This window comes from Promicromonospora sp. NPDC050249, assembly GCF_040656015.1.
Classification (GTDB): domain Bacteria; phylum Actinomycetota; class Actinomycetes; order Actinomycetales; family Cellulomonadaceae; genus Promicromonospora.
The window spans coordinates 1-41,343 of record NZ_JBFAKY010000042.1 but is presented as its reverse complement, the minus strand read 5'-3'; the positions used below and the strand labels follow the sequence as shown (position 1 = coordinate 41,343).

39 protein-coding genes are annotated in these 41,343 nt (G+C 71.4%); 27 read left to right on the top strand and 12 right to left on the bottom strand.

The features are described from left to right. Positions 1-99: 99 nt before the first annotated feature. Complete coding sequence (locus tag AB0I32_RS24240; RefSeq protein ID WP_357510721.1) at positions 100-525, bottom strand: DUF5709 domain-containing protein; 426 nt, start codon at positions 523-525, stop codon at positions 100-102. Between the two features lie 282 nt (positions 526-807). Here AB0I32_RS24240 and rplM point away from each other — a divergent pair, with 282 nt between their 5' ends. The 4 genes from rplM (at position 808) to AB0I32_RS24220 (ending at position 4,318) form a co-directional block, all read left to right on the top strand. After that, positions 808-1,257 carry a 50S ribosomal protein L13 gene (gene rplM, locus AB0I32_RS24235; RefSeq protein ID WP_116673612.1) on the top strand — a complete coding sequence of 150 codons (450 nt, stop codon included), beginning with the start codon at positions 808-810 and terminating at the stop codon, positions 1,255-1,257. A 43-nt stretch (positions 1,258-1,300) separates the two neighbouring features. Beyond that, entirely contained in the window at positions 1,301-1,786 is a 486-nt protein-coding gene (gene rpsI, locus AB0I32_RS24230; RefSeq protein ID WP_357510719.1) for a 30S ribosomal protein S9, read from the top strand. Positions 1,787-1,998: 212 nt separating this feature from the next. Then, positions 1,999-3,363, top strand: coding sequence for a phosphoglucosamine mutase (gene glmM / locus AB0I32_RS24225; RefSeq protein WP_357510717.1), 1,365 nt, complete (start codon positions 1,999-2,001; stop codon positions 3,361-3,363). Between the two features lie 190 nt (positions 3,364-3,553). Further along, positions 3,554-4,318 carry a DedA family protein gene (locus AB0I32_RS24220; RefSeq protein ID WP_357510715.1) on the top strand — a complete coding sequence of 255 codons (765 nt, stop codon included), beginning with the start codon at positions 3,554-3,556 and terminating at the stop codon, positions 4,316-4,318. Positions 4,319-4,322: 4 nt separating this feature from the next. Here the strand turns inward: AB0I32_RS24220 and coaA are convergent, their stop codons facing one another. Continuing rightward, entirely contained in the window at positions 4,323-5,318 is a 996-nt protein-coding gene (coaA, locus tag AB0I32_RS24215) for a type I pantothenate kinase (protein WP_357510713.1), read from the bottom strand. A gap of 121 nt (positions 5,319-5,439) precedes the next feature. Between coaA and glmS the strand changes: the two genes are divergently transcribed. From glmS to AB0I32_RS24195, 4 genes are all read left to right on the top strand, one after another. Next, positions 5,440-7,341 (top strand): glutamine--fructose-6-phosphate transaminase (isomerizing), encoded by a 1,902-nt coding sequence (gene glmS, locus AB0I32_RS24210; protein WP_357510711.1) that lies wholly within the window; start codon positions 5,440-5,442, stop codon positions 7,339-7,341. Between the two features lie 73 nt (positions 7,342-7,414). Continuing rightward, the gene (locus AB0I32_RS24205; protein ID WP_357510709.1) at positions 7,415-7,771 is read left to right on the top strand and encodes a pyrophosphatase; all 357 of its coding nucleotides are present in this window, start codon (positions 7,415-7,417) and stop codon (positions 7,769-7,771) included. A 25-nt stretch (positions 7,772-7,796) separates the two neighbouring features. Then, on the top strand, positions 7,797-8,624 hold the full coding sequence (locus AB0I32_RS24200; RefSeq protein ID WP_357510707.1) for an alpha/beta hydrolase: 828 nt from the start codon (positions 7,797-7,799) through the stop codon (positions 8,622-8,624). A gap of 307 nt (positions 8,625-8,931) precedes the next feature. After that, positions 8,932-9,282 carry a holo-ACP synthase gene (locus AB0I32_RS24195; RefSeq protein ID WP_357510705.1) on the top strand — a complete coding sequence of 117 codons (351 nt, stop codon included), beginning with the start codon at positions 8,932-8,934 and terminating at the stop codon, positions 9,280-9,282. A 98-nt stretch (positions 9,283-9,380) separates the two neighbouring features. Here the strand turns inward: AB0I32_RS24195 and AB0I32_RS24190 are convergent, their stop codons facing one another. Continuing rightward, positions 9,381-10,430: an LLM class F420-dependent oxidoreductase gene (locus AB0I32_RS24190; protein ID WP_357510703.1), complete on the bottom strand. Its 1,050-nt coding sequence runs from the start codon at positions 10,428-10,430 to the stop codon at positions 9,381-9,383. A 98-nt stretch (positions 10,431-10,528) separates the two neighbouring features. On the opposite strand from AB0I32_RS24190, the gene AB0I32_RS24185 reads away from it, so the two are divergent. From AB0I32_RS24185 to AB0I32_RS24165, 5 genes are all read left to right on the top strand, one after another. After that, the gene (locus tag AB0I32_RS24185) at positions 10,529-12,280 is read left to right on the top strand and encodes an NAD(P)H-hydrate dehydratase (protein ID WP_357510701.1); all 1,752 of its coding nucleotides are present in this window, start codon (positions 10,529-10,531) and stop codon (positions 12,278-12,280) included. A 32-nt stretch (positions 12,281-12,312) separates the two neighbouring features. Then, a complete protein-coding gene (locus AB0I32_RS24180) occupies positions 12,313-12,777 on the top strand; it encodes a hemerythrin domain-containing protein (RefSeq protein WP_357510699.1) in 465 nt (154 codons plus the stop codon). Between the two features lie 278 nt (positions 12,778-13,055). Further along, positions 13,056-15,389, top strand: a complete 2,334-nt coding sequence (locus AB0I32_RS24175) for a helix-turn-helix transcriptional regulator (protein WP_357510697.1) — start codon at positions 13,056-13,058, stop codon at positions 15,387-15,389. 408 nt (positions 15,390-15,797) lie between these two features. After that, positions 15,798-18,443 (top strand): choice-of-anchor G family protein, encoded by a 2,646-nt coding sequence (locus AB0I32_RS24170; protein WP_357510695.1) that lies wholly within the window; start codon positions 15,798-15,800, stop codon positions 18,441-18,443. Between the two features lie 135 nt (positions 18,444-18,578). Beyond that, the gene (locus AB0I32_RS24165) at positions 18,579-19,943 is read left to right on the top strand and encodes a copper amine oxidase (protein ID WP_357510693.1); all 1,365 of its coding nucleotides are present in this window, start codon (positions 18,579-18,581) and stop codon (positions 19,941-19,943) included. A 44-nt stretch (positions 19,944-19,987) separates the two neighbouring features. On the opposite strand, the gene AB0I32_RS24160 is transcribed toward AB0I32_RS24165, so the two are convergent. Further along, the gene (locus AB0I32_RS24160) at positions 19,988-20,764 is read right to left on the bottom strand and encodes a class I SAM-dependent methyltransferase (protein WP_357510691.1); all 777 of its coding nucleotides are present in this window, start codon (positions 20,762-20,764) and stop codon (positions 19,988-19,990) included. Between the two features lie 124 nt (positions 20,765-20,888). On the opposite strand from AB0I32_RS24160, the gene AB0I32_RS24155 reads away from it, so the two are divergent. From AB0I32_RS24155 to AB0I32_RS24145, 3 genes are read left to right on the top strand one after another with little or no spacing between them, the layout of a single operon-like run. Then, positions 20,889-22,004 carry a hypothetical protein gene (locus tag AB0I32_RS24155; RefSeq protein WP_357510689.1) on the top strand — a complete coding sequence of 372 codons (1,116 nt, stop codon included), beginning with the start codon at positions 20,889-20,891 and terminating at the stop codon, positions 22,002-22,004. Positions 22,005-22,054: 50 nt separating this feature from the next. Next, on the top strand, positions 22,055-23,326 hold the full coding sequence (locus tag AB0I32_RS24150) for a histidine kinase (protein ID WP_357510687.1): 1,272 nt from the start codon (positions 22,055-22,057) through the stop codon (positions 23,324-23,326). Beyond that, positions 23,319-23,960 carry a response regulator transcription factor gene (locus AB0I32_RS24145; protein ID WP_357510685.1) on the top strand — a complete coding sequence of 214 codons (642 nt, stop codon included), beginning with the start codon at positions 23,319-23,321 and terminating at the stop codon, positions 23,958-23,960. The genes AB0I32_RS24150 and AB0I32_RS24145 overlap by 8 nt, the downstream gene beginning before the upstream one ends. A 36-nt stretch (positions 23,961-23,996) precedes the next feature. Here AB0I32_RS24145 and AB0I32_RS24140 read toward each other — a convergent pair whose 3' ends face one another. Continuing rightward, positions 23,997-24,470 carry a GNAT family N-acetyltransferase gene (locus tag AB0I32_RS24140; protein ID WP_357510683.1) on the bottom strand — a complete coding sequence of 158 codons (474 nt, stop codon included), beginning with the start codon at positions 24,468-24,470 and terminating at the stop codon, positions 23,997-23,999. A 166-nt stretch (positions 24,471-24,636) separates the two neighbouring features. On the opposite strand from AB0I32_RS24140, the gene AB0I32_RS24135 reads away from it, so the two are divergent. Further along, complete coding sequence (locus tag AB0I32_RS24135) at positions 24,637-24,912, top strand: hypothetical protein (RefSeq protein ID WP_357510681.1); 276 nt, start codon at positions 24,637-24,639, stop codon at positions 24,910-24,912. A gap of 57 nt (positions 24,913-24,969) precedes the next feature. Here the strand turns inward: AB0I32_RS24135 and AB0I32_RS24130 are convergent, their stop codons facing one another. Beyond that, entirely contained in the window at positions 24,970-25,452 is a 483-nt protein-coding gene (locus tag AB0I32_RS24130; protein WP_357510679.1) for a glutathione peroxidase, read from the bottom strand. Positions 25,453-25,491: 39 nt separating this feature from the next. Beyond that, positions 25,492-26,826, bottom strand: a complete 1,335-nt coding sequence (locus AB0I32_RS24125) for a dicarboxylate/amino acid:cation symporter (protein ID WP_357510677.1) — start codon at positions 26,824-26,826, stop codon at positions 25,492-25,494. A gap of 170 nt (positions 26,827-26,996) precedes the next feature. On the opposite strand from AB0I32_RS24125, the gene AB0I32_RS24120 reads away from it, so the two are divergent. The 6 genes from AB0I32_RS24120 to AB0I32_RS24095 all read left to right on the top strand — a co-directional run bounded on the left by AB0I32_RS24120 (position 26,997) and on the right by AB0I32_RS24095 (position 32,134). After that, positions 26,997-28,031 carry a pseudouridine synthase gene (locus tag AB0I32_RS24120; protein WP_357510675.1) on the top strand — a complete coding sequence of 345 codons (1,035 nt, stop codon included), beginning with the start codon at positions 26,997-26,999 and terminating at the stop codon, positions 28,029-28,031. Beyond that, complete coding sequence (gene alr, locus AB0I32_RS24115; RefSeq protein WP_357510673.1) at positions 28,028-29,263, top strand: alanine racemase; 1,236 nt, start codon at positions 28,028-28,030, stop codon at positions 29,261-29,263. The genes AB0I32_RS24120 and alr overlap by 4 nt, the downstream gene beginning before the upstream one ends. Continuing rightward, entirely contained in the window at positions 29,260-29,832 is a 573-nt protein-coding gene (gene tsaE / locus AB0I32_RS24110; RefSeq protein ID WP_357510671.1) for a tRNA (adenosine(37)-N6)-threonylcarbamoyltransferase complex ATPase subunit type 1 TsaE, read from the top strand. The genes alr and tsaE overlap by 4 nt, the downstream gene beginning before the upstream one ends. Positions 29,833-29,858: 26 nt before the next feature. Beyond that, a complete protein-coding gene (gene tsaB, locus AB0I32_RS24105) occupies positions 29,859-30,626 on the top strand; it encodes a tRNA (adenosine(37)-N6)-threonylcarbamoyltransferase complex dimerization subunit type 1 TsaB (RefSeq protein WP_357510669.1) in 768 nt (255 codons plus the stop codon). Then, entirely contained in the window at positions 30,623-31,162 is a 540-nt protein-coding gene (gene rimI / locus AB0I32_RS24100) for a ribosomal protein S18-alanine N-acetyltransferase (protein WP_357510668.1), read from the top strand. Before tsaB ends, rimI begins: the two co-directional genes overlap by 4 nt. Before the next feature lie 102 nt (positions 31,163-31,264). Continuing rightward, the gene (locus AB0I32_RS24095; protein WP_357510666.1) at positions 31,265-32,134 is read left to right on the top strand and encodes a sulfurtransferase; all 870 of its coding nucleotides are present in this window, start codon (positions 31,265-31,267) and stop codon (positions 32,132-32,134) included. Positions 32,135-32,157: 23 nt separating this feature from the next. Here AB0I32_RS24095 and AB0I32_RS24090 read toward each other — a convergent pair whose 3' ends face one another. Together AB0I32_RS24090 and tsaD are read right to left on the bottom strand one after the other, a co-directional pair. Further along, on the bottom strand, positions 32,158-32,880 hold the full coding sequence (locus AB0I32_RS24090) for a hypothetical protein (RefSeq protein ID WP_357510664.1): 723 nt from the start codon (positions 32,878-32,880) through the stop codon (positions 32,158-32,160). 35 nt (positions 32,881-32,915) lie between these two features. Then, positions 32,916-33,959 carry a tRNA (adenosine(37)-N6)-threonylcarbamoyltransferase complex transferase subunit TsaD gene (gene tsaD, locus AB0I32_RS24085; protein WP_357510662.1) on the bottom strand — a complete coding sequence of 348 codons (1,044 nt, stop codon included), beginning with the start codon at positions 33,957-33,959 and terminating at the stop codon, positions 32,916-32,918. 112 nt (positions 33,960-34,071) lie between these two features. On the opposite strand from tsaD, the gene AB0I32_RS24080 reads away from it, so the two are divergent. Further along, positions 34,072-34,686 (top strand): malonic semialdehyde reductase, encoded by a 615-nt coding sequence (locus AB0I32_RS24080; protein ID WP_357510660.1) that lies wholly within the window; start codon positions 34,072-34,074, stop codon positions 34,684-34,686. 84 nt (positions 34,687-34,770) lie between these two features. Here the strand turns inward: AB0I32_RS24080 and AB0I32_RS24075 are convergent, their stop codons facing one another. Then, positions 34,771-35,946 (bottom strand): glutamate--cysteine ligase, encoded by a 1,176-nt coding sequence (locus tag AB0I32_RS24075; protein WP_357510658.1) that lies wholly within the window; start codon positions 35,944-35,946, stop codon positions 34,771-34,773. After that, complete coding sequence (locus AB0I32_RS24070) at positions 35,943-37,211, bottom strand: SAM-dependent methyltransferase (RefSeq protein ID WP_357510656.1); 1,269 nt, start codon at positions 37,209-37,211, stop codon at positions 35,943-35,945. Before AB0I32_RS24070 ends, AB0I32_RS24075 begins: the two co-directional genes overlap by 4 nt. A 334-nt stretch (positions 37,212-37,545) precedes the next feature. Between AB0I32_RS24070 and groES the strand changes: the two genes are divergently transcribed. Further along, positions 37,546-37,842 carry a co-chaperone GroES gene (groES, locus tag AB0I32_RS24065; protein ID WP_116673642.1) on the top strand — a complete coding sequence of 99 codons (297 nt, stop codon included), beginning with the start codon at positions 37,546-37,548 and terminating at the stop codon, positions 37,840-37,842. 101 nt (positions 37,843-37,943) lie between these two features. Here groES and AB0I32_RS24060 read toward each other — a convergent pair whose 3' ends face one another. Next, complete coding sequence (locus AB0I32_RS24060; protein ID WP_116673643.1) at positions 37,944-38,231, bottom strand: WhiB family transcriptional regulator; 288 nt, start codon at positions 38,229-38,231, stop codon at positions 37,944-37,946. A 190-nt stretch (positions 38,232-38,421) separates the two neighbouring features. Between AB0I32_RS24060 and AB0I32_RS24055 the strand changes: the two genes are divergently transcribed. Further along, complete coding sequence (locus AB0I32_RS24055; RefSeq protein ID WP_357510654.1) at positions 38,422-39,639, top strand: MerR family transcriptional regulator; 1,218 nt, start codon at positions 38,422-38,424, stop codon at positions 39,637-39,639. A gap of 67 nt (positions 39,640-39,706) precedes the next feature. Continuing rightward, complete coding sequence (gene guaB / locus AB0I32_RS24050; RefSeq protein ID WP_357510652.1) at positions 39,707-41,221, top strand: IMP dehydrogenase; 1,515 nt, start codon at positions 39,707-39,709, stop codon at positions 41,219-41,221. The last annotated feature ends 122 nt before the right edge of the window (positions 41,222-41,343 follow it).

Here is a 41,343-nt window from a genome sequence, read left to right as displayed (position 1 = left end):
GTTTTGTCACCCCCCCGCGCTTGCTATTTTGCCCCCGTGTCCTTTTCCCCCCGATGTCGCCGGGGAGCCTCGGACAGGCGCTCTACTTCGCGGCCGGTGTCACGGCTCCTCGACCCAGTGGACCGCTGCCTCCTCGGCGCTGGCGCCGGCGCCGTCGATGCCCGCGTCGGTGCCGTACAGGTCGTTCTGGCGGTTGCCGTCCTCGGCCGCGTAGCTGCCGGGGTCGGCGTCGGGGTCGGAGACGAGCCGCCCCGCACGTGAGGTGTCCGGGCGGTCGAGCGGGTCGGCCTGCCACACGTCGGGCTCTTCCTCGCTGAGGCGCTGGTCCATCGGCTCGCCGTGGCGCTCCTCCCAGCTCGTCTCGCCCCAGTGGTTGCTGCGCGGGCGGTCGGGTGGTGAGTAGCCCTCGTCGAGGTTGTCCGCGAGGCCGCGGCTGAGCAGGGTGTCGTCTGAGGTGAGCTGGTCGGTGTCGCCCTCAGCGAGCCCGTCCGGTCCTGGCATGGTGGCTGGGGTTTCCTCGGTCATCCTCCTACCGTTGCACCAGTTCCGCGCAGACGCCACAGGCAGGACGTGTCGAACCTCATGCACCTGATCTTGTCGCGTGACCCGCTTCGCTTTGACCCTTGGGGAAGCGGCCAGGTACTCTAATGAGTCGTTGTGCTTTGTCACGACGTCCTGCGTAGGCACCGAGCCCACTCGTGTGCCGACGAACGGCCCGGACGTCACTCTGACCCCCGCGCACAACGACCTGACTCTTCGGGCGCTGCTTCTCGCCCGACGACACCGAAAACGAAAAGGTTACGAACCGTGCGTACGTACACCCCCAAGCCCGGCGACGTCCAGCGCGACTGGCACGTCATCGACGCGACCGACGTCGTCCTGGGCCGCCTGGCAAGCCAGGTCGCCATTCTGCTGCGCGGGAAGCACAAGCCGACTTTCGCTCCGCACGTCGACGGTGGTGACTTCGTCATCATCATCAACGCGGACAAGGTCGCGCTGAGCGGCAACAAGCGCGAGACCAAGCTGGCCTACCGCCACTCGGGCTACCCGGGCGGCCTCACTGCCACCCCGTACGGCGAGTTCCTGGACACCAAGCCGGAGCGCGCCGTCGAGAAGGCCGTGCGCGGCATGATCCCCAAGACCTCGCTCGGTCGGACGCAGATGACCCACCTGAAGGTCTACGCCGGCTCTGAGCACCCGCACACGGCGCAGCAGGCCAAGCCGTTCGAGATCACCCAGGTTTCGCAGCAGGCTTGAGCCGCTGCCGGATCGCAACGCTGAAGGACGCGAGGACACCACAGTGGCCGAGACCACCGTCGACATCGAGCAGGACGCCGAGGCGCCCAGCTCTTACACCACCGAGACGACTGCGCCCGCAACGCGGGGCTCGTCCATCACCGCCCCGGCTCAGGCCCTCGGGCGCCGTAAGGAGGCCGTGGCGCGCGTGCGCCTCGTCCCCGGCACCGGCACCTGGAAGGTCAACGGTCGCACCCTCGAGGAGTACTTCCCGAACAAGGTGCACCAGCAGCTGGTGAACTCCCCGCTGCAGCTGGTCGAGGTCGAGGGCCGGTTCGACGTCATCGCCCGTATCACGGGTGGCGGCACGTCGGGCCAGGCCGGTGCTCTGCGCCTGGGCATCGCCCGTGCGCTGAACGAGATCGACCGCGACGCCAACCGCGCTGAGCTCAAGAAGGCCGGCTTCCTCCGGCGCGACGACCGTACGGTCGAGCGCAAGAAGGCCGGTCTCAAGAAGGCCCGCAAGGCTCCGCAGTACAGCAAGCGCTAGAGCGCTGACGACAGCCGGAGCGCAGGCCCGGGCCGAGGTACGAGGCCCTGGCTTGTGGTTCGGCCGAGGAAGCGCTGCAGACAGCACAGTCAGCGCATGGCTGGATGGCCCTGCCGAACAGTGTCGACACTGTTCAGCGGGGCCATCTGCATTTGCCGGCAGGTGCCGGTGGCCCGCTACGGTGGGATTCGAACGATCTGAGGAGAACCGGCATGGGCAGGCTGTTCGGCACCGACGGAGTTCGGGGCCTCGCCAACAAGGACATCACCGCGGAGCTGGCGCTGGAGCTGGGCGCAGCCGCGGCGCGGGTACTGACCGCGCAGGGTGAGCTGCTGGGGCCGCGTCCGCGCGCGGTCGTCGGGCGCGACACGCGCGCCTCCGGCGAGTTCCTCGCGGGCGCCGTCGCCGCCGGTCTTGCGTCCGCCGGCGTCGACGTGGTGATGCTGAACGTGCTGCCCACGCCCGCGCTGGCGTACCTCGTGACCGAGCTGGAGGCCGACCTCGGCGTCATGGTCTCCGCCTCGCACAACCCGATGCCGGACAACGGCATCAAGTTCTTCGCCCGCGGCGGTCTCAAGCTCGACGACGCCGTGGAGGACGCCATCCAGGCCACTCTCGGCGACGACTGGGACCGCCCCACGGGCGCGGACGTCGGACGCATCCGCACGGACGGCCAGGCCGCCGCCGAGCGCTACGTGCGCCACCTGACCGACAGCGTCGGCACCACCCCGGACCATCGGCCGCTCGAGGGCCTGCGGATCGCGCTCGACTGCGCCAACGGCGCCGCCAGCGAGGTGGGCCCGCAGGCGCTGCGCGCCGCGGGCGCCGACGTCGTCGTGATGAACGCGAGCCCGGACGGCCGCAACATCAACGAGAAGTGCGGCTCCACGCATCCAGAGCAGCTGCAGGCCGTCGTCGTGGCGTCCGAGGCGGACTTCGGTGTCGCGTTCGACGGCGACGCCGACCGCTGCCTCGCCGTCGACCACACCGGCGCCATCGTGGACGGCGACCAGATCCTCGGCATCCTCGCCACCGCGCTCAAGGAGGAGGGTCGCCTGCCGGGCGACACCCTCGTCGTGACGGTGATGAGCAACCTCGGCCTGCTGCTCGCGATGCGGGAGCGCGGCATCACCACCGTGCAGACCGCGGTCGGCGACCGGTACGTGCTGGAGGAGATGCGCGCAGGAGGCTTCAGCCTGGGCGGAGAGCAGTCCGGCCACATCATCCTGGCGGACCATGCCACGACCGGCGACGGCGTCCTCGCGGCGCTGCACCTCGCGGCGCGGGTCAAGGCGTCGGGCAAGCGACTGGGTGATCTAGCGGGTGAGATCGAGCGCCTGCCGCAGACCCTCGTCAACGTGCGCGGGGTGGACAAGTCCCGTGCGGGCACGGACGAGGGCGTCCAGGCGGCCGTGCTGGACGCGACGACGCGGCTGGGGGACACCGGACGGGTGCTGCTGCGCCAGTCCGGCACGGAGCCGCTGGTGCGCGTGATGGTCGAGGCCCCGGCGCAGGACGAGGCGGACAAGGTCGCGGACGATCTGGCCGCCGTCGTGCGGGAGCGGCTCGCGCTGTAGGGGTAGGCGGGACCGGCGTGAACACCCCGTGAATGCTTGGGAAGCGGGGTTCTACCAGGGGCACCCCTGATGCTTTTCAGGGGCGCCCCTTGCGTAGGCTGGCACCAGGCACTAAGAAGTGCTCTCCCCGCCCCCGGGCGCCGCCCTGACCGTTCGCAGGGGTAGCTCCCGACGAGACTCTCGAGGTCCCGTGCTCGATCTCATCTCCACCGTCCTGAGCGCCACCGAGGCGTGGATCCTCGCGATGGCCGCCTCGCCGTGGATCTACCCGGCGATGTTCGCCTTCGCGACCATCGACGGGTTCTTCCCGCCGCTGCCCAGCGAGTCCGTGGTCATCACCCTCGCGGTCTCCGCGCACACCACGGGCACGCCTTGGATGTGGCTCGTGCTGATCGCGGCGGCGGCAGGGGCGTGGGTGGGCGACCAGATCGCGTACCAGATCGGGAAGATGATCGGCACCGACCGCGTGCCGTTCCTGCGCAACCGGCGTGGGCGCAAGGCGGTCGCCTGGGCCGAGCGCGCGCTGTCCCGGCGCGGCGCCTCGTTCATCCTGGCGGCGCGGTACATCCCGATCGGCCGCGTGGCCGTGAACATGACGGCGGGCGCCGTCGGCTATCCGCGGCGCCGGTTCATGGTGATCGCCGCTATCGCCGCGGTCATGTGGGCGCTCTACTCGGCGGGGATCGGCCTGGTCGCCGCCCAGTGGTTCGGCCACAACCCGCTGCTGGCCATCGGTATCGGCGTGGTCCTTGGCGTCGCGATGGGCTTCGTCGTTGACGTCATCGTGGGCTGGTTCTCCCACCGGCACCTCGATCCCGACAAGACGGCGCGCGCGACGGACGGCTCGACGGGCACCGAAGAGCAGGCCGACGGCGTCAGCGCCGAGGCCGTCCGCGCCGACGAGAAGGTCACCGTCCCGGCGGACGGCGACGACAAGCCCCGCGACGGTCGCTGACCGGCTAGAGCTTACGGAGGCGGACCCGCTGCACCGCGTGGTCCGATCCCTTGGTCAGCACCAGGGTCGCGCGGCCCCTGGTCGGGATGATGTTCCGCTCCAGGTTCGGCGCGTTGATGGACTCCCAGATCTTCATGGCCCGCTCCGTCGCCTCCTGGTCGGAGAGCGAGGCGTACCGCCGGAAGTAGGAGTCGGGTTTGGTGAACGCGGTCCTGCGCAGCTCGAGGAACCGGTCCACGTACCACTGCCGGATGTTCCGCGTGCGGGCGTCCACGTAGATCGAGAAGTCGAAGAAGTCGCTCACGGCGACCGTCGACTCGTCGACCGTGGACGGCCGGGCCGGCTGCAGCACGTTGAGGCCCTCGACGATGAGGACGTCGGGCTTGCGGACCACCATCTCCTGGTCGGGCACGATGTCGTAGATGACGTGCGAGTACACGGGTGCCCGGACCTCGGACTGCCCCGCCTTGATGCGGGACAGGAACCGGATCAGGGCGCGCCGGTCATACGACTCGGGGAAGCCCTTGCGCTCCATCAGGCCGCGCCGTTCGAGCTCGGCGTTCGGGTAGAGGAACCCGTCGGTGGTGATGAGCTCGACGCGCGGCGTCTCGGGCCAGCGGGCGAGCATCTCGCGCAGGACGCGCGCCGTCGTCGACTTGCCGACGGCCACCGAGCCGGCCACCCCGATGACGTACGGGGTGCGGGGCGGATCCTCGTGCAGGAAGGTGGACGTCGCGTCGTGCAGGCCGGCGGTGGCCTGCACGTACAGGTTGAGCAGGCGCGACAGGGGGCGGTAGATCGCGTCGACCTCGGCGAGGTCGATCGGGTCACCGAGACCGCGCAGGCGCTCGACGTCCTCGTCGGTCAGCGGCAGCGGAGTGGAAGCCGACAGGCGGCTCCACGCCGCACGGTCGAGATCCACATAGGGCGAGGACGGGGCGAGGGCCAGCAGGTGCTCGCTGAGGTCCGTCGTCGGAAACTGGGAAACCACCTGCAGCATTGTGCCCCAACCGGGCGCGGGAATCTCCACCGGCCGGTGCGCGACCTCGCGCGGCGCCTGCGGTGCCGCCCTGTGAGCCCGGTCATGGGGGCAGGCCCGGACGCTCGCTAGACTCGCCCGCATGTGTGGGATTGTGGGTTACACGGGAACTGCTTCGACTATCGCGGACGGCAACGCGTCAGGTGCCGCCGCGCCGTCGGGCATGCCCCTCGAGGTGGTGGTCGAAGGGCTCCGCCGGCTCGAGTACCGCGGGTACGACTCGGCAGGCGTCGCGCTCGTCGCGCCGGGGCTGGACGGCGTCGCCTGGGCCAAGAAGTCGGGCAAGCTCGTCAACCTGATCGAGGCACTGGAGCAGAACCCGCTGCCCGCCGCCACCGCCGCGATCGGCCACACCCGCTGGGCCACGCACGGCGGACCCACCGACGCGAACGCCCACCCGCACCTGGCCGACGACGACCGGCTCGCCGTGATCCACAACGGCATCGTCGAGAACTTCGCCCAGCTCAAGGCAGAGCTGCTGGCAGACGGCGTGCCGTTCCGGTCGGAGACCGACACGGAGGTCGCCGCTCATCTGGTGGCCAAGGCGTACCGCGAGACGGGCAACCTGACGGAGGCCATGACGGTCGTCGCAGGGCGCCTGCACGGTACGTTCACGCTGCTCGCCGTGCACGCCGACGCACCGGAGACGGTGGTAGGGGCGCGGCACGACTCCCCGCTCGTGGTCGGGCTCGGCGAAGGCGAGAACTTCCTCGGTTCCGACGTCGCCGCGTTCATCGCGCACACCAAGGAGGCCCTCGAGCTGGGCCAGGACCAGGTGGTGACCATCACCCCGACGTCGGTGGTCGTCACCGACTTCGACGGCAAGCCCGCCGACGCCAAGCGCTTCACGGTCGACTGGGACGCGGCCGCCGCCGAGAAGGGCGGCTTCGACTCCTTCATGGACAAGGAGATCCACGACCAGCCGCAGGCTGTCGCCGACACGCTGCTCGGCCGGACGGACGCCTCCGGCGCCCTCGTGCTCGACGACCTGCGCATCGACGAGTCGGTGCTGCGCGCGGTGAACAAGATCATCGTCGTCGCCTGCGGCACGGCCGCCTACTCCGGGCACGTGGCCAAGTACGCGATCGAGCACTGGTGCCGCATCCCCGTCGAGGTCGAGCTGGCGCACGAGTTCCGCTACCGCGACCCGATCGTCGACGAGCGCACGCTGGTCGTGGCCGTCACGCAGTCCGGCGAGACCATGGACACCCTGATGGCGGTGCGGCACGCGCGTGAGCAGGGCGCCAAGGTGATCTCCATCGTCAACACCCACGGCTCCACGATCCCGCGCGAGTCCGACGCCGTGCTCTACACGCACGCAGGCCCCGAGATCGCCGTCGCCTCCACCAAGGCGTTCCTCGCGCAGATCACCGCCGCCTACGTGCTGGGCCTGTACCTGGCGCAGCTGCGCGGCAACAAGTTCCCCGACGAGATCGCGATGCTGCTCGACGAGCTGCGGGCCATGCCGGCCAAGATCCAGACCGTCATCGAGCGGGGCGAGTACGTCCGCGCGACCGCCCGGTCCATGGAGAAGTCCGACAAGGTCCTGTTCCTGGGGCGGCACGTCGGGTTCCCGGTCGCCCTGGAGGGTGCGCTCAAGCTCAAGGAGCTCGCGTACATCCACGCGGAGGGCTTCGCGGCGGGCGAGCTCAAGCACGGCCCGATCGCCCTGATCGACGAGGGCCAGCCCGTCTTCGTCGTCGTGCCGTCGCCGCGCGGGCGCGACTCCCTGCACTCCAAGGTCGTCTCCAACATCCAGGAGATCCGGGCGCGCGGCGCGCGCACCCTCGTGATCGCGGAGGACGGCGACGACGCGGTGCGTCCGTACGCCGACGAGATCTTCTGGATCCCGCAGGCGCCCACGCTGCTCCAGCCGCTGCTGGCCGTGGTGCCCCTGCAGATCTTCGCGATGGCGCTGGCTACCGCCAAGGGTCTCGACGTGGACCAGCCGCGCAACCTCGCCAAGTCCGTCACCGTGGAGTAGCCGAGCGACCGGGTGCCGTCCGGCGCTCGCCGGTCGGCACCCCGCGGACAGCCGGTGTGGCACGCTCGGCGGCGTGGAACTCAAGAAGCTCTCCGACGACGTCGAGATCATCAGCCGCGTCTACGCGCGGGTGCACGGCATCGAGCGCACCGACGACTGGCTGGTGCTGAAGCTCCACGAAGAGGTCGGTGAGCTCACGCAGGCGTTCCTCAACCTGTCCGGTCGCTCGCGCGACCGCGGCCTGTCCGACGACGCGACGCGGGACGCGTTCCGCGGCGAGGTCGCGGACGCCCTGGCGCAGCTGCTGCTCGTGGCCCGGAGGTTCGACGTCGACCTGAACGAGGAGCTGGAGCGCAAGTGGTTCCGCTGGCGGCACCTCGTCCAGCCGGAGGACACCGTGGGCATCCGGGATGTCGGTGACCCCGTCTAGCCTCAGGCTGACGAGAGGGGCGTACATGGCGTTCGTGGAGGTTGACGGGGTCCGGGTGCACTACGTGGAGCAGGGTTCTGCAGGGCCTGGGGTGGCGACCGTGGTGCTGGTCCACGGGTTCCCGGTGGACCAGCGGCTCATGGCCGGCGCGTTCGAGCCGGTCTTCGCGGACCGGCCGGGCTGGCGTCGCATCTATGTCGACCTGCCGGGCATGGGCGGGACGGTGGCGCCGGAGGTGGCGAGCACCGACGACGTCTTCCGGATCCTGCGGGGCGCTGTTCAGGCGCTCGTGCCGGAGGGTCCGTACGCCGTCGTGGGGCAGTCGTACGGCGGGTACCTGGCGCGAGGGCTCGCCGCCGCCGACGCCGGACGAGTGGCCGGCCTGGCCGTCGTGGTGACCGTGGTCGAACCGCGCCACGAGCTGCGCGAGCTCCCGCGGCGCCAGGTGCTGGTCCAGGATCCGTCGCTCATGGAACGGGTCGGGGCGGAGACGCTCGCGGCGGAGGAGGTCCTCGTGGTCCAGACCGAGGAGACCTGGGCGCGGTCCCGGCAGGAGGTGGACCCCGGCCTGGCCGCAGCCGACCCGGAGGTGGTCGCCCGGGTCGAGGCGCACTACGCGGGGAGCTTCCCGGTCGAGCCGGTGCCGTTCGACAAGCCGGCGCTCGTGCTCGTCGGGCGGCAGGACTCGATCACCGGATACCGCGACGCGTGGGGGCTCGTCGAGCACTACCCTCGGGCGTCCTTCGCCGTGCTGGACCGCGCGGGGCACTCGCTGCACCTCGAGCAGCGTGGCCTGTTCGAGGCGCTCGTCGGCGAGTGGCTGGACCGTGTCGACGAGGCGGGCGCGGCGTGAGCGTGGGCCCGCGCAGGGCGGCCGAGCGGTCAGCCCGACACGGCGACGTAGACGAGCAACGTGAGGATGGCGGCGATCATGACGCCGAAGACCAGGACCATGACCTTGGGGAAGGGCAGCTTGTCGTCGTCCGCGGGCATGGCAACCTCCTGAACACAAAAGATGACGCGCCGCGGACAGGACGCGGGCGCGCTCTTTACCGTTACGTTACTGTGACATGGTGCCCCAAGTCGGGCATCCTGCGCAAGGCCGCAGTCGTGGGGCGGGACGGCACCCGCGGCGGTCGGCAGCCACCTAGGCTGAGCCAATGATCATCGGGACGGGCATCGACGTGGTCGACGTGGCCCGGTTCATGGAGACGCTCGACCGGACGCCACGGCTGCGCGAGAAGCTGTTCACCGAGGTGGAGCGTGAGCTGCCGCCGTCGTCCCTGGCAGCAAGGTTCGCGGCGAAGGAGGCCATCGCCAAGTCGCTCGGCGCCCCGGGGAACCTCCGGTGGCACGACGTCACCGTGCACCGCACGGTGGGTGGCCCGCCCCGGATCGACGCGAGCGGCACCGTCGCCGCCCGCGCCGCGGAGCTCGGTGTGCGCACCTGGCACATCACGATCTCGCACGACGCGGGCATCGCGTCGGCCATGGTGATCGCCGAAGGCTGACCTCGCCGAGGTGGAACTGTGGCGAGGTAGAACCCTGGCGCCAGAGTTCTACCTCGCCAGAGTTCTACCTCGCCACAGTTCCACCTCGGCGGAGTGGGCTACTGGAGCTCGGGGATCACCTGCTTCTCGAAGAGCTCCAGGCCCGTCTGGTCGTAGGCGGCCTCCTGGAAGTACGTGATCGCGTACTCCAGGCCGCGCGAACGCATGTCCTGCAGCCGCTCGACGATCTGCTCGGGGGTCCCGACCAGGAGCCCGGTGCGCCAGGTGTTGATCTCCTGGTCGGCCTTCTCGGGGACCCACTTCCGCAGGTGCGCCTCGATCCAGCCCAGCCGCTCGGCGACCTCGGCGTCGTTCTCACCGATCACCACGTTGTAGTTCGCCGACCGGGTGATCTCACCGAAGTCACGCCCCACGTCCTTGCAGTGCGCCTCGAGCACGCTCGACTTGTGCACGAACCCCTCGGGGCTGCCGTCGAAGTTGGTGTACTGGGCGTGCTGCGCGGCGATGCGCAGCGTCTTCTTCTCGCCACCGCCGGCGATCCACAGCGGGATGGACGGCACCTGGGCGCCGCCGTCGCCCACCGGGAGCTGCTGCAGGGGCTGCGGGTAGCAGAGGGCGCCGTCCACCTGGTACTGCTTGCCCTCGAACGTGCCCGAGGAGCCCGTGCGCCACATGTTCGCCATGATCTGCACGCCCTCGTCGAGCGCTCGCAGGCGCTCGCCGGCGGACGGGAAGCCGTAGCCGTAGGCGCGCCACTCGTGCTCGTACCAGCCGGCACCGATGCCCATCTCGACGCGGCCGCCGGAGACCGCGTCGACGGTCGAGGCGACCTTGGCCAGGTAGGCCGGGTTGCGGTACGCCATGCACGTGCACATCTGGCCCAGCCGGATGCGCTGTGTCGCCGCGGCGAACGCCGCCATGAGGGTCCAGGCCTCGTGGGTGGCCTCTGTGGTGACCGCCGGGACTGTATGGAAGTGGTCGTAGACCCAGGCCGACTCCCAGGCGAACTCACCGCCGGGAACGGCCTCGCCTGCGGCCTGGTTCTCCGCGCGGTGCACGAGGGAAAGCATGGAAGCCCACTGGTCGGCGGGCGCGATGTCGACCAGGTCGAGGCGCCAGCCCTGCGGGATGAAGAGTCCGAATCGCATGGTCCGACCTTATGCCGACAGGGTTGCGGAGGGGAGGGGCCGTCCAATTCGCCCACAATCTGTCCCTCGGACGGCGGCGGAACCGGCACTATAGGGATGTGAAAGACGCGTGGAGTTCCGACGAGGTACGAAAGGCCGAAGAGCCACTGATCGCCGCCGGCGAGCCGCTCATGGCCAGGGCGGCGTACGCGCTGGCCCAGGCGGTGCTCCGTGAGGTGGCGGCGCCGCGGGCCGGGCGCGCCCCCGATCACCGGCTCGGCCGTCCGGCGACGGTCCGCCTGCGCGGCAGCCTCGGCTCCGACGGGCTCCCCGGCACCGCGCGCCTCCGCCCCGGCCGCGCGACCGGCCCCAGGGCCGACGTGCGCGGCGCGAGCGCTCTGCTGCTCGTCGGGCCCGGTAACAACGGCGGAGACACCCTGTTCGCCGGCGCGCACCTCGTGCGGCGCGGTATGACGGTCACCGCGGTGCTCGCGTCGGCGCGCGCCCACGAGGACGGCCTCACGGCGTTCCGGGCAGCGGGCGGAAAGGTGTTGACGCTCGCCGACGTCCGGGTCCCGGCAGTGGTCCAGGCCGCGCTCGCCTCCGACGTCCTGCTGGACGGTCTGGTCGGCGTCGGCGCGCGGGGCGCGCTGCGTCCCCCCGCCGGTGGCCTGGTCCGGACGCTCGCGGAGGCCCGCGAGAAGGCGGGGGAGCGCTGGCCGCTCACCGTCGCCGTCGACATCCCGAGCGGTATAGGCGTGGACGACGGCGCGGTGCCCGGGCCCGTCCTGCGCGCCGACCGCACGGTGACGTTCGGCGCGCTCAAGCCCGGCCTGCTCCTGCCGCCCGCTGCCCACCTCGCGGGCGACGTCGAACTGGTCGACGTCGGCTTCCCCACGGTCGCGGGCGCCGAAGGCTGGTCAGGCTCTGTGTGGGGAGTGGCGACGGGCAGGCACGCGATGAGCGGGACCGACCCGGCGTCGGGCCGCGTGCGGCGGATGGAGCCGGCCGACGTCGCCGGGCTGTGGCCCGTCCCCAGCCCGCACGACCACAAGTACACGAGGGGCGTGGTCGGTGTGATCGCGGGCACGAGCACTTACCCGGGCGCGGCGGTCCTCGCGACGTCGGGCGCGGTGCTGGCCGGACCCGGCATGGTGCGCTACCTGGGGCCCGAGGCGACCGGCGCGCGCGTGCTGCTGGCCCGCCCCGAGGTGGTCGTGGCGGGCGGCCGGGTGCAGGCGTGGGTGCTCGGGCCGGGTGTCCCCGCGCTCGGCCCCGACGACGACGGGCCGGACGACGACGGACAGGCCCGCCGGATCTTCGGGGCGCTCGCCGCGGTGACCGGAGTGCTCTCCGAGGACGTGACCGGCGGCAAGATGCCCGCCGTCATCGACGCGGGTGCACTCACCATGCTGGAGCACCGGCTCCCGGCCTGGGCGGTCCTGACCCCGCACGCCGGTGAGCTGGCAGAGCTGCTGCAGGGCCTGGGGCACGACGTCGACCGCGCGGCGGTCGAGGCGCAGCCGCTGCGCTGGGTGCGTACCGCGCACCAGGCCACCGGTGCGACCGTGCTGCTCAAGGGCGCGATCACCGTCGTGGCGGGCCCGGGCGACGTGTACGCCCAGGCCGACGCGCCGGCCTGGACCGGCACGGCGGGGGCCGGTGACGTGCTCGCCGGGATCCTCGGGACGCTGCTCGCCGGCCGCTCCGCCGACGTCGTGGAGGACGAGGCGCTCGCGGCCCGGCTCGCGGCCGCCGCCGTGCTCGTGCATGGCCGGGCCGCGGCGCGGGCGTCCGCCGGTGGTCCCGTGACGGCGCTGGGGATCGCCCAGGCGGTGCCTGCCGTCGTCGCCGAGCTGTTGCGCGCCTGAGGCCGGGCGCGCCCCGGGCTATGGTTGCGGTGATGAGCCAACGTGTCGTCGCCTGGGGCCAGGAGCTTCGTGAGGTCCACCGGCGGTTGCGGGACGCACTCGCCGTGGCGCGGTCCGCGGTCGAGGACGGCGCGGAAGGACCGACGGCGGCGAGGGAGCTGCGGCTCTACTGCGTCGGCTTCTGCGCGGCGCTCACCGGCCACCACCGCAGCGAGGACGCGACGCTGTTCGACGTGGTGCTGGCGGACCGGCCCGAGCTGGCGCCCGTCGTCGCCGACCTGAAGCGGGACCACTCGATGCTCGACCACCTCCTGGGCGAGCTGGAGCGCGCCGCTCTGTCGGGTGCGGCGCAGGACGAGCTGCTGCGGCACCTCGACGGCATCGAGGCCGTCATGGAGACGCACTTCCGGTACGAGGAGAAGAAGCTGGTCGACGTGCTCGACGGCGCGGTGCGGTCCGACGTGGGCAGACAGGAAATGCTCGGCCCCCTGGCGTGACGCCCCACCCTTGGAATGAGACATTCCGCCTGGATTTGCGGGTGCGGAGTTTCCCTTACCTGTCCGAGATCCGCCAGTAGAGCCGTAATATCCCGTACCACACACTCATCCTGCACGATTCATCTCCTGTCATAGACTCCTGAGGCGCTACTGATAGACATTCATGTAAGTGGCGAATTGGGGTGTGCGTGCCATCAAGTAACGGGCCTTCCGTGGCGGTGCCTTCGGCAGTGCCGAGGGTATGGACGAACCAGGCAGGCAGCAGGGGGAGGGACCTCGTGGTCCACGGGCGTGATCGAGAGCTGCGGGTCATCGGGCATTTCGCAACCGACCTGGACCCGACGGTCCTGGTCGTGCGCGGACTGAGCGGGATCGGCAAGACCTCCACGGTGCTCCACGCGCTGAAGCAGGTCGGCGCCGGATCGTCGGCGGTCCGCGTGGTACGGCCGTGCTCGTCCCGGCCGTCCGCGCACGACCTGGACAACAGCCGGCGGGTCGACCTGTCGGCCTGGTCCGTGCCGGACGACCCGGCGGACGGCCCGGGCTTCGACGCGGCAGGGTTCCTGCGCGCGGTCTCGGTCTGGGCGGGCGACGGTGGCTCCGGGCCGCGCGTCCTCTTCGTCGACGACGTCGGGGTGCTGACCGCTGAGCGCGCGCGCTGGCTCCAGCACCTGGCGGACGAGGCGTACGGACAGGACTGGCGGGTGATCGCCGCGGTGCGGAGCATCGCGGTCGAGCCGCTCTCCGACGACGTCGAGGTGCTCGAGCTGGGCCCGCTCGACCGGATGTCCCTGCGTCGTGCGCTCGCGACGGAGATGAGCGCCCCGGTGGCGGCCGACGTCGTCGAGCACCTGCGCTGGTGGAGCGCAGGCAACCCGCGCCTCGCCCTCGAGCTCGCGGGCTCGCTGAGCGCCGCGGAGCTGCGCGGGGACGTCTCATGGGCCGGGCCCGAGACGGTGGGCTCGGCGGCCCGGCGCGCCTACCGCGCGATGCTTGCCGGGCTCGACCCGGCGACCATGACCGCGCTCGCGACCGCACCCCTCGGCGCCGCGGCGGCGCGCCGGGACGGCCGCTCGAGCGTGCGGCACCCGCTGCTCGCCCTGCTGTGCAAGGAGGTGCGGGGCGCGGACGGCCAGGTGGACGGCCGGGACGCCCTGGCACCGGATCGTGACGTCACCGACGCCGGCGCGCTGCTGAGGATCCTCGACGGGCTGCACCTCGAGGAGCTGCCCGCGCGCGCGTGGGCAGCCGTGGCGGCCGTGCCCGACCCGCACCTGGCGGCGCGCGCGGTCGGGGTGTCGCTCATGACCGGTCGCACCTGGCGGGACCATCTGGCCGGCTCGCTGGTGCCGGACGGGGTGGGCGCGGAATGGACCGACCATCTGTGGTGGCGCGACCTGACGGGTGTCGGCGCGGAGGCCCGCGCCGCGGGAGCACGGGTGGCCGAGGCACTGCTGTGCCTCGAGGACACGGGCGACCTGCCGGACCCCGGCGCGCTGCGGGCGGACCTGCGACTGATCGGGCCGACGCCCGGCCAGGACTGGGTCGGCGTCGACATCCAGGTACGCGCCCTCCTGACGCTGGGGGACGTGGTCGGCGCACGCGGACTTCTCGCCGACCACTCCGGCGCGACGCCGGACAGGGCGGTGGCGGAGATCGTCGCGCGCGACCTCGCCGCAGCCCGGGTGGCCGCGTTCGACGGGCGCGCGGTCGACGTCCGCGCGCACCTCGCGCACGCCACCGAGCTGCGCCCGTCCGTCGACGCGTGGCTGCCGGCCCGGGGTATGCGTGCCTCGGCGGACGCCGTCGTCGACGGGACCGTGCCTGGCAGCACGATGCCGGCGCAGGCGGGCAGCTGGTCGGCAAGGGTGCTCGGCGAGTACGCCGCGGACCTGGGCGCCGCCCACCTCGTCGTCGGACAGGCGGAAGGCGCGGTCGCGCTGCTGACCATCGCGCTCGAGCACTGCGCCTGGCCCTACCGGGGACGCGTGCAGGTGCGGTGTGATCTCGTGGAGTCCGTCATGGCTTCCACGCCGCCCGGCAGGGTGGGGCCGCGAGCCCAGCGGCTGCTCGACCCGCCGGTGGCACCCGAGGAACGGTCGACGCCCGATGTCGCCGCCGCCTACGCGAGGCTCGATGCGCTGCTGGCCGACGACGGTGTGCCGTCGGTAGCGTTCGAGACCGCGCTGCACGCTCCGTCAGCCCCCATGTCGCCGTGGCAGCGGGTTCGCATGCTCGTCGCGTACGGCCGGTACGCGGTGACGCGCGGCGGCCGCGCCACCGGAAACGCGATGCTCGACGAGGCGAGGACGCTCGTGCGGCTGGCCGGGATGGCGGGCTGGCTGCGGGGTATCGACGCCTTCCTCGCGGAGGCCGATGCGAGCGGTGGTACCGGCCCCGAGTGGGAGGTGCTCGGCACGCACGAGCGGGAGATGGTCAAGCTGGCGGTGCACGGTGCGACGAACTCGCAGATCGCTCAGGCGACCTTCGTGTCCGAGCGGACAGTCGTGAACCGGCTGCGCCGGGCCTACGCCACGCTGGGCATCCGGGACCGCAGGGACCTGGTGCGGCTCGCCGAGACCCGTCCGCCCGCTTGGCTTGCCGGTGGCTGACACGCGACCTGAACGCAAGGTTTTCACCTGCTGTTGGTAGGGTTTTTCACCCGGCATTTCGGACTTCCGTCACTTCTTTCCGCGCACGTGCATGCGGATGCCTTTATCGCTCCTCCTATCGATTCGAGCGCACGGCGAATTGCGTTGAGTTGCGTCAGCGCACGATTGCCGCTCCGCCTGGCAGGTCCCTGGGAATCACTGTTCTCTAAAGCCCGGGCACCGGTGTGTCATACGCCTCGCCCCAGCCGATTCCGGACGTGATCACGTACCGATCCGGACGCTTTCACTTGAAGCGTGTATATGGAGGAGTGAGTTCTCTTGAACCGAACGCAAGTACCGTCAGGCCGACGTCGGAAGGGCGGCGCCCCGTGGCGCCGGACCCTGGCGACGGCCGCGGCAACCGCAGTCGTGGTTACGGCCACCGGACTGCCTGCGGTCGCAGTGAACAACTACCCGGACGAGCCGTCCGAGGCCGCTGCGAGCGTCCTCGACTCGACGCTCTTCCAGGAGGCGCTGCTGGCAGCCGCTTACTCGCAGGCCGGCTCGGAGTCGAACCCCGGGCCGAACGAGGGCAACCTCAACGTCGAGCTGCTCGGCTCCGAGCTCATCAAGCTCGGTGACGTCGAGGTTCGCCTCGACGAGATTCTTGACTACGGTCAGGCTGGCGCGCTCGCCAGCAAGAGCGAGGCGTCGTCCCCAGTCGACGCGTACGCGGTGTCGGGCCTGCTCGGCGCGGACGGTGGCGTCCACCTCGACGGCAAGACCGAGGACTTCGGCAAGGCGTCCGTTGACGTCCTGTCCGTCGCACGCCTGCTGGGCATCGACGGCCTCACCGACAAGATCGTCGACCAGCTCCTCCTGGAGGCCGGTGCTGCTGCGGCCGAGGTCAAGGCCGAGGACGGCGTCATCCTGGACCAGGACGGCGTGGGTGGCCTCGGCCAGTACCGCGTTGCCGACCTGGACCTGTTCCTGCACTCCCCGGTCATCGAGGACGCTGCCGCGTCGATCTACGACATCGGTGGCACCATCGACACGACCGTCGAGGACCTCGTCAACGAGAACCTGGACGACAGTGCCCTGACCGGCCTGTTCGACGCGGTCCCGGGTGTTCCGACGCCCTCGATCACGGTCGACAGCAACATGCAGGAGAACCTGTTCCAGTCCGTCGTGGGCGAGCCGATCACCTCGGCGAACCAGCTGATCACGATCGACCTGTCGACCGGTCAGCTGGAGATCCACCTCGACAAGCTTGTCGACAGCCCCGAGGGTAACGAGGAAGGCCTCAACGGCCTGCCCCCGAACACCGAGCTCATCGACGACACGACCTACCCGCTCATCGCGGAGACCGTGCACGAGCTGATGGAGGAGATCACCAACATCCTCATCGGCGCGATCGAGGACTCGCTGAACTCCGTCACGATCAACATCGCCTTCTACGAGGAGGGCGCCCTCGGCACCCTCGACGTCTCGTGGTCGCTGCCCCTGGTCGACGCCGTGAACGGCGACTTCCCCGAGGCAGTCAACAACAGCACGGGCACCATGGGCCCGGTCGCCACGGTCCTGGTCAACACCATCAACACGGTCGGCCCGGCGCTCGCGCCGATCCTTGCCCCGGTGTACGAGCTGCTGATCAGCGACGAGGGTGACAACATCTTCGAGCTGCTGATCAACGACCTCAAGACGGACTCGATCACTGCCCCGATCCGCGAGCTGCTCTCGCCGGTCTTCGACGTCCTGTCCCAGGTCCTCTCGATCACGATCAACCGTCAGGTGACCGAGACCGCTGACTCGGTGGCCCCGACCGCTACGGCGGACGAGGTCGTCACGTCGCTCGACCTGAACGCGCTGAGCATCGCGCTGCTGCCGGGGGAGAACGAGCTCGCTCGCATCAACCTGGGCAACGCCGCCGTGCGCATCACGCCCGACGACGGTGGGCCCGGCGACATCGACCCGTCGCTGTCGGTCGACCCCGCCACTGTCGCGCCCGGCCAGTCGACGATCGCGACCGGTGAGGGCTACACGCCCGACTCGACCGCGACCGTTCAGCTGACCGACCCCGAGGGCAACCCCGTGGGCGACGCCATCCCGGTCGACACCGACTCGGACGGTTCGTTCACCGTCGCGGTTCCGGTTCCGGCTGACGCCGAGCTCGGCGTCTACCCGGTCGTGGGTACGGACGACACCACCGGTGAGGCCGCTGAGGCCCCGCTGGCAGTGGTCGCTGGCTCCGACATCTGCGCCATGGACCCGACGCTGACCGTCGAGCCGGGTGCTGTCTACCCGGGCGACACCGTCTCGGTGGTTGGCCAGGGCTTCCCGGCGGGCGTCCCGGTCGCCGTGCAGCTGCGCGACGCCGAGGGCAACCCGGTCGGCGACGCGGTCATGGTCACCCCGGACGAGGCCTGCGGCTTCATCACCGACCTGACCGTTCCTGAGGACGCAGAGCCCGGCGACCACGTCGTCGAGGCCGTTCCTGAGGACGGCAGCGAGGGTGCCGAGGCACCGCTCGAGATCCTGCCCCCGGGCACGAACCCCCCGGGTGAGTGCACGAACCCGAGCATCGTTGCCGACCCGGCAGTGGTGGAGGCCGGCGACGAGGTCATCGTCACCGGTTCGGGCTTCCCGGCCGGCTCCACGGTCATCGTCCAGCTGAAGGACACGCAGGGCAACAACATCGGTGACCCCGTCACCGTGACCGTCGGCGACGACTGCGGCTTCGAGACCCCGATCACGGTTCCCGAGGGGACCCCGCCGGGCGTCATCATCGTCGACGCTCAGCCGGAGGACGGCGGCGAAGGCGCGCAGACGCCGATCACCGTCGTGGCCAGCAACAGCGGCTCCGGCAACGGTGACGGCAACGGTGACGGTTCGGGTGCGGGCGCCGGCAACGGCGACGACGGCCTTGCCAACACCGGTGCGAACGTCGCCGCTCTGATCGCCGCCATGGTGCTGCTGCTCGGTGCCGGTGCGGTCATGATCAAGCGTCGCCGCGAGATCAGCCAGGCCTTCGCCACGGCGATGGGTCGGATGTCGGGCGACAAGCCTGCCGTCTGATGAGCTGAGTCTCTTCACGCAGTAGCAAGTGTCTGACGCAGTAAGACCGGCCCGGTGCGACGTCGTCGCACCGGGCCGGTCCTGTTCCCGAACGGCCCGCAGACGGGCCGTGTGCCCGAGATCCAAGGGGGAGTCGTGTCCGAGCTGTCGCCGAGACGAGGGATGATTCCGGCGGTCGTCGCAGCGGCGGCCATCGTCGCGCTCGTCGTGGCCGCGATCCTGGTCGTGGAGCACGCGCTACCTGCGGCGCCTGCCCCGCTGACGGACGAGAAGACGGCGTCGGGCGGTGTGGACCTGAGCTGCCCGGAGAACGAGCCGATCACGCAGGAGCTGCTCAGCCGTTCGACGTGGACCATGTGCTGGCGGGTGGACTCCAGCCGCGGGCTGGTGCTCGAGGACGTCCACTTCACTCCGGCAGGCCACGAACCGGTGCAGGTGCTGGCCGAGCTGTCCATCGGGCAGCTCGAGGTGCCGTACGACACCGGCCTGCGCAATACCGAGGACATCACCACGCAGGGCTTCGGCGGCCCCCAGATGATGACGCTGACCACGACCGAGTGCCTGGGTGAGCGTCTCGAGACGTACCTGCCGAAGGTCGGCGACGGTTCGCTGGGCGGGGGTGGCGAGAAGCGGTCCGTGCTCTGCCAGGAAGTGGTCGACGGCGGCATCGCGTACCGCAGCGGCGAGGGCGCCGGGGCCGAGGTGGCACGGCGCACCGAGCTGCGGCTCGCGACCGTGTCGAAGGTCGGCTGGTACGAGTACGTCAGCCAGTACACGTTCGGCAGCGACGGGACCATCCGGTCCGACCTCGGTGCCACCGGCGACCTGTCGCCGGAGGACTACGGGGACGACCCGGCCCACGGCTGGCCGGTCGGCCCGGGAGACACCGACTACGCCACCAGCCACTCGCACAACGCGGTGTGGCGGGTGCACTGGGCGCTCGGCGGCCAGGGCGGGCAGGCGGTCGAGCAGTACGACGCCGCACCGACCGGCGAGCAAGGGCCGCGGGCACCGCTCGTCGCGGGCGAGCTCACCCCGATCACGCACGAGGGCACCGCGGAGGCGGCGGACCGCCGCTGGTGGCGCGTGGTGAACCCCGCCGTGCTCAACGAGGACGGGCACGAGATCTCCTACCAGGTGGATCTCGGCGCCACGACGCCGTTCGAGCTCACGCAGGACCACCATCACGACGACGTCGACGACGCCGGGTACGCGATCGCGTTCACCGAGGCCGACGACTGCCAGCTGTTCGCCACGGCGAACAAGGAGGGCACGTGCGGGTCCGGCGTGCTCGACTTCGCGCAGGACGGGGCGGAGCTGTCCGACGTCGTCACCTGGGTCGCCGTCGGCTTCCACCACGTCGCGCGCGACGAGGACCAGAGCCCGATGGAGATGCACTGGCAGGGCTTCACCCTGACGCCGCGTGACCTGACGGCCCAGCGCGTCGACCCGCCGTCGGCCCGCCAGGACGTGAACGGGAAGCCTGCCAAGCTGCCCTGAGGCAGCTGCCCTGAGGCGGGCGTCCGGGCACGCCCCCCGCGCCGCTAGGGCTTTCGTGCCTCCACGAGCGTTCGCCGGCTGTGGCAGACGAACGAGCCGTGCTCCGCGATGTGGTCCCGCAGCGCGCCGAGCCGGTCACGGTACTTCTCGACAGTGAAGTCGGGCACCGTCCACAGGACCTTGCGCAGGAAGTGCACCACCGCCGCCAGGTCGAAGAACTCGACCCGGGTGAGCGCGTCCTGGAGCCGCACCATCTCGAGCCCTACGGCGCCCACCTGCGCGCGCACGTCGTCCAGGTACTCGGCGTCCCGGTTCTCCTGTGGGCCCATCAGGAACTCGTACAGGGCCCGGTTGGAGCCGGCTCCCACCTCCTGGACCAGGACCGTGCCGCCCGGAGCCAGCACGCGGGCAGCCTCCGCGTAGGGGAACGAGACCGGATGGCGGCCCGTGACCAGGCCGAACGTGGAGTCGTCGAAGGGGAGCGGGGCCGCTGAGTCCTCGACCAGGGTCACGACACCGTCGAACGGTTCGAGCGCGGCCGAGGCGAGCGCGTGGTTGGGCGCCCAGCCCTCGGTGGCCCGCACCGTGCCGGGCACGCGTTCCGCCAGCCCCAGCGCCTCCGCGAACACCTCCCCGCCGCCGGTGTCGACGTCGAGCACCGAGTCGACCCGGCCCAGCCGCTCGCCGCAGAGCCGCACGTAACCCCAGCCGGGTCGCTCCTCCGTGGCGCGGCCCGCGAACCAGGAGAAGTCCCAGCCGTCGGTAGGCACGGCGAGCCCTTCGGCCAGCTCCTCGTCGAACGTCACACCGTCGCGCGTCATACCGGTGAACGTATCCCCGCGTATCCCCCGGCCACCAGCCGATATCCCCCGGTCGGGGGAGGGGAGGGCACGTGGCGGACGGGAGTGTGGAGGCATACCGCACGACCGACCGGAAGGAACCCTCATGGAACGCCTGCCCCGCGCCACGCTCATCGGCGCCACCATCGCGAGCGGCGCCACCGCGCTGCTCGGCCTGGCCTGGATGCTGGGCCTCTTGCCCAACGTCTACGCGGACCCCGCCACCGCGCTCCTGGCCCGGCTCGCCGGACAGGACACCGCGACCACCGTGCACGTCGTCACGGCGCTGGCAGGCGTCGCCAGTGGTATCGCGGCGCTCGCCGGCGTCCTGCGCGTGCGGGGCCGGGTCGGGGCAGCCGCGCTGCAGCTCGCCGTGTTCGGGGTGGTGCTGCAGGGCAGCGGCCCGCTGTCCACGATGGGCTACCTCGTCGCCATGGCGATGCCGCTGGCCGTCGTGGTCCTGCTCGTCCAGGTGGTGCGCCGGTACCGGGTCGCCCGCTGGACGGTGGGCGTACCCGGCCTTGCCCTGCTCGTCGTCGGCGGGTTCCTGGCGCGGGACGCCCTCGCCGGGATAGTGCGCATGCTCGGCGCCGGCCTGTTCGAGAACCGCGTAGGGCTCCTGCTCTCCCTGCTGGTGCTCGCCGTCGGGACCCTGTGGGCTGCCGCCGGGGTACAGGCCCTGGCGGGCACGCCGGTCATGGAGCGCACCACGGACTGGGTGGTGCGGCACCGCAAGGCCATCACGATCGTCGCCGCCACCGGACCGCTCCCGTACGCCCTGGTGCGGCTCACCTGGCTCACCCCGTGGCCGCAGCTCGGGTTCGACATGGACCTGTCCACGCGGATCTGGGGGCTGACACTGTCCAGCGGCGCGTGGCTCGGCGTCTTCCTCACGCTGGGCCTGATCCGCCCCTGGGGCGAGGTGTTCCCCCGCTGGATGCCGGGGCTGGCCGGGCGCCGCGTACCCGTCGCCGCGGCCGCGGTGCCCGGCGGGCTGATCGCGGTCACGCTGATCTTCTCGATCGTTCCCATGCTGGTGATGTTCGGCGGGCAGGGCCTGGTCGAGGGCGTCGTCGGCGCGCTCACGTTCCCGTGCTGGTACTGGGGTCCGGCCCTGGCGCTCGCCGTCTGGGGCTACGTGGCGCACCAGACCCGGTCCGAGCGCGGCACGCCGGCGCTCGGTGCCGGGACGCCGGCCCGGGAACAGCTCCCGGCCGTCTGACGCAGCAGGTTGCCTGGCGGGTGGGCCTGAGGACCGGAGAGGATGACGGCATGCAGGCGACAAGGCGGCAGCTCACCGGAGATCTCACTCGGTATCTCGCTCGGCGGTTCGCCTGGCAGATGCTCGGCGGGGCGATCGGGCTGGCCCTGGTGCTGCTCGTCTACAGCCTGCTGAACATCGTCGCCGCAGGGCTGCCCGCCTGGGTGGTGGCGGTCGCGACGGTCGCGGCCGCCATCGGGCTCGGGCTGGTGCCCGGAGCTCGGGAGCTGGAGGTCACCGCGGCCCGCGCGCTGCTCGACGTGGACGACGAGCTGGTGGTCCCCGCCCGGCCCCGCCCCGCGCACCGGCTCCGGACGGCGGCCTGGGTGGCGGGACACCTCGCCTCCGGCCTGCTCGTGGCAGCCGGGCTGTTCGCTGGCGTGCCGATGGCGGTTCTGATCGGCGCGGAGGCAGTCGCCGGAGAGGCGTTGCGCTCCGGGGACTCGTTCTACACCGGGCTGCCGCTGCCGACGGGGCCGGTGTCCCTCGCGCTGCGGCTGGTCGCGTGCGCCGTCTTCGCGCTGCTGGCCCTGATCGCCACCTGGCCGCTGGGCGCCGCCGCGGCGGCGCTCGCCGGCCGGGTGCTCGGGCCCACGCCGCACGACCGCATGGAGACGGCGCTCGCCAGGGCCCGCCGGGAGGCGGAGCACACCCGCCTGGCGCGCGAGCTGCACGACGGGATAGGCCATGCGCTCACGGTCGTCAGCGTCCAGGCTGCGGCCGGACGCCGGGTGGTCGCGGTCAACCCCGACGCGGCGGCTGAAGCCCTGGCCGCCATCGAGGACACCGCACGGTCGGCGCTCGCCGAGCTCGACCAGCTGCTCGCCGTCCTCCGCGACGACGCCGACGACGACGCACCTGTCGCCCTCGCACCTGCCCTGGACGACGTCGTGTCGGCGCACCGCCGCGCGGGACTGGACCTGAGCGCTCAGCTCGACCTGCCCGCCGGGCTGCCCGCGCTGCTCGGCCGGACCGTGCAGCGCATCGTCACGGAGGCACTCACCAACGCCCACCGGCACGGCGCTCCCGGCCCCGTCCGGCTCACCGTGGGGCACGGCGGCGACGAGGTACGGATCGAGGTGGTGAACCCGGTCCGCCTCGGCACGCGTCCCGGCAGGCGCCCGACCGGAGGGCGCGGCCTGTCGGGTGTCCGGGAGCGCGTCGCCCTGTTCGGCGGCACCGTCCATGCGGGGCCGGACGGCGACCGGTGGGTGTTTCGTGCGACGCTGCCCTGCGCACCCCGGGCAACAGGCGGGGCCGACCGGAAGGATCCAGATGCCTGAGACCCAGGTCCAGGTGCTCGTCGCCGACGACGAACCGCTCGTCCGCAGCGGCCTGCGCCTCATCCTCGACGCCGAGCCCGATATCGAGGTCGTCGGGGAGGCAGGCGACGGCGCCCAGGCGGTCGAGCTGGCGCGCGCCCTGCGGCCCGACGTCGTCTGCATGGACGTGCGGATGCCGGGTGTGGACGGGCTGCGGGCGACGGAACTCGTGCTGCGGCTGCCGGAGCCGCCTCGCGTGCTCGTGGTGACGACGTTCGAGCACGACGGCTACGTCCTCGACGCGCTGGCGGTGGGGGCGTCCGGATTTCTGCTCAAGCGGGCGGGTGCCGACGAGATGGTGCAGGCGGTCCGGACGGTCGCCGTCGGGCAGAGCCTGCTGTATCCACAGGCGCTCCGGGACCTGGTCCGGACCCGCCCGCGTGCGACGGCCGGTGCGCCGGTGCTGACGCCGCGCGAGCGGGAGGTGCTGGGGCTGGTGGCTCAGGGCATGACGAACGGGGAGATCGCCGCTGCGCTGGTGGTCGGGGTCGAGACCGTGCGCACGCATGTGGCGTCGGTCCTCGGGAAGCTGCAGGCCCGGGACCGGACACAGGCGGTGGTGCTCGGGTACCGGGCAGGGCTCGTCGACCTGTAGCCGGTCCTGTTGCCGGGCCGAGGGCCGGTCCGGGAGTCAGTCCCGGCGGAGGGCCATCTCCACCTGGTCCGGGAACGGCGCGTAGTCGGATGCCAGGGTGCGCCCGGTACGGCGCCAGCCGAGGTGCTCGTAGAAGCCGATGGCCTGGTCGTTGTCGGCGAGGCACCACAGGCGCGGGTCACGCATCTCGGCGACCGCAGCGTCCATCGCCGCGCGGGCGAGGCCGGCGCCCCAGCGGGACGGGTGCACCGCCAGGTGCCGCAGCAGCCGCTCGTCGTGGGCGACGAAGCAGGCCAGCCGGGAGCTGTCGGCGTCGTCGTCCAGGACGAGCACGCGCACACCGGGCTCGGTGAGCGCGGACTCCCACTTGGCCAGGACCTCGTCGGCAGGGAAGGGATACATGCCCGGCGGGAAGATATGGCCGAGCGCCGCGATCCCGGCGGCGCGCTCGACATCAAGGAGCGCCTGCGCGTCCTCGGGCGTGGCCTGCCGGAATCGGGTCGGTTCCATGCCCAACAGCGTATGCCCCGCCTGAGCCGCGGGCACCACCGTCGAGATTTGCGCAGGGACGCCTCAGGCCGGGCGAAATTGGGGTGAAACATTTCCCGGAAGTGCTGTGACCTCCGCGTGGTTCGAGCGTCAAGGCTGCATGACAGATACAGCATTCAGTGCAGTGATGTCCCGCTTGACGGCGCTCGACACGCTCTCGCTGCGAGTGAGTCAGGACTGGCTCGCGTTCGGCCTGGATCGGGTCGACGTGCTGGTCATCGAGATTCTGACGGTCAGCGAGCTCACGGCCATGCCGCTCGTGAGCAAGCACAGGCTGATCGCCGAGGAGACCGATCCCGGAAGGGAGCTTGGCCTGACGAGGGTGTGGACCGGCTGGCTCGGCGACGCCTCGGACGTGGTGCCGGTCGCCATGCGGCTCACGCTCGCGCCCAGTGAGGACTGAGGAAGGTGAGAACTGAGGAAGGAGGCTGCCGCCTCCTCGGCGGCGGCCTCCTGAGCCTCAGCGCGGCAGGTGCGCCTCGATCTCGCCGATGATCGCCGGGTCGTCCGGCAGCGTCTTCGGTGAGTAGCGGCGCACGTCGCCGCCGGGCAGGACCAGGAACTTCTCGAAGTTCCACCGGATCTTGCCGGAGTGCCCTTCGGCGTCCTCCGCCTTCTTGAGCTCGACATAGAGCGGGTGAGCGTTCCGTCCGTTCAGCCGGATCTTGTCGAGCACAGGGAACGTGACGCCGTACGTCATGGAGCAGAACTCGGCGATCTTCTCGTTCGAGCTCAGTTCCTGCAGGAACTGGTTGCTGGGGAAGCCCAGCACCGTGAACCCCCGGTCCTGGTACTTCTTCTGCAGCTCCTCCAGGGTCGCGTACTGCGGCGCCAGACCGCACCGCGAGGCCACGTTCACCACGAGCACCACGTCGTCCTTGTGCTCGGCCAGCGAGATCTCGGTGCCGTCCATCGTGTGGAAGGGGATGTCGTAGAGGTCCATTCCCGCATCGTCCATCTTTGTTGCACTCACTGCAAGGTTTCAGACGGGCTGGTTCGCCGGCGCTGCTGTGGCGTACGACTCATCGGCGTTCGGCTCGTCGTCGTCATCGTCATCGTCATCGCTGTCGACGGAGGCGTTGCTCTCCGCGACCGTCTTCCGCTCGTCGTAGACGTCGCGGTCGATCTCGCCGCTCGCGTTCGCGACGAGCATCGCGACGAGCGTGTCGCCGTTGACGTTGAGGAACGTCCGGAAGATGCCCGTGAACCAGTCCACCGCGATGAGCAGCCCCACCGCCTCGAGCGGGAGGCCGAGCGACGTCGCGAGGAACATCGCGACCACCGGGAAGCCGCCCGGCACCGTGATGGTGCCCATGTTGAGGAGCACGGCGAGCGCCATGCCGAGGACCAGCTGTCCCGGCGACAGGGTGACGTCGCCCGCCTGGGCGAGGAACATCACGACGATCATGTAGTTGAGGACGGCTCCGTAGGAACCCATCGTCAGGCCTACCGACAGGGTGAAGCTCGCGACGCGCTTGCTGATGCCGACCTTCTCGACGGCGTTGCGCAGCACCGTCGGGTAGGTGACCGCCGAGCTCGTGGTCGTGACCGCTATCGCCGTCTGCTCCGCGAGCTTGCGCGGCAGGCGCCACGGGCTCAGGCGCGTGCGCAGCGTGACGACGGTGACGAACAGGACCAGGAGGACGACCACGCCGAGCAGGGTGGTCCCGAGGTAGCTCAGTGCTGTCGTCACGACGGCGAACCCGACGTCGCCCGCGAGCGCCGCGAGCAGGCAGAACACTCCGACGGGCGCGATGTGCATGACGAACCGGATCATCGTGAGGACGATCTGCTGGAGCTGGTCGAAGAACCCGAGCACGAGCCGGTTGCCGGTCCGGGCGATGTACGCGTTGAGCGCGGCGCCGAACAGCAGCGAGAAGACGATGATCGGCACCATGGTCGCCGTCGACATGGCCTCGAAGATGTTCGTCGACACGAAGCCGAGGACGGTGTCCTGCCAGCTCGTCGGTTCGGGCGGCGTGAGTGCGGGGTCGAGCTCGCCGTCGAACACCATGCCGGCCCCGGGGCGCAGGAGGCTGCTCAGGCCCCAGGCGAGCAGCGCGGCGACGACGGAGAAGGAGATCATCCAGCCGAAGGTCCTGGCGGCGAGACCGCCGGCGCCCTTGCCGCTCATGGATCCCGTCGCGACGATCACCGAGGCCATGACGAGCGGCACTATCGACATCTGGATGAGCCGGATGAAGAGGTCGCCGACGAACTTCAGGTTGCTCGCCCACTCGCCGACGAGGAGCCCGAAGGCGATTCCGGCGACGGCGGCGATGCCGATCTGCAGGGCAGGGTTCTTCAGGGCCTTCACGGTTCCTCCGGTGTCATGTGCCGCACGACCGCGCGGCTCTGCTGCGAAACTAGGTGGGCGCCGTTAGGCCGGTGAGGACTGCGCGTTGCATTCCTGTTTCAACTTCGACGGGTTCTGGCACAAATGTTTCGGGATGATGACCGCAGGTCGTGCGGGGTTAGGTTGACGGCGTGAGCCACCCGCCCTCGGGCACCGGACGCAGGTCCGGCCCCAGCAAGCACCGCCCGCCGCTGCCGGTGCGGGACGGGCTCAACCCGACCCGGATAGTGCTGCCGCACGACCCGGAGGTGGTCGCGCGGTTCCCGTGCGCGCTCGACTACCTCCTGGACCGGTTCCGCGACGACGAGGTGCGCCTGCGCGAGAAGCTGGGCCTGGGCGAGATCGTCACCGGCAGCGGTGAGCCGCTCACCCCGACGACCCCGTACGAGCCGCGCGGCTTTCTCTACCTGTACCGCGACCCGCCGGCGCACGAGGACAAGATCCCGTTCGAGCCGGAGGTGCTGCACCGCGACGAGAACCTGCTCGTCGTCGACAAGCCACACTTCCTCGCCACGATGCCGCGCGGGCGGTGGATCCGGGAGACCGCCCTGGTCCGGCTCCGGGTCGCCCTGGACCTGCCGGAGCTCTCGCCGGCGCACCGGCTCGACCGCGGCACCGCGGGTGTGCTGGTCCTCACGGTGCGACCGGAGGTGCGCGGCGCGTACCAGGAGGCGTTCGCCCGCCGCGAGGTGCGCAAGGTCTACGAGGCCGTGGCCCCGCTCGTGCCGGCGGACGGCGCTGTGCCCGACGCCGCCCTGGTCGCCCGGGGTGAGCCCGTCACGCTGCGCAGCCGCATGGTGAAGCGGCGCGGCGTCACCAGGGCCGAGGAGGTGCCCGGCGAGCCGAACACCGAGTCCCTGATCACCCTCTCTGCGGTCGACAAAGCGCGTGGCCTGGGTCTTTACCGCCTGGAACCGCACACCGGCAAGACCCACCAGCTCAGGCTGCACATGGCGTCGCTCGGGCTGCCGATCCTGCACGACCCGTTCTGGCCCGAGCTCCGCGACACCGAACCCGACGACTTCGACCGGCCGCTGCAGCTCCTGTCCCGGTCGCTCGAGCTCACCGACCCGCTGTCCGGGCGGCTCCGCCGCTTCGAGTCGCGCAGAACCCTGAGCGAGTGGGGATCCCCCGAGAGGCACCAGGTGCAAGAATCGGTGCGATGAGCACCGCCCCCGACCACCCCGCCCGCGCCGTCGTCGATCTGGACGCGATCCGCGACAACGTGCGCGCCCTGCGGACGACCGCCCCGACCGCCCAGGTCATGGCGGTCGTCAAGGCGGACGCGTACGGGCACGGCCTCGCGCCGGCGGCCCGGGCCGCGCTCGCGGGCGGCGCCACGTGGCTCGGCGCGGCACACGCCGCGGAGGCGCTGGCGGTCCGCGCCGTCGTCGGACCCGAGGCCCGGATCCTCACCTGGCTCTACGCACCCGGCGCCCCGTTCGCCGACCTGATCAGGAACGACGTCGACATCGCCGTCGCCGGCGCATGGGCACTGGACGAGGTGGCCGACGGCGCCCGCGCGGCCGGCCGGACCGCCCGGGTGCACCTCAAGGTCGACACCGGGCTGGGGCGCAACGGGATCATGCCGGAGGACCTGCCGGCAGTGCTCGACCGGGCAGCTGCACTGCAGGCCGAGGGGCCGCTCGCGATCGTCGGGCTCATGTCGCACTTCGCGCTCGCGGACGAGCCCGACCACCCGTCGGTGAAGATGCAGACCCACGCCTTCGAGGACGCGATCAGGGCCGCCGAGGCGGCCGGGATGTCCATCGAGGTGCGGCACATCGCCAACTCCGCGGCGACCCTGACGAACCCGTCCACCCACTACGACCTGGTGCGCGCGGGGATCGCGGTCTACGGGCTGTCGCCCGTGCCGCACCTGGGCGCGCCCGGCGACTACGGCCTGCGCCCCGCGATGACGCTCGAGGCACGGCTCGCCACGGTCAAACGCGTGCCGGCGGGCCACGGCGTCTCGTACGGCCACTTCTACACCACCACGCAGGACACGGTGCTCGGCGTCGTCCCGCTCGGGTACGGCGACGGGATCCCCCGCCACGCCTCGGGCGGCTCGCTCGGCCCCGGCGGCCCGGTCCTGGTCGGCGGCGGCGTCGACGACGTCGCGGCGCCCGGTACCGGGCTCGGCACCGCCCGCGTGCTGCGGATCGCCGGCCGGGTGTGCATGGACCAGGTGATCCTCGACCTCGGCCCCTACGCACCGGAACAGGCAGGAGACGTGGTCACCCTGTTCGGGGCGTCGGACGGGCTCGCCCGCGCCGGCGCACCGAACGCGGAGGACTGGGCACAGGCAGGAGGCACCATCAGCTACGAGATCGTCACGCGCCTCGGGGCGCGTGTGCCCCGCGTGTACGCGGGCACCGCAGGAAGGGAGACCGCGTGAGCGGGGCAACAGGAGGACAGAGCGACATCACGACGTCGGAGGCGGTGACGCTGGAGCTGCCCGACGCCGACTCGACACGGGCACTGGGCGCGGCCCTCGCCAGGCAGCTCCGCGCAGGGGACCTGGTGATCCTCACGGGCGACCTCGGCGCCGGAAAGACCACCCTGACCCAGGGCATCGGCGCCACCCTGCACGTACGCGGCCAGGTCGCCTCGCCCACGTTCATCGTGGCGCGCGAGCACCCGCCGCTGCCGCGGGAGGACGGGACGCGCGGCCCCGGCCTGGTGCACGTCGACGCCTACCGGCTCGGCGGGCTGAGCGAGCTCGACGCGCTCGACCTCGACTCGTCCCTCGGGGACTCCGTGACGGTGGTGGAGTGGGGTCGCGGCCTGGCAGAGGCGCTCGCGGACGACCGGCTGGAGATCGACCTGGAGCGCCCGCGCGGTGCGCCGTCGTTCGACCCCGGGGTGTCCGTGGAGGAGGACCCGGAGGCAGGGACGCGGAAGGTGACGATCCGCGCCGTCGGGCAGCGCTGGGCCGGCATCGACCTTGGCGCCCTGCTGAGCTGACGCGGCTGGGTCGGTACCCTGGTCATGTGGCCGTTCTTGCTCTTGATACCTCAGCAGCCGTCGCCGTCTCCCTCGTCTCCGATGACGGCACGCGCCTCGCGTCCCGGACCTCGGACGAGCGGCGGCGGCACGCCGAGTCGCTCGCGCCCCTGATCGAGGAGGTCCTCGCCGAGGCAGGGGTCGAGCCCAGCGGCCTGACCGCCGTCGTCGCCGGTACGGGACCCGCACCCTTCACCGGCCTGCGGGTCGGGCTGGTCACGGCGCGCACGCTCGCGCTGACCATCGGCGTCCCCGTGCTCGGTGTGCCCAGCCTCGACGCGCTGGCCGTGCAGGCCGTCAGCGACCTCGGCCTGCGGCCGGGCACGGAGATCCTCGCGACCTCCGACGCACGCCGCAAGGAGGTCTACTGGGCCCGGTACCGCGTGATCTCGCACGAGGGTCCGCACGGCGTTCCGGTGGTGGAGCGCCTGGCCGGGCCGGACGTCGACCGTGCGGGCTTCGTCGCGCAGGCGCAGCTCGCCGCACCCGGGACGGCGGACGGGCAGCTGCCCGTCGTGGTCGGCGAGGGAGCGATGCTCTATCCGGAGTTCCTGCCCGTGGCCGACGACGCGCCCCTCGTCCCCGACGCGACGGTCCTGGCCCGGCTGGCTCTCGTGCGCCGTGACGCCGGCGAGGAGCAGCCGTCGGAGCCGCTGTATCTCCGGCGACCTGACGTGCACGAGCCGGCGCGGGTCTCGACGGGCTCGACCACCGTTCCGGGCTCGACCACCGGTTCCGCCGGGGGCGTCGCGTGATCACCGAGGTGCGGCTGCGCCCGCTGCGCAACGCCGACTTCGACCGGGTCCTGGAGCTGGAGCGCCAGCTCTTCGGCCGGGGTGCCTGGACCTACGGGATGCTCGCCGACGAGCTCGCAGGCCTCGGCCGCTGGTACATCGTGGCGGAGCCGGAGCGGCTCGACCGCGCGGGTGACCAGCCCGTCGTCGGCTACGCGGGCCTGTGGTTCGACGGTGACGTCACGCAGGTCATGACCATCGGCGTCGACCCGGCCGTGCAGCGGCACGGGGTCGGCCGACAGCTCCTGACCGCGCTGATCGAGCGCTCCCGCAAGGTCAAGGCCGAGGCGGTGCTGCTGGAGGTCCGGGTCGACAACGCGCCGGCCATCGAGATGTACCGGGACTTCGGGTTCGAGATCCTGGGCGTGCGCAAGCGCTACTACCAGCCAGAGGACATGGACGCCTACACGATGCGCCTGGACCTCGCCTCCGCCGGGAACGCCCCTGAGGACGCCCCCGTGGACACTCCTGACGACGCGGCGGGCGACGCGGCCTGATTCCCACCGAGATGAGAACGGGGTTGTGTTCCTACGGGTGTCCGGAAGGGACACAACCCCGTTCTCGACGAACCGACAGCCGACGACGAGGAGTGCCACCGCATGAGGGAACGAGTTCTGGTCGACGCCGCGAGCCTGGCCGCCGATCTGCAGATCGGCGGGGGAACTGACCCGGTAGAGGGCAGCCCTGTGGTGCTCGACGTCCGGTGGGCGCTCGGGATGACCGACGGTCACGACCAGTACCGCGCCGGCCACATCCCGGGCGCCGTCTACGTGGACCTGGAGACGGAGCTCGCCGCACCCGCGTCGTCCGCTGCCGGGAGGCACCCGCTGCCCTCGGCGTCGGCGTTCCAGCAGGCCGCGCGCAGCTGGGGTGTCTCGGCGGACTCGCGCGTCGTCGTCTACGACTCCGTCGGCGGCACGTCGGCCGCCCGGGCCTGGTGGCTCCTGCGCTACTTCGGCGTAGCCGGCGTGCGCATCCTGGACGGCGGGCTCGCCGCCTGGAACGCGGAGGGGTTCGCCCTCGAACCGGGCGAGGTGACGGCCGAGCCGGGCGACGTCGTCGCGCGTCCGGGCGGGATGCCCGTCCTCGACGCGGACGAGGCAGCCGCGCTGGCCGACGGCGAGGGCGTGCTCCTGGACGCGCGTGCCGCCGAGCGCTACCGCGGCGAGGTGGAGCCCGTGGACCCGCAGGCGGGGCACATTCCCGGCGCGGCCAGCGCGCCGACCACCGAGAACCTGCGCGCGGACGGGCGCTTCCTGTCGACGGCGGAGCTGAAGCGGCGGTTCGGGGAGCTGGGGGTCTCGACAGGCGCGGCCAACGGCGGGGTCGGCGTGTACTGCGGCTCCGGTGTCACGGCGTCGCACCAGGTGGCCGCCCTCGCCGTCGCCGGAGTGGACGCCGCGCTGTACCCGGGATCCTGGTCGCAGTGGTCGAACGACCAGGCGCGGGAGGTCGCGACCGGCGCGTAGCCGGGCCGGCCAGGCCTCAGGCCCTACGACGCCGTGCGCTCCTCGCTGAGCACCGTGATCTTCTGCCACACCTTGCGTGACATGCCCATGGTCAGCGTCTCGATGGTCGACACGGTGTTCAGCACTATGTCGTCCTGGGACTCCTCCGCGCACAGCGCTGCGGCCTTGCTCACCATGGACAGGAGCTCGGTGCAGTACTCCAGGTAGTACTCGATCTGCTGGGGCGTGAGGCCGCGGTCGCCGCCGTCGGTCCCGCCCGCGAAGGCGTCCCGGAGGCTCTCCGGCTCCTTGGTGAGCTGGTGCATGTCGATGATGTGCGCCAGGGAGCGCAGCCGGTGCAGCTTGGCCAGCAGGTCGGCCCGCTGGACGCGCTCCGGGAACGAGTAGAGCAGCACGACGGCGATGGCGACGAACACGATGTCGTTCACCGCGCTCTCGATGAGCGGGAGCCAGTCGAGGCCGTTGTCCGGGGCCTCGGTGAACGCGGCCTCGACGGCGAAGCCGAACGCGACCAGCGCGACGAGCACCACCATGCCGATGACCGTGTGCGACGCGGTGCGCACGAGGCGGCTGCGCCGGCGGGACCCCGCGGAGGTGTCCGCCACCTGCTCGGTCAGGGAGACGAGCTCCTGCGCGACGCGGTGGATACCCCGGTCGGGGAACCGCGCTCCGATGCGGTCGCGCAGGCGGCGCGCCGTCTCGATGACAGGGACGGGTTCGAGCTTCTCCAGGGTTCTCGCGGTCACGGGAGGCAGCGTAGGGCCAGGGACAGGCCTCGCGGTCAGACGGTGATGGTCGTGAGCGGCATCGACGAGTCCACGGGGATGTCGAGGCTGCTCGAGGCGACTCCGGCGGCCACGACGGCCGAGCCGAGCGCCGCGATCATCGCGCCGTTGTCGGTGCAGTACCGGATCGGCGGGATGCGCAGGTCGATGCCGGCCTCGGCGCAGCGCTTGGCCGCCATCTCACGCAGCTGGCTGTTGGCCGAGAACCCGCCGCCGATCACCAGCGTGTCGACGTCGTGCTTGTGGCAGGCGGCGATGGTCTTGGCGGTGAGGACGTCGGCGACCGCCTCGGCGAACGACGCGGCGACGTCGTTCACCGGGATGGGCTGGCCGGCGTCGGTGCGGGCCTCCACCCAGCGGGCGACCGCCGTCTTGAGGCCGGAGAACGAGAAGTCGTAGGCGTGCTTGGCCTGGTCCTTCGCGGCGGTGAGGCCGCGCGGGAAGCGGATCGCCGTCGGGTCGCCCTCGCGCGCGAGCCGGTCGATGTGCGGGCCGCCGGGGTACGGCAGCCCCAGCAGGCGGCCGACCTTGTCGAAGGCCTCGCCCGCCGCGTCGTCCAGGGTGGAGCCGAGCTCCGTGACGTCGGTGGCGATGTCGTTCACCATGAGCAGCGAGCTGTGGCCGCCGCTCACCACGAGCGCCATGGCACGTTCCGGCAGCGGTCCGTCGACGAGCTGGTCCACGCACGCGTGCCCGATGACGTGGTTCACGCCGTAGAGCGGCTTGTTGAGCCCGATCGCGAGGGCCTTCGCGGCGGACGCCCCGATGGTGAGCGGCCCCACGAGCCCCGGGCCGGCGGTCACGGCGATCGCGTCGACCTCGGACAGATCGACGTCTGCCTCGCCGATCGCCCGCTGGATGGTGGGGATCATCGCCTCGAGGTGAGCGCGGCTGGCGACCTCGGGAATGATGCCGCCGTAGCGGGCGTGCTCCTCCATCGAGCTGGCGACGGCGTCGACCAGCAGCTCGTTGCCGCGGACCAGCGCGACACCGGTCTCGTCGCAGGAGGTCTCGATGCCGAGCACCAGGGGTTCTGCCATGGGGTCCAGCCTAATTGGTCGCGGTGGCGCCGTGGTGGTGGTGCCCGAGCGTGTGTCCCGCTTCATAGTTGAAGTCGGAACTATCGCCAGGGGCAACCTTGTTGGCACCGACATGACCGAGATTCTTGAGGCTTCGGGCCTCGCCATCGACGACGCGACCGCCGACCGGCTGTTCCGCGAGGCGCGCACCGTGACGACCTTCGCCGAGTCCGAGGTGACCGACGAGCAGCTCGCCGCCGTGTACGACCTCATCAAGTGGGGTCCGACGATGATGAACACGAGCCCGCTGCGCGTGCTCGTCGTCCGCACGCCGGAGGCCCGGCAGCGCCTCGTCGCCAACGCGCCAGAGGGCAACCAGGAGCGCATCGCGAAGGCGCCGGTCACCCTCGTCCTCGCGTCCGACCCCGACTTCCACGAGCGGCTCGACGTGCTGGTCCCGCACATCCCGGGCGCGCGCGAGATGTTCGCCGGTGACGCCGAGGCCCGCGCCGAGGCGGCACGGACGAGCGCCCTGCTCCAGGCCGGGTACCTCATCGTCGGCCTGCGGGCCGCCGGCCTGGCCGCCGGTCCGATGCACGGGAACTACGACGCGATCGACGCCGAGTTCTTCGCCGAGAGCGGCTGGAAGAGCTTCCTGGTCGTCAACGTAAGCGCCGCCGAGGGCGCGGACACCACCCGCCCGCGCGCGCCGCGCCTCGAGTTCGACGAGGTCTCCCAGGTCGTCTGACGCCCCGTTGTTGGTCGAGCGTGTCGGGACCTGGTGAGGGTCTCGACAAGCTCGACCACCGAGGATGAGCGACCGGCGGGTCGGTCAGGGGGCCAGCGGGTGGCCCGCTCGCATCTCCTCCACCATCGAGCGCACGACCGGCACCAGGTCGCCGTCGTGCGCCGCGGCCACCGCCTGCTGCCGCTGGTACGACGCTCCGGCACGGACGATGTCCCGGACGCCCGCCAGCTCCGCCGAACAACCCAGCCGGTGCGCGACAGGTTCCAGCTCGACCAGCAGCTTGCCTATCGCGTCGACGATCGGCCCCTGGTTGCCCTCGGCGTCGAGGATCACCGTGGCGCCGAGGCCGTAGCGGGCCGAGCGGAACTTGTTCTCCTGCACGAACCAGGGCGGCAGCACTGGCAGGGTCCTGCCCTGGTCCAGCTGGGTGGACAGGTGCTCGACCAGGCAGTGCACCAGCGCCGCCAGGGTGAGGGCCTCCGACAGGTTGGTCGGACCGTCGCAGACCCGCACCTCGAGCGTGCCGAACGCCGGCGAGGGCCGCACGTCCCAGTGGACCTCGTTGAACGCCTCGACCGCGCCGACGTGCAGCATGTCGCCCGCGTACGCCTCGAGCTCCTGCCAGGTCTCGAACGGGACCGGCAGTCCTGAGCTGGGAATCTGCTGGAACAGCAGCGACCTGTTGGACGCGTAGCCGGTGTGCTGGCCGGCCCAGTACGGCGACCCGGCCGAGAGCGCCTGCAGGTGCGGGAAGTAGGTGAGCATCGCGCGCATCAGCGGCAGCGCCTTGTCCCGGTGCTCGACCCCGACGTGGACGTGCAGCCCCCAGATGATCAGCTGCGCGCCCCAGACGCCGGTGCGCTCCATGATCCGGGAGTAGCGCTCCTTCTCGCCGACCTGCTGGTCGGCGGCCCGTGCGAACGGGTGCGTCCCGCCACCCATCAGGTCGAGGCCGAGCGGGTCGGTCACCGTCCGGACCCGGTCGAGGAGGCGGTCGAGGTCCGCCCCCGCGCTCGCGACGGTCCGACAGACGCCGGTCACGAGCTCGATGGTGTTCTTCATGAACTCGCCGGCCACGTGCGGGGCATAGCTCGCCGAGCCGCCCCGCGGTTCGACGGCGGTGCGTGCGAGCGCCTCGAGCACCTCCGGGCCTGACTGGGAGAGGTCGGCCGTGTCGGACCGGATCAGCCCGATCTCCCACTCGAGGCCCACGGTGGAGCGGGGGGACTCGCCGAATCCGAGCCGGGCCGGCGAGCTCATACGGGTCCCAGTGGTTCGACGAGAAGTACCTGTTGGTTGCCTGCCACGCGTGTGAGCACGATCGTCGCCTCCTCGGTCCCGGTGAGCACGAGCTGCTTGCGAAGTTGTTCAGGCACCACCGCGGTGCCGCGCTTCTTGATCGTGAGGCGTCCGACGTCGCGGTCTCGCAGGTACGCCTTGAGCCGCTTCAGGCCGAACGGCATGGTGTCCAGCACCCGGTAGCCGGTGGCTATCGGTGCCGGTGCCCCTACCGAGTCCGTGGGCCGGGCCGCCGGCAGCTCGGCAGGACTGTCCGTGGTGACGTACGCGATGGTCGGGTCGACGAGGCGTCCGCCCAGCTCGGCGGCCGCCTGGCCGACAAGACCCGCGCGGATGACCGCCCCGTCGGGCTCGTACAGGTACTGTCCGACGCCGCCGACGTCCGGCACGACGTCGGCGCCGCGGACCGTGCGGCTCAGCGTGTGCTCCTTGCCGTCGTCGTCGGTGAAGGTGCGCAGCACGAGCGCCGACCGCCCGGGGCCGTCGAGGGCCAGCGGCCCGAACCAGAGGCCGGCCTCGACCACGTCGCCGTTGACGGAGACCCACTGGGTCTCGGCGTCGTCGGGCAGGCCGTCGTGCGGGATGCCCGGGCCCACCTTGATGCCCACGGCGGGCACTGTCTCACGCAGCGCCCAGACGGTGTCGAGCGGGGGTTCGTAGGCCCGTGGGTCGAAGACCCGCCTGCTGCGCGCGCCCGAGCCGCCGCTCACCCGGCGGGCAGGGTCGGCGTAGACGCCCTCGATGCCCTCGGCGCGCAGGTCGAGTCCGAGCCCGTCGGCGTGCCGCACGTCCGCCTCGGGGAAGTGGCGCAGGTTCCACTGCGCGATCGCGGCGGTGCACTCGTCCAGATCGGTGGCGACCACCCGCAGGCCCGTCCCCGCGAACGCGAGCGAGTCGGCACCGATGCCGCAGGTGAGGTCGGCGAGGACGGAGACGCCGGCGTCGAGGTACCGGCGGGCGTGCAGAGCGGCGACGAGGAGCCGGGTCGCCTGCTCCAGGCCGTCGGGGGTGAAGAGCATCCCGTCGGCGAAGTCACCGAACTTGGCCCGGGCCCGCGTGCGGAGCCTGGACTGGGTGACCACCGCGGCCGCGAGGTCCGGCGCGACGCCCCTGGCCCGCAGCGCGGTCACGGTCTTCATCGCCTGTCGCTCGTCATAGGGCGGGAGGGCGCCAAGCAAGGCCCAGCCGTCGGGGCTGAGCAGTTTGCTCAGAATCGCCGCATCCATGGGAAGATCTTTCCACGTTTGTCCTGGTCGTGACGAGCGGCGCGACGCAACCTTTTCGTAGAGATGGCGAGATTCCGGTGTGGCGGCGGCGCGTCGGCCCCGCAGAGTGTGAGCCACTCCACCCGATTGGCACTCGCCTTGACCGAGTGCTAGCACCGACCTAGATTTGGGGTTGTTCACCGCCGCGGGAACCCGGTCCACGGGCCCGCGGAGGAGAACCCAGACGTTCGTGCCCGCCGGCACCCGCGACGACGGCGGACGGTCGAACGTTCGAGCCACTTACGCCCATCACGCAGCTGATCTCTCGATCCGCTCACGAAAGAGGAGGTCCGACGTGTCGGTCCCCATCAAGCCGCTCGAGGACCGGATCGTCGTCAAGGCTCTCGAAGCCGAGACCACGACCGCTTCCGGCCTGGTCATCCCGGACACCGCCAAGGAGAAGCCCCAGGAGGGCGAGGTTCTGGCCGTTGGCCAGGGCCGCATCGACGACAACGGCAACCGTGTGCCGCTGGACGTCGCCGTCGGTGACAAGGTGATCTACTCCAAGTACGGCGGCACCGAGGTCAAGTACGCGGGTGAGGAGTACCTGGTGCTCTCCGCCCGCGACATCCTCGCCGTGGTCGTGAGCTGACTCCAGCTCACCCCAGGTAGACGACGAGGGCCCCGCACCGAGAGGTGCGGGGCCCTTCTCGTGCCTGGATCAGGCGGAGGTCGGGTGAGGCGGAGACGGGGTCAGGCGGAGACGGACTTGCCGGCGAGGATGGCCGAGCGCTCGTCCTCGCTGAGCCCACCCCACACGCCGTACGGCTCGCGCACGCGGAGCGACTGCTCGCGGCACTGCATCATCACGGGGCAGGAGCGGCAGATCGCCTTGGCGGCCTCGGCGCGCCTGCGGCGTGTCGACCCACGCTCGCCCTCGGGGTGGAAGAACAGGGTGTCGTCCGCGTCGCGGCACGCACCCGTGTACTGCCATTCCCACAGTTCCATTACCGGACCGGGAAGCCTCGAGATCTCCGTCATGTCGAACAACCTACAAGTTGTGCAGAAGTTGTTCAAGGGGCAGTTTTCGGACGGCCGGCCCGAATCGGGTCACCGTAAGCGCGCCAGGGCTGACCGGTTTTGCGTCGATCTGAACCGGATTCCACCGAGATCGGCGGCACGCCGGGTTTCGCAGTGGCGCGTAGAGGTCCAGGTCGGCAGAATCGAGTCCATGACATCTTCGCGGCCTGCCGAGAGCTCGGGCGGGTCACGTGCATCCAGCCCCGGACTGGCCGTCGCCGCAGTGGCCAGACGTCTCGGGGTGGCGCCAGCCACCCTCCGTACGTGGGACCGCCGGTACGGGCTCGGCCCTTCGGGCCGGACCGCTGGATCGCACCGCCGCTATACCCCGGACGACGTCGCCCGCCTCCTGGTGATGCGCCGTCTGACGCTCGAGGGCGTCGCGCCGGTGGACGCCGCGCGGGCCGCTGTCGAGGCAGGGGACGCTGAGCTCGAGGTCGCCACCCGGTCGGCGCCCGCGCTGCCTGCCGTGCAGGTGGAGGGCGACCTGGACGGCGCCGAGCCGGAGGAGTTCGCCGAGACGTTCGTCGGAACCCTCCAGGCGCCCGCCGAGCCCGGTGAGGAGGACGGCGAGGACCCGACCCCGCCGCCGAGGGGCGAGCCGAAGGAAGAACCGCGCGGCAGGGCACGCCTGCGAGCGCTCCCTGGTGGCGCGACGGGTGGGGATGCCCCCGCCATGGCGGGACCGCGGTCGGCCTCGGCCGCGGCGCCGACGTCGGGTCGCGTCTCCGCCCTCGTCGATGCCGCTCTCGCCTACAGCAGGACCGCCTGCGACAACCTGCTCGTGCTCGGCCCCGACGGGGACCCGGCGACGTGGTGGACCGAGCTGGTCGAGCCGGCGTGGCTGCGTCTGTCCGAGCGCACGGTCCTCGCCGGTCCGGGCGAGATGCCCGAGGTGGTGCTCGCGACCGCCGCGCTCCGGGCGCTGCGCCACTACACCGAGGAGTTCGAGCGGGCGATGGTCGAGGCGGGCGGCCCGCCGGCCAACCACCCCAGCCGTATGCGCAAGATCGTGCTCGTGTTCGCGGCGCCGGACGAGGTGGTGCCGCTGTCCGCGCACGCGCTCGCCGCGGCGCTGGCCGCACAGGGCGCGATGGCGCGGATCGTCACGGGTCCCGCGAGCACGCACCGTTCGGTCGAGCTGGTGACCATGGTCCGGCCGACGGCGGTGGTCCTGGCCACCACCCAGAACAAGCCCGACCTCGACGTCGTGCACGCGGTGAACGAGAGCCATCCGGACCTGCCGATCTTCGTGGGCCTGCGGGCCGACGCCGCGGCGACGGACCTGCCGTTCGGTCCGACGGTGCAGCGCGTGCGCTCGTTCACCGGCCTCTTGCACGAGGTGCTGGCGGTCATCAAGGCGAGGTGACGCACGCCTCGGGCCGGTACCACTGCCCGACCAGGATCCGCGGCTGCACCGGTCGTAGACTTGCTGCATGACGGACCAGACCTCGCCGGCCGACCCGTTCGGGTTCCTCGGGCTCACCTATGACGACGTCCTGCTGCTGCCGGGTTACTCCGACCTGGCGCCGTCGGACATCGACACGACCTCTCGCCTGACGCGCGAGATCTCGCTCAAGATTCCGCTGCTGTCCGCGGCGATGGACACGGTCACCGAGTCGGCGATGGCCATCGCCATGGCTCGCCAGGGTGGCCTCGGTGTCCTGCACCGCAACCTCTCGATCGAGGACCAGGCCCAGCAGGTCGACCTCGTGAAGCGGACGCAGACGGGCATCATCACGAACCCCGTCACGATCGGGCCGGATGCCACGCTCGAGGAGCTCGACACCCTCGCGGGCCAGTTCCGGATCTCGGGCTTCCCCGTCGTCGACGCCGACAACAAGCTGATCGGCATGGTCACCAACCGGGACCTGCGCTTCACGCCCGTCGCCGAGTGGGCCACCACCAAGGTGGACGAGGTGATGACGCCCCAGCCGCTGATCACCGGCCCCGCCGGTATCTCGCGCGACGACGCCACGCTGTTGCTGCGCAAGCACAAGCTGGAGCGGCTCCCGCTGATCGACCCCGACGGCCGCATCACCGGCCTCATCACCGTCAAGGACTTCGTGAAGTCCGAGCAGTTCCCCCAGTCGTCGAAGGACGGCCAGGGCCGCCTCATGGTGGGCGCGGCGATCGGCTACTTCGGCGACGCGTGGCAGCGCGCGACCGCGCTCATCGAGGCAGGCGTCGACGTGCTCGTCGCGGACACCGCGCACGGCAACGTCCGCATGCTGATCGACATGGTCAAGCGCCTCAAGACCGACCCAGCGACCAAGGACGTCCAGGTGATCGGCGGCAACGTCGCCACCCGCCAGGGCGCCCAGGCGTTCGTCGACGCCGGGGCCGACGCGGTGAAGGTCGGCGTCGGGCCGGGCTCCATCTGCACGACGCGCGTCGTGACCGGCGTCGGCGTACCGCAGATCACCGCGGTCTACGAGGCGTCGCTGGCCTGCAAGCCTGCGGGCGTCCCGGTCATCGCCGACGGCGGTCTCAAGCACTCCGGCGAGATCGGCAAGGCCCTCGTGGCCGGCGCCGACACCGTGATGCTTGGCTCGCTCTTCGCGGGCTGCGAGGAGACGCCGGGTGACCTGGTGCTCGTGAACGGCAAGCAGTTCAAGACGTACCGCGGCATGGGCTCGATGGGCGCCATGTCCTCGCGCGGCAAGAAGTCCTACTCCAAGGACCGGTACTTCCAGGCCGAGGTCACGAGCGACGACAAGATCGTGCCCGAGGGCATCGAGGGTCAGGTGGCCTACAAGGGCCCGCTGTCCACCGTGGCCCACCAGCTCATCGGCGGTCTGCACCAGACGATGTTCTACACCGGCTCGCGCACCGTCCCGGAGCTGCAGGCAGAGGGCAAGTTCATCCGCATCACGTCGGCGTCGCTCAAGGAGAGCCACCCGCACGACGTGCAGATGACCGTCGAGTCGCCGAACTACAGCGGCTTCTGACCCGCCCGGGTTCCGCGAAGTAGAGCAGGCGACCCCCGATCTCGGCGCCCGCGAGTGGGCCGACGCCGGGCGGGCACACCTGGCCATCTACCGCCTGGCTCTCTCCCGTGCCCGCCGGTCCG

Excerpts from the sequence above, each read along its gene's own strand:
- AB0I32_RS24240 (WP_357510721.1), bottom strand. The coding sequence starts at position 525 with ATGACCGAGGAAACCCCAGCCACCATGCCAGGACCGGACGGGCTCGCT.
- glmM (WP_357510717.1), top strand. The coding sequence starts at position 1,999 with ATGGGCAGGCTGTTCGGCACCGACGGAGTTCGGGGCCTCGCCAACAAG.
- coaA (WP_357510713.1), bottom strand. The coding sequence starts at position 5,318 with ATGCTGCAGGTGGTTTCCCAGTTTCCGACGACGGACCTCAGCGAGCAC.
- glmS (WP_357510711.1), top strand. The coding sequence starts at position 5,440 with ATGTGTGGGATTGTGGGTTACACGGGAACTGCTTCGACTATCGCGGAC.
- AB0I32_RS24200 (WP_357510707.1), top strand. The coding sequence starts at position 7,797 with ATGGCGTTCGTGGAGGTTGACGGGGTCCGGGTGCACTACGTGGAGCAG.
- AB0I32_RS24195 (WP_357510705.1), top strand. The coding sequence starts at position 8,932 with ATGATCATCGGGACGGGCATCGACGTGGTCGACGTGGCCCGGTTCATG.
- AB0I32_RS24190 (WP_357510703.1), bottom strand. The coding sequence starts at position 10,430 with ATGCGATTCGGACTCTTCATCCCGCAGGGCTGGCGCCTCGACCTGGTC.
- AB0I32_RS24180 (WP_357510699.1), top strand. The coding sequence starts at position 12,313 with ATGAGCCAACGTGTCGTCGCCTGGGGCCAGGAGCTTCGTGAGGTCCAC.
- AB0I32_RS24160 (WP_357510691.1), bottom strand. The coding sequence starts at position 20,764 with ATGACGCGCGACGGTGTGACGTTCGACGAGGAGCTGGCCGAAGGGCTC.
- AB0I32_RS24155 (WP_357510689.1), top strand. The coding sequence starts at position 20,889 with ATGGAACGCCTGCCCCGCGCCACGCTCATCGGCGCCACCATCGCGAGC.
- AB0I32_RS24150 (WP_357510687.1), top strand. The coding sequence starts at position 22,055 with ATGCAGGCGACAAGGCGGCAGCTCACCGGAGATCTCACTCGGTATCTC.
- AB0I32_RS24145 (WP_357510685.1), top strand. The coding sequence starts at position 23,319 with ATGCCTGAGACCCAGGTCCAGGTGCTCGTCGCCGACGACGAACCGCTC.
- AB0I32_RS24140 (WP_357510683.1), bottom strand. The coding sequence starts at position 24,470 with ATGGAACCGACCCGATTCCGGCAGGCCACGCCCGAGGACGCGCAGGCG.
- AB0I32_RS24135 (WP_357510681.1), top strand. The coding sequence starts at position 24,637 with ATGTCCCGCTTGACGGCGCTCGACACGCTCTCGCTGCGAGTGAGTCAG.
- AB0I32_RS24130 (WP_357510679.1), bottom strand. The coding sequence starts at position 25,452 with ATGGACCTCTACGACATCCCCTTCCACACGATGGACGGCACCGAGATC.
- alr (WP_357510673.1), top strand. The coding sequence starts at position 28,028 with ATGAGCACCGCCCCCGACCACCCCGCCCGCGCCGTCGTCGATCTGGAC.
- AB0I32_RS24095 (WP_357510666.1), top strand. The coding sequence starts at position 31,265 with ATGAGGGAACGAGTTCTGGTCGACGCCGCGAGCCTGGCCGCCGATCTG.
- tsaD (WP_357510662.1), bottom strand. The coding sequence starts at position 33,959 with ATGGCAGAACCCCTGGTGCTCGGCATCGAGACCTCCTGCGACGAGACC.
- AB0I32_RS24080 (WP_357510660.1), top strand. The coding sequence starts at position 34,072 with ATGACCGAGATTCTTGAGGCTTCGGGCCTCGCCATCGACGACGCGACC.
- AB0I32_RS24075 (WP_357510658.1), bottom strand. The coding sequence starts at position 35,946 with ATGAGCTCGCCGGCCCGGCTCGGATTCGGCGAGTCCCCCCGCTCCACC.
- AB0I32_RS24070 (WP_357510656.1), bottom strand. The coding sequence starts at position 37,211 with ATGGATGCGGCGATTCTGAGCAAACTGCTCAGCCCCGACGGCTGGGCC.
- AB0I32_RS24060 (WP_116673643.1), bottom strand. The coding sequence starts at position 38,231 with ATGACGGAGATCTCGAGGCTTCCCGGTCCGGTAATGGAACTGTGGGAA.
- AB0I32_RS24055 (WP_357510654.1), top strand. The coding sequence starts at position 38,422 with ATGACATCTTCGCGGCCTGCCGAGAGCTCGGGCGGGTCACGTGCATCC.
- guaB (WP_357510652.1), top strand. The coding sequence starts at position 39,707 with ATGACGGACCAGACCTCGCCGGCCGACCCGTTCGGGTTCCTCGGGCTC.